The organism is Shinella sp. SUS2, assembly GCF_001262505.1.
In the GTDB taxonomy this organism is placed as follows: Bacteria; Pseudomonadota; Alphaproteobacteria; order Rhizobiales; family Rhizobiaceae; genus Shinella.
The window spans coordinates 451,790-508,220 of record NZ_KQ410723.1; the positions used below are offsets into that span (position 1 = coordinate 451,790).

A 56,431-nucleotide genomic window follows, 5' to 3' on the forward strand; every position below is an offset into this window, starting at 1 on the left:
GCAATCCTTCGCCCGAAGCCGAACATCCTTCAAAAATCTGTCAGAAAGCGGTTGATCCCGCCGCAAACCTCGGTATATATCGCGCCGTCCCGCCGAAATGGAAACAGGAAAGCGGTCCGCGCCGGATTGACCATCGGCTGCGAGCGGACGGACAGGTGGCCGAGTGGTTGAAGGCGCACGCCTGGAACGCGTGTATAGGGGAAACTCTATCGAGGGTTCGAATCCCTCTCTGTCCGCCATTTTCTCAAATCGCCTCCTCATGCTAGATTTCCGTTCATCTGGTGCCCGGCGCCTTTCGTCGTCGGATCATTGCAAACGCTGCCTGCGTATTCGGGCGCAATGCCTGGCACGCCCTTGAAGACTTTTGCCGAACCCGGGGTTCGACACCCCCCCTCACGAAGAGGCGCCACAGCAACGCTGCAGTTTTCGAACTGGCCAGCCTTGGCAGAAATAGTTTAACGGCTTTCACCTTCGGGCAAAATGCTGAGTATCCGCTCGAGCCTGTTTCGCTGTACTGGCTCTGAGATAGCCGGAAAACTTCAACTTTTCGCTGCCTCAGAAAATTTATCACACAAGTCAACATCTGTTCTTCGACAAGAAACCAGCCATTTCACCCGACCGAGCAAGGGTTTGATTGGCCGGCGTATTTGTCGAGCGTATTGATTTCAAAATTTCCATCCTGAGTGGAACCATTGTCGACCTACAACAGTTTACCGAAGAACAACCGGTGATGGTGGGGTCCGGCATGCACGATATTGTTGTTCGGGTCTTCAGCAGGAATGGCCATGAGCTTCTCGCCATGATTCCTCTAAACAGCATGGCCTTCGTTCGTCAGGACGGCATCCCCGGCTCGGACAGTGAAATCATAGCGGGCGCCATGCTGTTGCTTCGCGACCAGAGGCGGTTTTCAGATACGGAGATCGAGTCCTTTCGCTACCGGGTGGAGCACCCGCGACGCCCTGACGTCTCGGCCTTCAACGCTGATGGCGCCTAGCTTCGTTTGACATCTGAATTTCCGGACATCCAGGACCATTGATGGCGGGGCGCAAGGCGTCACGCGACGCGTTTTGAACCTGCCGACCTCGACCCGCGCTACACAATGTTGCACGCAGGCGTTCTGGGTGGATTTCGGCATGCCCATCTGACGGCAGCAAGCCCGGCCGCTCCTTGGCACGCGCCCCGCTTCAGGAGCCGATCCTTGCCAGTGCGATCGGCATCGCATGAACCGTGCCGTTTCCCATTCGCTCTCCTGCACGTTCCCGGCGCGGCCTTCGCAAGCGCCGCCAAGATTATAGATTGAACTTTCCACGCACCCCATCCATCACGAAAAATTTTCATGGGATTTCTGGATATATCGAAAGAGCCGCCCTACAATTCTTTGAATCAATAGAAAGGTTGCATAGCTCGTTCCGCACAATCTTCAAAAATGAGCGGTCAGATATACCACAAACCGGGAAAAGCTCGTTGGTCGTTACGATAGAAAAACTAAAGGTTGCATATTTTCCGGTGCCGAAGGCTGCGAATACCTCGATGAAGCATCTGCTTCACGGCATCAAGACTGGGAAGAGATTTACAACGACTACGGATCAGGCAACCGGCGCTGTCCGCCACATCCACAGGGAGTACAGAACGCCGAAATTTTCGTCCATCAAATCCGAGGATTATCGCGGGTTCTTCAAAATCGCGATCGTCCGGGACCCGGTCGAAAGAGTGGTTTCCGCCTGGCGGAACAGGGTCATGCATCACAAGGAGCTGGAAGACGGAAGTACAGCGGAAAAAATCCATCATGTCGGCCTCCCCCAAAAGCCGACACTGCCGCAGTTTGTCGAGTGCCTGGAAGAATACCGGGCGGTGAACAAGTCCATTGCCGTTCATACGGCACCGCTTGTTGATTTTCTGGGCCCGTCCCGAAATTACTACGACTTGATCTTCGACATTTCCGAATCCCGCCAGATCGAAGTTTTCTTCTCGACCCTCACCGGTGAAGACAGGAAGCTGCCGGTCAAGCAGATTGGCGGGCCACCGGCGAACCGGGATCAACTGTCTGACGAACTCGTTCAAAAACTGGAAGGCACCTACAAGGACGACTACCGGCTTTTTGGAGATGTTTTCGGCAGGCAGACCGATCTGCAGCTGATCGCCAAGCGTGCCAAAAGGCACAAGGCTTCCCTGAATGGTTTTCTTGCCCGCCTGAAATCAAGGCTGCTGAAATAGAAACACACACCGGGTGGGCCGCTTGCTTCATGCGAGAACACCCGAGATGCGAGTCCACACATACTCGCCTTGCTGACGCCCGCCGGGGCATTGTTTTCCGGTCAGGAGAGCCAGGATGGCAGGCGAGGCGGCACGCGGGCGGTCAGAGCCGCCTCGATACAGTCGGAAAGATTGCCGAAGCGAACGGTGCGGCCGGAAAGGCCCGGGCCGTAATGGGCGTATTTGCCGGAGTTGGTGAGGAGTGTGCGGGTCCTCGGCGGGAAGACCGGCTCGGAGATCGAGCACCAGCAGAGGTCGGGCAGGACCTGGACGCCGCTTTCCCTTAGCCGGGCAACAATCGGGCCGGCTTCCGCCATGACATCGCGGCCGGCGGTGACGATCACGGCGACGTCCGCGTGGCAGCTGCGGCTGGCAAGGGCATCGGCAAGGGCCTGGCATTCCGAGAGCGAGGCATGCGGGCTGCCGATGGCGACGAGCTCGACCTCGGCCGGCCCCTCGTTGAACATCGTCCAGACCTCGGCCATGTCGGCGCGGGTGATCGTCACGAAGTCGGCGGCAAGCGATGCCGCACCGCGCGCTTCGGGCGTGACACCCTCGATATGCAGCATGGGGGCGGCGGAGGTGGTGCCGAAGGCGGCGCAGAGGGCCTTGAGATCGTCCCGCGTCGGCTTTGCGGCGGCAAGGCCGCGCAGGAGCGGGATGCGGTCGGGCGCGGCGCGGCCGGCGAGATAGCCGATGAGCGGCCAGAAGGCATCGTCGATCCCATCGGGCAGATCGACATCGACAATCCGCCTGGGTTTGCGGTGTTCGTCGAGATAGACGCCGGACAGTGGCGCGCGGCCGGTGAGCGCGATGCAGAGGTCGAGGAAATCGGGGTGCTTTGCCGTGCGGGCGCCGAGCACGGTGTTGGCGAAGATCACCGCATTGGATTCGGCCCAGGCGATGGCTTCGCCGGCCTTCGGCGCATTGTCGAGCAGGTAGGGCGAACAGGTGAAAGTTGGGCGGCAGCCCATGCGGACATAGGCATCGGCGAGGCGAGCGGCAGGGTCGCCGAAGGACGGCGGTACGCCCTGGGCCTGCCAGTTGGCACGGTCGACGGAGATGGCGTTCATCGTGGTCGGCACGCGGACCGTCGCCCCCATCTCGGCCATCTTTTCCGCAAAGGTAAGATTGGCGGGGCTGGCATAGATGCAGCCGTCGATATGGCCCTGCACGACATCGACGAGTTTCAGGGCACCCTGCTGGGCCGCCATGGCGGTGGTGATGCGCATGGCGAGCGCCACGGCGATGCCGTCGCGGCCCTCAAGCATGGCGCGATCGTCTTCCGTCAGGTCGAGCGCGGCGGTGGCGGGCGGAGCGACGGGGATGGTGAGACCGTCGGCCTCGATCATGGTTTCACCGATCCGGGCGCTCTTGGCACGACAGAGTGCCTCAAAGGCCGCTGGGGAGAGGCGCAGGACCGGCAGGGATTTGCCGAACATTTCCGCGGCGATCAGCGCGCCAAGGGTCAGAACGTCCTCCGCCTCGCTGAAGACGAGGGCTGCGGGGGCACGGCCTGTGAGGGCGAGATCGAGCAGCACGCCGGAGCCGGTGCACGAGCCGCGGCTCGACGGCATCATCAGGATGCCGCCGGTGATCGTCACGCCATGCAGCGGGTGGTGCACGTCGATGACGCTTCCGGTGGCGGGATCGACACCGCCCCAGAAGCTCAAGGCCTCGCCGGTTGCGATGACCGGACCGGAGGCGGTGCCGGAAAGGATGCTGTAGGCAGAAAGGTCGGCCATGGGACGGTTCCTCTATTGCTGGGGCTATTCCATCAAAGCGACGATGCAGCGCTACCGGAAAACCGGAGAATGCAGCCTGCCCGCACCCCGAGGAGCGCGGGCGTGGCCTAGAAGCGCTGCGGCGAAAAGGACACGATGTCGATCGCCGGCGGATGGCCGGCCACGAGATCGGCGACGAGCCGCGCCGTGCCGGCGGACTGGGTGAGACCGAGATGGCCGTGGCCGAAGGCATAGACGACATTGGGGGTGGCGCGGGCGCGGCCAATGGCGGGCAGGCTGTCGGGCAGCGAAGGGCGGAAACCCATCCACTGCACGCCGCCCGCCGGCTTCAGGCCGGGCAGGAAAGCTTTCGCCTTCTCCAGCATCGCCTCGGACCTGCGGAAATTCGGCGGCAATTTCAGCCCGCCGAGCTCCACCGCACCCCCGACGCGGATGCCGGTCGATAGCCGGGTAACGACAAAGCCATGGCCGCCGAAGGTGACCTGTGTCTTGAGGTCGAAGGCGTCGGCTGGCAGGGTCGTGTTGTAGCCGCGTTCGGTTTCGAGCGGGATGGCTTCGCCAAGCGTACGGGCGACCTGGTGCGAGAAGGCGCCGGCCGCGAGCACGACCTTTTCCACCCGGCGCGTGCGGCCGTCCGTCGTCGTGATCTCGACACCGCCTTCGACGGGCCTGAGGCCGGACACCTCGGCCCGCTCGATCCTGCCGCCCCTGGCACAAAAATGATCGGCAAGCGCCAGCGTATAGAGCTTCGGGTCGGCGATGGAATACCAGCCGGGCGTGAAGGTGCCGTGCGTGAAGCGCGGTGCGAGGCCGGGCTGAATCGCGGCCATCTCGGCCGCGTTCATGTGGCGGAACTCGATGCCGTGCGCCTCGCGCGCCTTCCAGCCGGGCAGCGATGCATTGAGTTCGGCCTGGCTTTCATAGACTTGGAGGTTGCCCTCCTTGCGCAGCATGGGAAGCGTGCCGGTCTCGGCGAGGAAGGGTTCCAGCTCGGCCCTCGAAAGGTCCATCAGCGCGGTCTGCGCGGTCGTGGAATGGGCGACGCGGCCTGCCGAGCAGGCGCGCCAGAAGCGGAACATCCAGGGTGCGATCTGCAGCGCGTAGGACGGCGGCACGCTGAGCGGCCCGAGCGGGTCGAGCAGCCATTTCGGCGCTTTCTTCAGGATGCCGGGCGAGGCCAGCGGCAGGATGTCGGTGAAGGCGAAGGCGCCGGCATTGCCCGCAGAGGAGCCGGCGGCGGGGGCTTCACGCTCGATGACGGTAACGGCAAGGCCACGGGCCTGGGCGGCAATCGCCGCGGAAAGGCCGACCACGCCGGCGCCGATGACGACGACGCCGGGTTCGATTCCAATCTGCATCATGGCCTCAGTGCGTCGCGGCGAGGAAGGTCTTGAGGTCGGCATCCTTCGGGGCGCCGAACAGCTCTTCCGGCGGCGCGATTTCGGCCATCACACCCTTGTGGAAGAAGGCGACGCGATCGGAGACCTCGCGGGCGAACTTCATTTCGTGCGTGACGCAGATCATCGTCATGCCCTCGGAGGCGAGCATGCGCAGCGTGTCGAGCACTTCGCCGACGAGCTGCGGGTCGAGTGCCGAGGTCACCTCGTCGAACAGCATGTAGGCCGGCGACATGGCAAGCGCGCGGGCGATCGCCATGCGCTGCTGCTGGCCGCCCGACATGCGGCTCGGATAGACCTTCAGCTTGTCGCCGAGGCCGACATGGGTGAGCTGCTTGACGGCCATGGCCTCGGCCTCGGCCTTGGACTGGCCGAGCACCTTGACCGGCGCCAGCATGACGTTTTCGAGCACGGTGAGGTGCGGGAAGGCGTTGAACTGCTGGAAGACGATGCCCAGCTTGCGGCGCAGCTTGTTGAGATCCGTGCCCTTGGCATGCACGTCCGTGCCGTCGACGACGATGCGACCGCCGTCGATGGTCTCAAGGCCGTTGATGCAGGTGAGCAGCGTGGATTTTCCCGAGCCCGAGCCGCCGATGATGGTCAGGACCTCGCCCTTCTGGACGGTCAGGTTGATCCCCTTCAGGACTTCCAGCGAGCCGAAGGATTTGCGGACGTTTTCGATCTCAATCATTGGACCACCGTCTTTCGAGATAACCGCCGAGCCGGGCGATGGGGAAGCTGATGATGAAGTAGATGGCGCCGCAGATGAGCAGGATGAACAGCGGCTCCTGCAGGCGCGTGACGAGGATCTGCGAGGCGCGCAGAAGCTCGATGAGGCCGAGCCAGAGCACGAGGGCCGAATCCTTCATGACGCCGAGCGTCAGGCCGATCCAGGCGGGCAGCGAGACGCGGGTGGCGAGCGGGGCGACGATGTAGCGCATGTCCTGCCACCAGGTCATGCCGAGCGACCGCGCCGCGCGGCGCGTGGTGGCCGGTACGGAGGAAATGCCGCCGCGCACGATCTCGGTGCAATAGGCCGCCGTATAGAGCGACAGCACAACGCAGGAGGTGGTGAAGGGCGCCCAGCCGAGCTTCATGATCGATTGCAGCGCATTGCCGAGCACGAGCTGGATGAGCAGCGGAACGGAACGGAAGATATCGAGCACGAAGGTGAGCGGCATCGACCAATAGGGGCCGGCCTGGTTGCGGATGACGCCGCACAGGATGCCGAGAACCGTGCCGGCAAGGACGGAGACGGCGGTGACGGCAAGCGTCATGGCCGCGCCCTTGGCGAGGAAGCCGAGATCGGCGAGGGTGAGAGCGGTGTCGAACATGGTGTTTCCCCCTCTCAGTAGCGGAACATGCGCGCGGCAGCGAGGCGTGCTGCCAGCGTCACAGCCTTGGCGATCAGGTAGTAGATGACCGCGGCAAGAGCGAAGAATTCGAATGTGCGGAAGGAGACCGCGTTCAGCGCCTGGGTGATGCCGGCCAGATCCGTGTTCATGCCGACGGTGACGCCGAGCGAAGTCATCAGGATCGCCCAGACCATCTGGTTTGTGGCGGGCAGGAAAGCGATGCGCAGCATCTGCGGCATGACGATATAGCGGAAGGCCTGCAGCGGCGTCATGCCGAGCGAGCGGCCGGCGCGGGTCTGCGTCTCCGGGATCGCCTTCAGGGCGCCGCGGAAGTTTTCCGCGAGATAACCGGCATTGTTGAAGGCGATACCGACGAGCAGCGCCGTATAGGGGCTGAGGTGGATGCCGAAGCTGCCGAGGCCGAAATGCGCCATGTAGATCTGGAAGAGGGCCGGCGTGTTGCGCGCGATCTCGACCCAGGCCGTGGCGAAGCCGCTGAGAATGCGGTTGCCGGACAGCCGGAAGAGCGTCAGTGCCAAAGCGACCACGAGGCCGATGGCCATGGAGAGAAGCGCGATCTGAAGCGTGACCAGCGCGCCGTCCAGCATCTGGGGCAACGCCTTCAGCGCCTGGTTCCAATGGAAAGTGTAACTGAACATTGCCGTCTCACCCTTCGGAAACGATGAACGGCGCGGGACGCATGTCCCGCGCCGCCAGGGAAGCGGCAGATTAGCGATAAACGCCGTTCACGGACAGGTCCGGCACGTCGCCGCCGACCCACTTTTCGTAGAGTTCGTTGTAGCGGCCGGTGCGAACCTGCTGGTTGACGAAGAGGTTCAGGTAATTGATCAGGCCATATTCTTCGCGGTTGGTGAAGAGCGCGACATAGTCGATGTCATAGGGCGCCTTGCCGACGACGGAGATGCCGGCGAACTTGCCGCTCTTGACGTTGGACTGGGCGACCGTCGAGGTGGAGACCGTGGCGTCGATCTGGCCCTGGCTCAGTGCCAGGAAGACGTCGGCCTGGGTCTGGTACGGGCGGAATTCACCGGCGCCCCATTCCTTGACCGACTTTTCGAGCGCGATGGCCTCGAACGTGCCGGCGGTAGCGCCGACCGTTTTGCCCTTCATGTCCTCGAAGGACTTGACGCCCGACTTGTCATTGGCCGTGACGGCCATTTCGAAGGCGAAGTAGGGGATCGACATGCCGACAGTCTTGGCGCGCTCCAGCGTGTCGGAGGTCGAGGCGACGCCGACGTCGACGCGGCCGGACATCAGGGCCGGGATGCGCTCCGGGAAGGGCGTTTCAACGATCTCGGCGGTGACACCGAGGGCCTTGGCCAGATCGTTGCAATAGTCGACGTCGAAACCGATCGGGTTGTTGCTCTCGTCGCGCGCGCCCATCGGCGGGAAGTCGAGAACGACGGCGCAGCGCAGCGTGCCGGACGAGATGATGTCGTCCAGCTTGTCGGCCTTGGCCGGGCTGGTCAGAGCGGTGGCGGCCACGAGGCCGAAGGCGAGGACCGAGGTCTTCTTCATAACTCTCTCCCTGGGTTGGTCTGTCGATTCACGCGGCGGAGGTCCGTCCTGCGCCAGAACTGTAAACCGCCACTAAAATACAACTAATATACAAAAAGTATATACCCGGAAGGAGAAAATATGCGGGCCGGGCTTCCCTCACGGAAAACCCGGCCCACAGGACGCATACGCTATTGAATCAGTTGATAAAATCTTCCGGCAGAAGACCTTCCGGCATGTTCTGGTAGGAGACCGGGCGCAGGAATCGGCGGATTGCCATCGTGCCGACGCTGGTGGCGCCGAAATTCGTGGAGGCCGGATACGGGCCGCCATGCACCATGGAATCCACCACCTCGACGCCCGTCGGGAAGCCGTTGACGAGCACGCGACCAGCCTTGCGCTCGAGCGCCGGGCGCAGGCGCTTTGCGTCAGCAAGATCGCCGTCATCCATGTGGATGGTCGCCGTCAGCTGGCCTTCGAAATTGCGGGCGAGCTTTTCCATCTCGTCGACCGAAGAGACGCGCACGACGAGGCCGAGCGGACCGAAGACTTCTTCCGACAGAGCATGGTCGGCAAGGAACTGTTCGCCCGAGATCTCGAAGAGGTTCGGCAGCACCGTGCGGCCGGTGGATGCGGTCGTCAACAGCGGCTTGACGGTGTTGCGGCTTTCAAAGCGCGCCTGACCGTCCTGATAGGCCTTGGCGATGCCGTCGGTCAGCATGGTCTGCGGAGCGACCTTGCCGAGGGCCTCCACGGCGGCTGCCGTGAAGCGATCGGCATCTGCGCCGTCCTGGACGATGGCAATGCCCGGATTGGTGCAAAACTGGCCGGCGCCCATGGTGAGCGAGCCCGCCCAGCCCTGGCCGAGGCCTTCCGCCCGGGCCTTCATAGCCTCCGGGAGCAGGAACATCGGGTTGACCGAGCCGAGTTCACCGAAGAACGGGATCGGCTCCGGGCGCGCGGCGCACAGGTTAAAGAGGGCGCGGCCGCCGGCGAGCGAGCCGGTGAAGCCGACAGCCTTGATCAGCGGATGCTGCACCAACGCCTCGCCGACCTGGCGGTTTCCGCCCTGGATGAGCGAGAAGACGCCCGGATGCACACCGGTCTTGCGGACGGCGGCCTCGATCGCCTCGGCGATGATCTCGCCCGTACCCGGATGGGCGGAATGCCCCTTGACGACGACGGGGCAGCCGGCAGCCAGCGCGGCGGCCGTGTCGCCGCCGGCCGTGGAGAAGGCGAGCGGGAAGTTGGAGGCACCGAAGACGGCAACCGGGCCGATCGGCCGCTGGATCAGGCGGATCTCCGGGCGCGGCGCCGGCTGGCGATCGGGAAGAGCCGCATCGAAGCGGCGGTCGAGATAGTCGCCCTTCTCGATATGGTCGGCGAAGAGGCGGAGCTGGCCGGTGGTGCGGCCGCGCTCGCCCTGAAGGCGGGCGACCGGCAGGCCGGTTTCCTGCGTGCCGATCTCGGTGATGGCCTCTGCACGCGTCTCGATCTCGTCGGCGATGGCGCGCAGGAACGCGGCCCGCTCGGCGCGGGAGGAATAGCCGTAGCTGAGGAAGGCCTCTTCCGCGGCTTCCGCGGCCTTGTTCACCAGCTCCACCGTGCCGACGGCGAAATCATGCGCCGGGCCATGGGCGGGCGAGGAGGTGAAGGCGCCGTTTCCGTCAAGCCATTGCCCGGCGACGAGATGTTTACCGTTGGGGGTGAAAGCCATTAGACGTACCTTTCTCACGGGAAGAGGGATTCGCCCCCGACATAGACTCTTGCGGGGTGAATTGCACTTGTCGAAATCTTGTATACTCTATGTATGCAAATGATCAATCGCCAACCTGACCCGGTCGGCAAAAGTGGAAGAGACCAGAGATGACGCAGACCTCCACCCTGACGATTGCCGCCCTTCACGAACGGGTAGAAGCGATCTTCCGCAAGGCCGGCCTCAACGCCGTGCAGGCCGGCGCGCTTGCCCGCGTCATCGTCGCCGGGGAGCGGGATGCCTGCAAGTCGCACGGCATCTACCGGATCGAGGGTGCACTGCGCACCGTCAAGGCCGGCAAGGTGAAGCCGGACGCCGTGCCGGTGCTGGACGCCAACGAGGGCTCGGCGATCGTCAAGGTCAATGCCAGCGGCGGCTTCGCCAACCCGGCCTTCGAACTCGGCGTGCCGGTACTTGCCGAGCGCGCCCGCAAGCTCGGGATTGCCGCGCTCGTCATCAACGACTGCACGCATTTCTCCGCCCTCTGGCCGGAGGTCGAGGCTGTCACCAATGAAGGGCTTGCCGGCCTCGTCATGTGCCCGAGCTATGCCACCGTCGCGCCTACCGGCGGCAACAAGCCGCTGCTCGGCACCAATCCCTTCGCCTTCGGCTGGCCGCGCAAGGGCGATGCGCCCTATGTCTTCGACTTCGCCACCTCGGTCGCCGCCCGCGGCGAGATCGAGCTGCACCGCCGCGCCGGCAAACAGCTGCCCGAAGGTTGGGCGATCGACGCAGACGGCAACCCGACCACCGATCCGGAAGCCGCGCTCGCCGGCGCCATGCTGCCCTTCGGCGGCCACAAGGGGTCGGCCATCGGCACGATGATCGAACTGCTCGCCGGCATCATGATTGGCGACCTCACGAGCCCTGAGGTTCTCGACTATCTCGGCACCACGACGCTTGCTCCCTTCCACGGCGAGCTGATCATCGCCATGTCGCCGGAAGCCTTCTCCGCCGGTCGCCCTGGCGATCCCTTCGCCCGCGCCGAAGTGCTGTTCGAGGCCATCGTCGGCCAGGGTGCCCGCCTGCCCTCGCAGCGCCGCTTCGTGGCGCGCAGGACGTCCGAAACGGACGGCGTCACGCTCACGGCTGCCGAACTGGAACAGCTCGACCGCCTGCTGGAAAAGGGCCTCGACGCCATCGCATAAGGGGTTCAGCCCCGCCGCCGCGGCAAGACATTGCCGCGGCTTCAGCCCTTCTGCAGGGCGAGATGGGCACCGAGGCCGATGAGGATCGTCCCGCCTGCCCGGCGCACCAGCGCCTGCACCCCGCTCGACCGCTTCAGCCGCGCCAGGATGACATCAGCCAGGAGCACGGTGACGATATCGGCGAAGGTGAAGATGAGGTTCACCATCGTTCCGAGAATGGCAAGCTGTACCCAGACCGGCAGGCTGGCGCCGCTGTCGACGAACTGCGGCAGGAAGGCGAGGAAGAAGATCGCCGTCTTGGGATTGAGCACCTCGACGGTGATGCTCTGGATAAACGCCCGCCGCCCGCCCTTCGGCACCACGGTGACATCACCCTCTTCCCGCATATCCGTCGATCGGAAAAGCGAAATGCCGAGCCAGACGAGATAGGCGGCTCCCAGCAGCTTGACGACGGTATAGGCGACCGGCACCGCATGGAACAGGGCGGAAAGCCCGGCCGCGGCGGCGATGATATGGGCATAGGATCCCAGATGGATGCCGAGCACCGCCATCAGGCCCGCCGCGCGACCGCCCGCCATGGTCCGGGCGGCGGCATAGAGCATGGCGGGGCCGGGAATGAAGGCGAAGATCGCCGTGGTCACGGCAAAGGCAAGCAGCACGTCCAGGGAAGGCATTTCCGGTTCCTCGCGATCGATTTTCGCGACTGTCGCAAAAGCGGACCACGACGGCAATGCAAAACGAAACGCCGCCCGCAGCGTGGGCTGCAGGCGGCGTGAAATGCCCGTAGAGGGGTGATCGGAGGCTTACGCCTTGTAGGTCTGCACGGCGCCCGGCAGCTTGCTCCATTCGGCATAACAGGTATCGAACAGCTTCAGCTGGCTTTCGACATAGCCGCGCTGGCTGTCGGAAAGCGCGTCGGTCTCGTAGAAGTGCAGCGTGTATTCCTTGTCGCCCTTCAGCACCATCATGTGCTTGAAGTAGAGAACGAGGTCCGGGCCTTCGTCGAAGGAGGAGAGCACGGCAAGCGCCGATTCCAGCTCCAGCGCGCGGGCGCGGGCATCCGGGTCGCCCTTGGCGGCAGCCTGGGCGAGGTTGCACATGTGGATGACTTCCTTCGGCAGCACGCAGCCGATGCCGGTGATCGCGCCGACGGCGCCGCAATCGACGAAGCCGGTGAAGACACAGGTATCGACGCCGATCATCAGCGAGACGTCATCGTCGCGGCTGGTGATGTTCTCGGCCGCATAGCGCATGTCGGCCGCACCGCCGAATTCCTTGAAGCCGACGAGGTTCTTGTGGTCTTCGCGCAGCGCGAAGAACAGGTCGGCGCGGGTGGCGAAGCCGTAGTAGGGGCTGTTGTAGATGACGGCCGGCAGATCCGGCGCAGCGGAGAGGATCGCCTTGAAGTGGTTCTTCTGGGCAGCGACGACGGAGCCGCGGGAGAGGACGCGCGGGATGACCATAAGACCCTGTGCACCGACCTTCTGGGCATGGGCGGCATGGGCAACGGCCGAGGCGGTGTTGACGGCGCCGGTGCCGACGATGACCGGGATGCCCGCCTTGACGAGGCGCTCGACGCCCTCCATGCGCTGCGCGTCGGTCAGCAGCGGCCAGTCACCCATCGAGCCGCAATAGACGACAGCCGACATGCCCTTTTCGATGAGTTCCTTGCCCTTGCGCACCAGCTGGTCGAAATCCGGCGTGCGGTCGTCCTTGCAGGGGGTCATCAGGGCGGGAATGACACCGGAAAAAATCTTGGCCTTCATGTCGGTCTCCTTTGGCGGTTCATCGGATGGTCGGCCGGCACGATGCACTGGGCCTCCCCTCTCTCTGAGGATGGGTATAGCATCTTGTATTTTATTTGTCGACAAGAAAAATACAGCGCCTGTCAGAGCGCAATGTCGAGCCTGTCGTTGCGGCTGAACAGCTTCTGCACCTGGGCGACGATCGCCTCGGCATGGGCCTTGCCGAGCCGGTCCGCCTCCTCGATGTCACGGGCCTCGATGGCGGCAATGATCGCGGCATGCTCATCCACGAAGCGCTGGGGAAACTGCTCGTCGTAGGACTGGTAGTAGAGCTGCAGGATGCGCCGTCCCTCGTCGAGCAGCCGGCGGAACAGGCTGGTGAAATAGGGGTTGCGCCCGGCCTCGGCGATCGCGGCGTGGAAGGCCGCGTTGGTGGCGATCATCGTCAGGGCGTCGCGCGCCTTGAGCGCCGCCGCATAGTCCTCGTGAAACCCTCTGATGATGGCGAGGTCCTCGGGGCGGTGCGCCTGCGCCGCAAGCCGCGTCGTCACCCGGTACATCAGCACCAGCGCGTCGAAGAAGGTGTGCAGGTTGAGGAAGTCGATGTTCGAGACCATGGTCGAGCGGTTCGGTAGAGTCTCGATCAGCCCCTCGCCGGCAAGCCGGACCAGCGCCTCGCGGATGGGCGTGCGCGACATCTTGAACCGCTCGGCAAGCTGCACCTCGTCGATCGGGCTGCCGGGGGCAAGCTTCAGGTCGAGGATCTCATCGCGCAAGAGGTCATAGACCATCTTCACACCGGAGCCTCGTTTGCGTTCGGGCAAGGAACTGGAATCGGTATCGGTCATCGAAAATCCTCTTGTCGACAAAAGAAATACAATTGTCCGGCAACGCTATCAATCGTTTAAAGTGGGCATTTTGACGAAAGTGTCGTCAAGTCTCCGAAGCGCGGGATTCCCCGAAATCCTGCGGCTCCCCCGCACAAAGACGAAAAAACGCGTGCGAAAGCCCGCCGGCGAGACGCCGGCAGCCGCTCTTTTGTCCTGAAGGGTGCCGTCACCTCGCGCTGACGCTATGCCTCGTCCCGCCGCGTCGGATAGGGATGCGTTTGCCCGCGAAAATCACGAAGACGGAAACAGCCATCGTCCGCCTCTTCGACCGCTGCCGAATCCGCACGCACCTTGCCGTGCCCGCCGGGGATGTCGAGGATATAGTCCGGCTGGCAGAGACCCGAGACATGGCCGCGCAGGCTCTCGACCAGCGCCCTGCCCTCGGCGAGCGTCAGGCGGAAATGCGCCGTGCCCGGTGCAAGGTCGGGATGATGCAGGTAATAGGGCTTGATCCGGTTCTCGACGAAAGCGCGCATCAGATCGGCCAGCACCGCCGCATCGTCGTTGACGCCTTTCAGCAGCACCGTCTGGCTGATCATCACCATACCGGCATCGACGATGCGGGCGATGGCGGCACGGGCCTCGGCGGTGAATTCGCGCGGATGGTTGGCGTGCAGCGCCACATAGGTCGTCTTGCCGGAGGCCTTCAGCGCCGCGATCAGCGCGGCATCCACCCGCGCAGGATCGACGACGGGCACGCGGCTGTGGAACCGCACGATCTTCACATGGGGGATGGCGGCAAGCCGTTCCATCATGGCCTGCAGCCGGCGCGGCGAGAGCACGAGCGGATCGCCGCCCGTCAGGATCACCTCCCAGATCGCCGGCCGCGCCGCGATATAGGCGATCGCCGCATCGAGTGCCTGGGCGGACAGGGTGCCGAGCCCTTCGGGCCCGACCATCTCGCGGCGGAAACAGAAGCGGCAATAGACCGGGCAGACATGCACGGCCTTCAGCAGGACACGATCGGGATAACGATGCACGATGCCCTCGACCGGGCTGTGCGCGAGATCGCCGATCGGATCGGCGCGCTCCTCCGGCAAAGTCTCGAGCTCGGCGGGGTCGGGCACGAACTGGCGGGCGATCGGATCGTCGCGGTCCGCAGGATCGATCAGCGCGACGAGCGGCGGCGTGACGGCGACGGCATAACGCGCGGCAACGGCCGTCGCGCCCGCCCGTCCCGCCTCAGGAACGAGACCGGCCTCGACGAGTTCGGCCACCGTCGTCAGGCTGCGTGCCGCCGTCATGGCGCCGTCTCCGCGACCGGCGCCCAGATCACCTGGTCGATGCGCGCGGCGCCCGTCGCCAGCATGACCAGCCGGTCGAAGCCGAGCGCGATGCCGCTCGCCTCCGGCATATGGGCGAGTGCGGCAAGGAAATCCTCGTCGAGCGGATAGGTCTCGCCGTAGACGCGGACCTTTTCCGCCATTTCCAGCTCGAAGCGTCGGCGCTGCTCGTCCGCATCGGTCAGTTCGCCGAAGGCATTGGCCAATTCCACGCCGCAGGCATAGAGCTCGAACCGCTCGGCGACCCGCCGGTCCCGCGCCGCCGGGCGGGCAAGCGCCGCTTCCGCGGTCGGATATTCGCACAGAATGGTGGCGCGGCCGAAACCGAGCTGCGGCTCGACCTTTTCAATCAGAATACGGCTGAAGAGATCGGCCCAGGTGTCGTCTTCCGCCACGCGCAGCCCGGCCGCCCGCATGGCGGCGGCAAGGCGCGCGCGGTCCGTCGCGCCATCAGGGTCGATCGAAGCGAGAAGGTCGATGCCGGCATGGCGCCGGAAGGCATCCGCCACTGTCAGCCGCTCCGGCGGCAGGGCCGGATCGCAGGTCGCACCGCGATAGGTGAGCATCGATGCGCCCGTCACTCCGGCGGCCAACACGAGGATTTCGGCGCAATCCTCCATCAGCACCTCATAGGCCTCGCCCGCCCGATACCATTCCAGCATGGTGAATTCCGGGTGATGCAGCGGCCCGCGTTCCCGGTTGCGGTAGACATGGGCGAAGCAGGCGATGCGCTGTTCGCCCGCCGCCAGCAGCTTCTTGCAGGCGAATTCCGGCGAGGTGTGCAGGTAAAGCGGCGTCCTTGCACCGGAATGGCCGATCGCGGCGGTCTCGAAGGCGTGCAGATGCGCCTCGTTGCCCGGAGAGACCTGCAGCGTCGCCGTATCCACCTCGGTGAAGTCGCGCGCCGTGAACCAGCCGCGCAACGCCGCCTGGATGCGGTTTCGCGCCAGAAGGAACGGCCGGCGATCGGCATGGACATCGGGCGCCCACCAGGGCGAGGGCTTCAGGCTCATGACGTTCCTGTGGCAGGTTTCTTCGCGCTTGCCGGCGGACAGACTGGTCTTTTGCCGGAATATAGGATAGTTGCGGCCCCGAAAACACATTTTCGGCACTCGGGGAAGGCGTCTCACGGCGGTCCTGTACGCCGCGATCCATCCAGTTACAAGGAAGACTTATGGTAAAGATCATCGCCTCTTCCGTCCGCAAGGGCAATGTCCTCGAGGTCGAAGGCAAGCTCTATGTCGTGCTGACGGCGCAGAACTTCCACCCGGGCAAGGGCACGCCGGTCACCCAGGTCGACATGCGCCGCATCTCCGACGGCGTGAAGGTTTCCGAACGCTACCGCACGACCGAACAGGTCGAGCGTGCCTTCGTGGAAGACCGCGAGCACAACTTCCTCTATGAGGATGGCGACGGCTACCATTTCATGAATCCGGAAAGCTACGACCAGCTGACCATGTCCCACGAGGACATCGGCGACCTCAAGGCCTATCTCCAGGAAGGCATGACGGTCATCCTGTCGGTACATGAAGGCGTTGCCATCGCCATCGACCTGCCGCGCCACGTCACGCTCGAGATCACCGAGACGGAACCGGTCGTAAAGGGCCAGACGGCCTCGTCGTCCTACAAGCCGGCAATCCTGTCGAACGGCATTCGCACGCTGGTGCCGCCGCACATCACCGCCGGCACGCGGGTCGTCATCGCGACGGAAGACGGTTCCTACGTGGAACGCGCCAAGGACTGATCCTTTTAAGGGCGCACAATGCCTTTCCTTCGATCCACACCGATCGAAAGGCTTATGCGCCGCACCATAAGAAGCTGCCCGCCGGAGACGGCGCGGCGGCTTTTTTTCTTCCAACTTGCGGAAAATCCGTTAAGACCAACCCCCGGCTCTTACCACTTGTTTTGGCGCATGCCGTCGTCGCAAAACCGCTGAGCACTTTTGCGCGGCATGCTTAGGGAGACGGGAACCCCGCATGACCAAATTCGACGTGCTGACGGTCGGCAATGCCATCGTCGACATCATCGCGCGCTGCGATGAGAACTTCATCACGGACAACGGCATCATCAAGGGCGCGATGAACCTCATCGACGCCGAACGGGCGGAACTGCTCTATTCCCGCATGGGTCCCGCACTCGAAGCCTCCGGCGGCAGCGCCGGCAACACCGCCTCTGGCGTTGCCAGCTTCGGTGGCAGGGCCGCCTATTTCGGCAAGGTGGCGAACGACCAGCTCGGCGAGATCTTCATCCACGATATCCGCGCCCAGGGCGTGCATTTCGAGACGAAGCCGCTGGCCGGCCCGCCGCCGACCGCCCGCTCGATGATCTTCGTCACACCCGACGGCGAGCGCTCGATGAACACCTATCTCGGCGCCTGCGTGGAGCTCGGCCCCGAGGATGTGGAGGAAAGCGTCGTCGCCGAGGCCAAGGTCACCTATTTCGAAGGGTATCTCTGGGATCCGCCGCGCGCCAAGGATGCGATCCGCGATTGCGCCCGCATCGCCCATGCGAGCGGCCGTGAAATGTCGATGACGCTGTCGGACAGTTTCTGCGTGCACCGCTACCGCGGCGAATTCCTCGACCTCATGCGCTCCGGCACGATCGACATCGTCTTCGCCAACAAGGCGGAAGCCCTGGCGCTCTATGAAACCGAGGATTTCGAGGAGGCACTGACACGCATCGCCGCGGATTGCCGGCTGGCGGCAGTGACGATGAGCGAGGAAGGCTCTGTCATCCTGTCGAAGGGCGAGCGCATCAATGTGGACGCGATCAGCATCCCCAGCGTCGTCGATACGACGGGCGCGGGCGACCTCTATGCTGCCGGCTTCCTCTATGGCTATACGGCCGGACGGTCGCTGGCCGATTGCGGCCGGCTCGGCAGCCTCGCCGCCGGCCTCGTCATCCAGCAGGTCGGCCCCCGCCCGCTGCTGTCGCTGGCGGAGGAGGCCAGGAAGGTCGGCCTTATTTGAAGGCCTCGCCGGGATAGGCACCCCAGATTTCGTTCTGCGAGACCCAGCCGGCCGTGCCATCCGCCTCCGCGCGGCACCAGTCGCCATTGCATTCGCCGACCTTGACGACGACGCCGGGCTGGATCTTCGCAATGACCGACGAGTTCGACATGGCGTCGCGGCGCATGTTGACGAAGATGCCCTCGCCCTTGCCGCGCATCCACGGCGCGGTCACGGCCGTGCGCTCGCCTGACAGGAGCGCCTGGTTGACCCAGCCCTCGGTGCCATCCGCATCGCGGATACGGCGCCAGTTGTCATACTCCTGGATGATTTCGACCGGCACACCGGACTTGAGGTAGCGCCAGGCGACGGCATAGTCGACGCTGGGGCCGACGCGCAGGTTGACGCTTTTCGCCTTGAGGCTGACGAAGCGGGGCAGCGGCAGGCCGCTCGGCCCCTTGGCCGCCTGGGCATGGGCGTACTGGACGCCGGCAACGGAAACGAGGATGCCCGCAAGGGCGGCAAGGCTGAGACGCAGGACAAGGTTACGCATGGACGATCCGCACAAACTGGAGAGGGCATGATACTGCCGGACCGGCGCAAAGTGGCAAATCGCGGGAACGCCAAAGACGGCGGATTGTCTTCGCGACCGGGTCTGGTAGAAAATGCCCCTGATGAAGCAATCCTTGCCCAACTTGGTTAAGGACCCGTCAACAGGACGCCGGAACAGCCCATGACCCAGAAGAAAAAACCGAAGGTCTACATCACCCGCCGCCTGCCCGAGGTCGTGGAGACCCGGATGCGCGAGCTGTTCGACGCGGAACTCAACATCGACGACACGCCGCGCAGCCAGCCCGAACTCGTCGCCGCCGTCAAATCGGCCGACGTTCTGGTGCCGACGCTGACGGACCGGATCGACGCCGCGCTCATCGAGCAGGCCGGCCCCCAGCTCAAACTGATCGCCTGTTTCTCCAACGGTGTCGACAATGTCGACGTGGAGGCGGCGGCCCGGCGCGGCATCACCGTTACCAACACGCCGAACGTTCTCACCGAGGACACCGCCGACATGACGATGGCGCTGATCCTCGCCGCCCCGCGCCGGCTGGCGGAAGGTGCACGCATCCTGACGGACCGCAAGGGCGAATGGGCTGGCTGGTCGCCGACCTGGATGCTCGGCCGACGCATCTGGGGCAAGCGCCTCGGCATTGTCGGCATGGGCCGCATCGGCACCGCCGTCGCCCGCCGCGCCAAGGCCTTCGGCCTCTCCATCCACTACCACAACCGCCACCGCGTGCGCCCGGACACGGAGGACGCGCTGGAAGCGACCTATTGGGACAGCCTCGATCAGATGCTGGCGCGCGTCGACATCGTTTCGGTCAACTGCCCCTCGACGCCGGCGACCTATCACCTGCTGTCGGCCCGAAGGCTCGAGCTGATGCAACCGACGAGCTACATCGTCAACACGGCGCGCGGTGGCATCATCGACGAGACGGCGCTGATCAAGTGCCTGCGCGACGGCAAGATCGCCGGCGCCGGCCTCGACGTCTTCGAGAACGAGCCGTCGGTCAACCCGAAGCTGCTGAAGCTCGCCGCCGAGGGCAAGGTCGTGCTGCTGCCACACATGAGTTCGGCAACGCTCGAAGGCCGCGTCGACATGGGCGAGAAGGTCGTCATCAACATCCGCACCTTCTTCGACGGCCATCGGCCGCCGGACCGTGTGCTGCCGAGCCGGGTGTGATCAGACCAGCGTCTTGCGCATTTCGATCGAGGTGGGGCGCGCGAAGCCAGGATGAGATTTCTCGGCTGTCCTGACGAAGCCCCACCGGGCAAAAAGGGCATGGTTGGCGGCCAGTTCGACCCGCGTTTCGAGCCGGAGCGTCGCCAGGCCCTTTTTCCGCGCCAGCGCCTCGGCGTGCTCCAGGAGAGACCGCCCCACGCCGCGTCCCTGAAAGGACGGCAGGACAGCGAGCTTGCCGATATAGAGGCTTTCTTCCTCCGGCTTCAGGAACATGCAGCCGAGCAGCATTTCCCCCTCCACGGCGAGAAGCCCGATTTCCTCCCGCGCCTTCTTGGCAAGTGCGTCGGGTGTCAGCCGATGGGCGGAGGATGGCGGGTCTATGAGACCGTCCATGAAGGCGAAAGCCGAGAGGATCAGCGATAACAGCGCGTCCCAGCCGTCGAAATCCGGTCCAATCGAGCGGACTTCCGTCATTGCCCGCCCTTGCGACGCTTGTATTTCAACGTCTCGAAGCGCGCAGCCAACCCGTCATAGAGCAACAACCGCCCGACCAGCGGATCACCGGCGTCCGTGACGAGCTTGATCACCTCCATCGCCATCAACGTGCCGACGACACCCGTCAGCGCACCGACGATACCGGCTTCGGCGCAGGCCGGCACGACACCCGGCGGAGGGGCCGTGGGGAAGAGATCGCGGTAGCCGGGATTGAGCATGCCGTCCGGCCCGGCCTCGTAGGGCTTGAGCACGGTGACCGAGCCGTCGAAGCGGCCGACAGCGCCGGTGACGAGCGGAATGCGCGCAATCTCCGCGGCATCGGCGGAGGCATAACGCGTGTCGAAATTGTCGGAACCGTCGACGAGGAGGTCGTAGCCGGCGAGGAGACGTGCGGCCGTGTCGGCCGTCAGCCGCTCGGCGATGCCGGTGAAGGTCACGTGCGGGTTGAGACGGGCAACGGCGGCTTCGGCGCTCGCGATCTTCGGCGTGCCGAGCCCGGCGGTGTCGTGGATCACCTGGCGCTGGAGATTGGAGAGGGAGACGCTGTCATCGTCCAGCACGCCGATATGGCCGATGCCGGCAGCGGCAAGGTACTGGATGACCGGCGCGCCGAGACCGCCGGCGCCGACGATCAGCACATTCGCCTGCTTCAGCTTCTGCTGCCCCGCACCGCCGATCTCTGCGAGCACGATATGCCGCCGGTAGCGGTCGATCTCTTCGGGACTGAGCGGATCGGTCATGGCACGATGCCTCCATGCGAGACGGTGAGGAACTGCGCGCGATCGCCGAGCGCATCGAACATCGACCGGTCGGTACCGGTCATGAAGGCCTGTCCTCCGAGTGCATCGACCCGGTCGAACAGCGCGGCCCGGCGGCCCTCGTCGAGATGGGCGGCGATCTCGTCGAGCAGCAGCACCGGTGCATGGCCGGTCATGCCGCCGACAAGGCCGGCATGGGCGAGGATGAGGCCGACGAGCAGCGCCTTCTGCTCGCCCGTCGAGCAGCGTTCGGCCTCCATGTCCTTTTCGCGGTGGCGGATCAGGAGATCGCCGCGGTGCGGGCCGTCCAGCGTGCGGCCGGCGGCGGCGTCCCTATAGCGGCCATCCTGCAGCATGCCGAGATAGATGTCCTCGATCTCATAGGCCGGGCGCTGCCATTCTCCGTCAAGGAAGCCGGAGAGACGCATGCTCGCCGACGGGAACGGTCCATCGTCGCGCGCCGCCTCCACGAGGCCGGAGATGAGGCCGACGAGTTCGTGGCGGGCATGCGCCATGGCGATGCCGAGCCCGGCCATCTGCTTTTCCAGCGCCGTCAGCCAGGCAGGATCCGGCCGCGGTTCGGAGAGCAGCCGGTTGCGACCGCGCATCGCCTTCTCGAAATCCGCTGCCCGGCGGCCGTGTTCGGGATCGAGCGACAGCACCAGCCGGTCGAGGAAGCGACGACGATCGGCGGAAGGACCGGTGAAAAGGCCGTCCATGGACGGTGTCAGCCAGACGACACGCAGGTGGTCCAGCAGTTCATCGACGGTGCGGGCAGGCGTGCCGTTCAGTCGGAGTTTTCGCGCCTGGCCCTCGTCGCCCCCCTCCGTGCCGGTGCCGATATCGACCTCGCCCATCATGCCGTCGAGCGTGGCGAAGATCGTGAAGCCGCCGCTGGCGCTGGCGCGCACGACATCGCCATAGGGCGCGCGGCGCAGGCCCCGGCCCGGCGAAAGCAGGGATACGGCTTCCATCAGATTGGTCTTGCCCGCGCCGTTCTGTCCTGTCAGCACGACGTGCCGCCCGTCGAGCGGCAGCGACAGGCCCGCATAGTTGCGGAAATCCGTGAGCTTGAGGCGGGAAAGGGAAACCTTGTGCGGCATGGGGTGAGAGCTAGAGCATTTTGCCGCCAAGGGGAATCACCCTGCGGCGCATAAATCGGGCAACAACAGAAAGATGGGCAGGCGCCTGGCGCCACGCAAGCCGCAACGGCGAGAACAGCGAGCGGAACCCGTGCCAGGGACAGCGCTCCACCGGACAGGGCCGTGCGGAAAATCCAGCAGTTCAAGCCGGTTGCCTGCATGGCCGGGAGCAGGTAAGCCAGGACATCCCGCCGCGCTTCGCATCCTCCCCTCCCAGCCCGCAGGTCCTTGCCTTGTCCTCTTCCCTTCCCGTCTTCGACCGTTCGTTTTCCGCCTTCCTCTTCGACATGGACGGCACGATCATCAACTCCATTCCGGCCACCGAACGCGTCTGGACACGCTGGGCGCTGAAGCACGGGCTGGACGTCGCCACCTTCCTGCCGACCATGCATGGCGTGCGCGGCATCGATACGATCACCCGGCTCGGTCTGCCGGGCGTCGATCCCATTGCCGAGGCCAAGGAGGTCGAACGCGAGGAGATGGAGGATATCGAGGGCGTGCTGCCGATCCCGGGCGCGATCGCCTTCCTCTCCGCCCTCCCAGCCGGCCGCTGGGGCATCGTCACCTCGGCGCCGGTGGCACTCGCCCATCGCCGCCTCGCCGCCGCGGGCATCCCCCTGCCGACAGTCATCGTGACGGCCGACGACGTGACCCGCGGCAAGCCGGCACCGGACGGCTACCGGCTCGGCGCCGAGCGTCTCGGCTTCGATCCGGCCGATTGCCTGGTCTTCGAGGACGTGCCGGCGGGCATTCTGGCCGGCGAGGGCGCCGGCGCCCATGTCTTGGTGATGACGGCGACGCACCATCATCCGATCGAGACCGGCCATCCGACGCTGCAGAGCTACGAGGGCGTCACGACGAAGATCGACACCGATGGCCGGCTGACGCTGCTGCGGGCGGAAGGCTAGGCCATCAGCCGGCCGGCTTCATGGCGATGCCGGCCAGCACCGTCTCGATCACGGCGTCGATTTCCGCCTCGGAGACATCGAGCCGTTCGGTCAGAAGCCGACCCCAGGCGAAGCTCGACAGAAGTTCGGTGACGAGCTCGGGGCTGGCGTCCGGGCGCACCTCGCCGCGCGCCTGCGCCATCTCGATGATCCGGCTGCTCTGGCGGCGGCGATCGCGCATATAGGCCGAAAGGGCGGCGAGCGCATCGGGCTCGCCCTGTGCCTTTGCCACGACGCAGCGGAACACCTCGCCGCCCGTGCCCTCGCGCCATGTCGTCAGCAGGCCAGAAAGATGGGCCCGCAGGTCGTCGCGAACGTTGCCTGTGTCCGGGAAGGTGAAGTTCGCCCGCTTGCGACGATGATAGACATCCAGCAGAAGCGCAGCCTGCGAAGGCCACCAGCGATAGATCGTCGGCTTGCCGGCGCGTGCGCGCCGCGCCACGGCCTCGATGGAGAAGCCGGAGAGCCCGTTTTCCACGAGTACCGCCTCCGCCGCAGCCAGGATCGCCTCCTCGCTTGCCGGATTGCGCGTGGCACCGATTGAACGGCGGGCGGGTCTGGTCTCTGCCTCTGACATCCGATCTTCCATTTTTGCCGTTTCTAGCATGGGCGACACTTGAACGGAACGTTTCGTTTCTATATAAACGAAACGTTCCGTTTTATAAAGGTTGCTCCCATGACCGACGATTCTCCGGCCCTCCGGCTGTCCAAACCGCACCTGGTGCTCGCCCTGCTGTTGCCCGTCTACCCGCTGATCACCATCCTGCTCTACATCGTGCTGCCCCTCACCGAGGGCTGGACGATCTGGCAGCGCACCGCCGTGATCACGCCGATCATGGTGTTCGCCATGGTCTTCGTCGTCTCACCCTTCGTGCAGAAGCGCTTTGCCGCCTTCATCCTGCGCGCCGCATGAAAAAAGCCGGGGCGTTTCCGCCCCGGCTTCCATTGTCCATCAAACGCCGACCGAAGCAGCGCGCGAGAACGCGGCGATCAGCCCTCGAAAAACTCCTTCATCCGCGCGAAAAAGCCCGCGGATTCCGGGTTGTTGTCCTTCGAGGAAATCTCCTCGAACTCCTTCAGCAGCTCGCGCTGGCGCTTGGTCAGCTTTTGCGGCGTCTCGATCTGGATCTGGATGTAGAGATCGCCGACCTGCGTGGAACGCAGCACCGGCATGCCCTTGCCCTTGAGGCGGAACTGGCGGCCGGCCTGGGTGCCCTCGGGCACCGAGACGCGCGACTTGGTGCCGTCGAGCGTCGCCACGTCGAAGGTGCCGCCGAGCGCTGCCGTCGTCATCGAGATCGGCACGGTGCAGTAAAGGTCCGCCCCGTCGCGCTGGTAGAACTCGTGCGGCTTGACCGACAGGAAAATATAAAGATCGCCCGCCGGCCCGCCGCGCACGCCTGCTTCACCCTCGCCCGAGAGCCGGATGCGCGTGCCGTCCTCGATGCCGGCCGGAATGTTGACGGAGAGCGAACGCTCTTCCGTGACGCGGCCATGGCCGTGGCACTTGGTGCAGGGATCGCTGATCGTCTGGCCGCGGCCGTGGCAGGTCGGGCAGGTGCGTTCGATCGAGAAGAAGCCCTGCGCGGCGCGCACACGGCCGGAGCCCTGGCAGGTGGCACAGGTCTTCGGGCTGGTGCCGGGTTTTGCGCCCGTACCGGTACAGACGTCGCAGGTGATCGACGTCGGCACACGGATCTGCGCCGTCTTGCCGGCATAGGCCTCTTCCAGCGAGATCTCCATGTTGTAGCGAAGATCGCCGCCGCGTTCACGCCCACTGGCAGAGCGCCGCTGGCGCCCGCCGCCCATCATCTCGCCAAAGATGTCCTCGAAGATGTCCGAGAAGCCACCGCCCTGGAAGCCGCCGCCACCGCCCATGCCGCCCTGCTCGAAGGCCGCGTGGCCATAGCGATCATAGGCCGCCCGCTTCTGCGGGTCCTTCAGCGTCTCATAGGCTTCGTTGACGTTCTTGAACGTCTGTTCGGCGGAGGCATCACCCGGATTCTTGTCGGGGTGGTACTTCATCGCCATCTTGCGGAAGGCGCTCTTCAGCTCCTTCTCGTCGGCGGTCTTGGAGACACCCAGCGTCTCGTAAAAATCAGCTTTTGCCATTCGGGTTCACGTCCGTTTCGTGGGAACGGTCTTCTTGTTATGGACCTGGAAGCTTGCCTTAGCCTGCGTTTGCAAAGCACGCACGCAAAGAGGCGGAAGCCGGTGCGAAGAAAAGACCATGACATCGTCACCGCTTGCAACGGGAGTGATCATCTTGGCCTTGTTCCCTTCGCGCTGACTTCCGCCTTCTTGCTATCCGTTGCACCGGCCGCCTGGGCGGCCGGCTTTTCAGGAGAATTAGGCCGACTTCTTACGGTCGTCCTCGTCCTTGACTTCCTCGTAGTCGGCATCGACGACATTGTCGCCGGCCTCACCCGAGGATGCATTCTCTTCAGCCTGCTGAGCCTCGTAGATCGCCTGACCGAGCTTCATGGAGACTTCCATGAGCGTGTTGGTCTTCGCCTTGATGTCGTCCGCGTCGGGCTCGGAGGCTTCGACGGCGGTCTTCAGCGAGGCGATCGCGTCCTCGATGGCCTTGCGATCGGCTTCCGTGACCTTGTCGCCATATTCCTTGAGGGACTTTTCCGACGAATGGATCAGGCTTTCGGCCTGGTTCTTCGCCTCGACGCCCTCACGGCGCTTCTTGTCGGCCTCGGCATTGGCTTCGGCGTCCTTGACCATCTTCTCGATGTCGGCGTCGGAGAGGCCACCGGAGGCCTGGATGCGGATCTGGTGCTCCTTGCCGGTGCCCTTGTCCTTGGCCGAAACCTGCACGATGCCGTTTGCGTCGATGTCGAAGGTGACTTCGATCTGCGGCATACCGCGGGGTGCCGGGGGAATGCCGACGAGGTCGAACTGGCCGAGCAGCTTGTTGTCCGCAGCCATTTCACGCTCGCCCTGCGAGACGCGAATGGTCACGGCCGACTGGTTGTCCTCGGCGGTCGAGAAGGTCTGCGACTTCTTCGTCGGGATCGTCGTGTTGCGGTCGATCAGACGGGTGAAGACGCCGCCCAGCGTTTCGATGCCCAGCGAGAGCGGGGTCACGTCGAGGAGCAGGACGTCCTTGACGTCGCCCTGCAGAACGCCGGCCTGGATGGCGGCGCCCATGGCGACCACTTCATCCGGGTTGACACCCTTGTGCGGCTCCTTGCCGAACAGCTGCTTGACGACTTCCTGCACCTTCGGCATGCGGCTCATGCCGCCGACGAGAACGACTTCGTCGATCTCGGCCGCCGTGACGCCGGCATCCTTGAGGGCTGCCTTGCACGGTGCGACGGTGCGCTGGACGAGATCGTCGACCAGGCTTTCGAACTTGGCACGCGACAGCTTCATCGTCAGGTGCTTCGGACCGGAGGCGTCCGCCGTGATGAACGGCAGGTTGATTTCGGTCTGCTGCGAGGACGAGAGCTCGATCTTTGCCTTTTCGGCAGCTTCCTTGAGGCGCTGCAGAGCGAGCTTGTCGTTCTTCAGGTCGATGCCCTGGTCCTTCTTGAACTCGGCTGCGAGATATTCGACGAGACGCATGTCGAAGTCTTCACCACCGAGGAAGGTGTCGCCGTTGGTCGACTTCACTTCGAAGACGCCGTCGCCGATTTCCAGGACCGAGATGTCGAACGTGCCGCCGCCAAGGTCGTAGACGGCGATGGTCTTGCCGTCCTTCTTGTCGAGGCCGTAGGCGAGCGCGGCTGCGGTCGGCTCGTTGATGATGCGCAGCACTTCAAGACCCGCGATCCTGCCGGCGTCCTTGGTCGCCTGGCGCTGCGCGTCGTTGAAGTAGGCGGGAACCGTGATGACGGCCTGGGTGATGGTCTCGCCGAGATAGGATTCGGCGGTTTCCTTCATCTTCTGAAGGATCATTGCGGAGATCTGCGAAGGGGAATAGCCCTTGCCGCGGGCATCGACCCAGGCATCGCCGTTGTCGCCCTTGACGATCTTGTAGGGAACGAGACCCTTGTCCTTCTCGACGAGCTTGTCGTCGTAGCGGCGGCCGATGAGGCGCTTGACGGCGAACAGGGTGTTTTCCGGGTTGGTGACCGCCTGGCGCTTGGCCGGCTGGCCGGTCAGCCGCTCACCGTCTTCGGTGAAGGCAACCATGGAAGGCGTCGTGCGCGCGCCTTCGGCATTCTCAATGACCTTCGCGTCCTTGCCATCCATGACGGCGACGCAGGAATTGGTCGTCCCGAGGTCGATACCGATTACTTTAGCCATGTCATTCTCTCCTTGAAGCGAACTGCCGGAACCCATTCAGGCGTTCTTTTGGCAGCCCCTAATGGTATGGTCTTCTCGAAAGCACGGGCCTCAGCCCTGCCTTGCGGCGTATATAAGGAGCCCTCCAGACGACTGCAAGACATTGCCGGGCCGCAAAGCTCGCAAAATCAGCGCGTCCGATGGGCTTGGTGTATCTTCGTCGCAACCCGCAATCAACCACAATCCTCTCAGGTGTTTCAAGCAACGGATCGCGGTTTTTGGCGGCTACTGGAGAGATAGTATCTCCCGGCCCGGAAATGTAGAGCCTCCGGTACAAACGGAGATGCCGAAGAGAGAATGGCCGAAGGAAATATATAATATTTCCCTTCACTTGAACGCATCGTGAAATTTTTCCCGGGGTCAATTCATCCCCGTCGCCGCCACCTCGCCCACACTTGTTCGACTGAACCGCGAGCGGATTGTGTGGCAAATGATCTCGACGGACCCGACCGAACCAGCCTTTTTACAATCGAGCTACCGACATGCGGCGATATTAGTCGAAATCCGCGCGCTGGCTCTATCCCTCCAATTGAAGGCCGGCTTTCGCGCCGACCAGCCGCGCGTCCCCGCAGGCAATCCCGACGGCGGGCAATGGGTCGACGAGGGTTCCGGCAACCGGCCGATCCTCGTCAGCCGCCGCGGACCTCGCAGCGGAGGGCAAGTCCGTATCCTCGGCAGGTGGCAGGCTGTCACGCCTGCGCAGGAGGCGCGGCTGGCGATCAGTACAAGTCGCATGCAAGAGGCGCTACGCGCCGTTCATAGGCGTGAACCGAACTGGAAACCAACCCCGCAAATCTACGAGACGGTTGAGGGGTTAGAAGCGACAACGCAGGAAGCGATGCTCCGCGCGCTCCAGGCGAAGCTACCACAAACTGGGCTTGGCCCCTATGCAAAAGAGTGGGTTGTTGCACCAGAAACAAATAGACGATTTAACCGGACGGAGCAGTCCGAGATTGATCGCATCGGTCGAACCTATGGATGCCATTGGTGTGGTAGAAAGACTTCGGGAACACCTCGCGGCCATTTTATCGGTGACCATCAGGTACCAAAATCAGTTGGCAAGCCAAGCAGGATTTATCCACACTGTTGGTGGTGCAGCAATTCACAGGGCGGACTTTTATCGAAGAGGAGATTTTGACACTATGGCCGTTCAACATCTATCGATCGCCCCGGAATATGTAAGCTTCTACGTCGCAGGCCGTCAGAATGTAGACATTCCAGTTCATATGGACAGGCAGGGAATCTTTGTTTCTAATGACTGTGTCAACATTCCAGCCTATTATTGGAGCGATGGAGACACTCATGTGACCCTCGGACCCTACTCCGAGGTTGCGGAGGCAAGAGAGCCGGATTCTGACTCCATTCTGAACACCCCCAACCAACAGCTCATTCTGTTCGACGCGAACGAGCCTCAATACGCCATTGCGCAGACGCCATCCATGAAAACGCGTATCCGGGTCTGGATAGATCATCCGGTCGAGCCGTCAAACGTCACCATCGCCTTTGGATGAACGGGCGGCCGTCAGCCGCCCAGAAGCACGTCGAGGAGGGTTGTCCGGCGCGTGCCGGTCTGTCCCTGCTGGCCGACGTCGGCGGGCGGCGTAAAGCCGTCGTCGAGCGGAACGGCACCGGTCTGTTCGTTCGCCACCGCCTGCCCGTCGCGGGCGGGTTCGTTGCCGAGCGTGCGGGAGATGATGTCGAAGAGCTGGTCGCCTTCCGGCGCCGGCTCGGTTCCGTCTACGACAGGCTCTCCGCCGCCGGCGGTTCCGAACAGCGGCGAGGGCGACAGGCCCTCATGGGCGGCGGTCATGAACTGGCTCCAGGCCTTTGCCGGAAGCCCGCCACCCGTCACCTTCTTCATCGACTTGCCGTCGTCATTGCCGAACCAGACGCCGGTCGTGAGGTTGCTCGTGTAGCCGACGAAGAGCGCGTCGCGGAAGGATTGCGTCGTGCCGGATTTGCCGGCGGCCGACCAGCCGGGAATGCGGGCGTTCTTGCCGGTGCCCTCGGTGATGACGCGCATCATCATGCCGTTCATCATCGAGACGATATTCTGCTCCAGCACGCGCGGCGGGTTGTCGTAGGTGTTTTCGTAGAGCACCTTGCCGTCGGCCGTCGAAATGCGGCGGATGATGTGCGGCGTCGCCTTGTAGCCGCCGTTCATGAAGGGCGCATAGGCGGCGGTCAGCTCCACCAGCGTCACCTCCGAGGTGCCGAGCGCGATCGAGGCGTTCGATTGCAGCTCCGATTCGATGCCGAGCCTTCGGGCGAGTTTGATCACCTCGTCCGGGCCGACTTCCATGACCAATTGGGCCGCAATCGTGTTCAGCGACTGGGCGAGCGCGGAGGAAAGCGTCACCTCGCCACGGTATTTCTGGTCGTAGTTTTCCGGCGTCCATTTGCCGATCCTGACCGGCGCGTCGTTGCGCACGGAGAGCGGCGAGCGGCCGGCCTCAAGGGCGGCAGCATAGACGAAGGGCTTGAAGGCCGAGCCCGGCTGGCGCTTGGCCTTGGAGGCACGGTCGAACTGGCTTTCGGCATAATCGCGCCCGCCGACGAGCGCGCGGATGGCGCCCGTGCCGTCGATCGAGACGAGCGCGGCCTGCGAGGCGTTCGATTTTTCGCCGTCCTTGTCGAGGAGCGCGGTGATCGCCTCGTCGGCCTTCTTTTCGAGATCGAGGTCGATCGTCGTGTCGATGACGAGGTCTTCCTTGATGTCGCCGATCATGCCCGGCAGCTGGGCCATGACCATGTCGGCGGCATAGTGCTGCGCGCCGGACCAGTAGCTCTTCGCCCGGGCCGGCGTCTGGGACATCGCCGTCGTGATTTCGGTGTCGGTGACGAACCCTTCCTCGCGCATCGCGCCGAGGACGACCTGGGCGCGGGCTTCGGCGGCTTCCGGATCGCGCGCCGGCGAAAGGCGGGACGGCGCTTTCAGGAGGCCGGCCAGAAGCGCGGCCTCGCCGAGATTCACGTCGCGCGCCGACTTGTTGAAATAGCGCCGCGATGCAGCCTCGACCCCATAGGAATTCGAGCCGAAGAACACACGGTTGAGATACATCGCAAGGATCTGGTCCTTGGAATACCTGTGCTCCAGCCAGAAGGCGAGCAGCACTTCCTGCACTTTTCGCTCCAGCGTGCGCTCCGGCGAGAGGAACATGTTTTTCGCAAGCTGCTGGGTCAGCGTCGAGCCGCCCTGCACCATGCGGCCGGTCGTGATGTTGGTGATCATCGCACGGGCGAGGCCGAGCGGATCGACGCCGAAATGCGAATAGAAGCGCCGGTCCTCGATGGCGATGACCGCCTGCGGGATATAGGGCGACATGTTTTCGAGCGACAGCGCCTCGCCGCCGGTGAGGCCGCGGTTGGCGATGGCATCGCCGCTGACGGCGAGGATCTTGATGTTCGGCGGCCGGTCGGGGATCGACCAGCTCGTGGCGCTCGGCATGCGCGCACCGTAATAGAGCACGAGACCGCCGACGCCGATGGCGCCCCAGATGCCGAGCACGACGCACCAGTAGAAGAGCCGCCGGAACAGGCCGAAGAAACCGCCACCGGACGACTGGCGGCGCCGGCCGGAACCGCGCCGCGGTCGCTCGGCCTTCGCCGGCTTGCCGCGTCCCTTGCGCCCGCCCGCCACGCGATCCCCTGCGTCGACGTGGAAATCGTCGTCGTGGCGGCCTCCCGATCCCTGAAAGGACGGTTCGATGCGCTGGGATTTGCGGTTGGCTGCCATAAGCGGTTGGATACACCCTTAAAAATATCGCCGTCCGGTGGACCTTAAATGCGGCGATTTAAGGGGTCGTTAAGAAGCGGTGAACGCGCGGGCGACAGTTTGAGGGGGATTTGAGAGAAAGATCGGGCGGCCGATCGGCCGCCCGGAAAAATGCGCCGGTTTGCCGCGCCGTTTCCGGCGCGGAACCACTCAGACGGCCGCGCCTTGCTCAATAATAGGGCGAATAGCACTGGCGGCGGCCGCCATAGTTGGGCTGGAACGTGTTGTCATAGTCGCGATACGAGCGATAGCGCGCATAGCACCATTCGGTGTGACGCGGGTTGATGCCCTCGTAGCGCGGCTGCGAATAGCCGTCATTGGCGATCGCACCGCCGATAATGGCGCCGGCGCCGAAGGCTGCCAGCGGATACCACCAGCCGTCCGAGTGGCGGCGATAGCCGCGGCGTTCATAGCGATAGCCGCGATGGCCGCCATACCAGCCGCGACGCTCGTGGCGTTCACGACGCCACTGCACGTCCTGCACATCGCTCGCCTGAGAAGCGCCGACCTTCGGCATCGGCATGGCGAAGGCCGGTGCGGATACGAATGTCGTGGCGAACATGGCGACGGCCATGGCAGCGGCAATGCCGCCCTTGATCGTTGTCTTCATGTCGGTCTCCCTTGGATAGTCACTGTTTTACAGTGATCAAGACGGATGACAGCATGAAACAATTCGACTGAATGCAAGATGAACCAAACTTCTCCATCGCCTCAATCCTCGCCGTTGCTCAGCCGGCTGAGAAACCGCTGCCGTTCGAAGATGAGAATGACCACCAACGCCATGATGAAGGGGATGATTAGGTAGAACAGCCGGAAGACGGCAAGCGCCGCCAGCACCGCCGCCGGATCCATATCCGGCAGGCCGGCGATGAAGACGAGCTCCAGGACGCCGATGCCGCCCGGCGCATGCGACAGCAGCGCGACCGAGAAGGAGGCGAGGAAGATGCCGAGCACAACGAAGAAGCCCGGATTGCCCGCCTCCGGCAGCACGAAGTAGATGATCGCCGCCGCGCCGATGAGTTCGATCGGCGCGATGAAGAGCTGGCGGAAGACCAGCGAGGGTTTTGGATATTCCAGCTTCAGCCAGCGGGTATCGATCGGCCGGAAGCCGACGAGACTGCCGACCACGTAGAGCGCGACCAGCGCAAGAATGAAGATCCCCGTCGAAAACGCCGCCTCGATCGGCAGAAGATGGGAGAAGCGCTCGACGATTTCCGGTTCCAGCACCAGCACCAGGCCGAACAGCATGACCGTGCCGAGCGCGAAGGTGAAGGAGCAGAAGGCGACGAGAACGCCCACCTCCGATCCGGTCAACCCCTTCGACGTATAGGCGCGATAGCGCACCAGCGCGCCTGAAAACACCGAAGCGCCGATATTGTGCGACAGCGCATAGGTGGTGAAGGAGGTGATGGTGATGAACCACAGCGAGATGCGGTGACCAAGGTGTTCGAGCGCCAGATGGTCATAGGCGGCAAGCGCCGCATAGGCGAGCAGGGTCGCGCCGCAGGCGAGCAGCCAGCCGGAGACCGGAATGGCATGGAGGCTCGCCATGAACTCGTCGAGCGACAGGCCCCGCAGGTCCTTGTAGAGGATGTAGATCGACAGGATGATCGCGGCTGTGCTGACGAGCGGCCAGAAGAACTTTTTCAGCCGCTTCATCCTGCCTCCCCCTCTGCTCCCGGCGCGCCATAGCCTGAGCAGCGAGGGTTTCTCGCAATCTTTCCTGATGCCATCCTCACCCTTCCCCATGTCCGGGCCGTCGTCGCCTGTCCGCGCGCGGCCCTTGTTTTTTGAAGAAACCAGCATTTCCGTTCCGTCCGGTTAATGCTGGCCTCCCATCTCATCACATCTGCGTCAGCGCGCTGCGAGCGCCGAAAGAATGCGCACCCACGAGCGGATGCCCTTTTCGAAGGAGCGCAGCTCGTATTTCTCGTTCGGCGAATGGATGCGGTCGTCCGACAGCGCGAAGCCGACGAGCAGGGATTCCATGCCGAGCATCTTCTGGAAATCGCCGACGATCGGGATGGAGCCACCCATGCCGATGACCACGGCGGGCTTTGGCCATTCGTCCGACAGTGCGCTCTTCGCCTTGCCGAGCAGCGCGGAATCGTAAGGGAGCTGGATGGCCGGCGAACCGCCATGGGCGTGGAACGTCACCGAGCAATCGGCCGGCACCCGTGCCCGCACGTAGGCGCGGAACGCGTCGCGGATCTTCGCCGGATCCTGCTTGCCGACGAGGCGGAAGGAGACCTTTGCCGAGGCTTCGGCGGCGATCACCGTCTTGAAGCCTTCGCCCGTATAGCCGCCGGTGATGCCGTTGACCTCGGCGGTCGGGCGCGCCCAGGTGAGTTCGAGCACCGAGCGGCCCTTTTCGCCCGAAGGGATCGACAGACCGATCTCGCCAAGGAAGCTCTCAGCCGTCTTTCCGAGCGTTTCCCATGCCGCCTTGATCTGGGTCGGCGTCTCCTCCACGCCGTCGTAGAAGCCGTCGAGCGTCACGCGGCCGGTGTCGTCGTGCAGGCCGGCGAGGATGTCCGACAGGATGTGGATCGGGTTTGCCGCAGCGCCGCCGAAATAGCCGGAATGCAGATCCCGGTCAGCCGCCTTGATGACGATCTCCTCGCCGACGAGGCCGCGCAGGCCTGCGGAGATCGCCGGCGTGTCGGCGTCCCACATGCTGGTATCGCAGACGAGGGCGAAATCGGCCGTCAGCTCGGCGGCATTGGCCTCGAGGAAGGGCTTCAGCGAGGGCGAACCCGACTCCTCCTCGCCTTCGAAAAGGATGGTGACGCGGCAGGGCAGCGCGCCCGTCGTTTCCTTGTAGGCGCGGCAGGCTTCCACGAAGGTCAGGAGCTGACCCTTGTCGTCGGAGGTGCCGCGACCGGTGATGACGCGCCGGCCCTCGCCCGCATCGCGCACCGCCGGCTCGAAGGGATCATGGTCCCACAGGTTCAGCGGATCGACCGGCTGGACGTCGTAGTGACCGTAGAACAGGACATGCGGCGCATCGGGTTTTGCGCCATCGTGATGGGCGACGACCATGGGGTGGCCGGGCGTGTCGCGCACCGTCGCGTCGAAGCCGAGCGAACGCAGCTCCGTGACCAGCCACTCGGCCGCCCGGCGGCACTCCGCCTTGAAGGCCGGATCGGTCGAGATGGACTTGATGCGCACCAGTTCGAACAGGCGTTCGAGGCTGGCCGGAATGCCGGCGCTGGCACGATCGAGGACGGGCAGGATATTGGTCATGGATGAACCCCTAGAACATGATGCGGTCGCGCTCTTGCGATGCAACATGCGGCAAATCAAATGAATTTCGGCGCGACATTAGACCGATCGGCTCGGTCAGGGCAAATCGTATGACGATCAGATGCGCGGATCGCGGCCGAGATTGGCAAGCACCAGGCGCATATATTCCAGAAGCAGCTCCCGCTCGAAACGCCGGAACCCCTGGAACAGCGTGTCCTCGGTGGCCGAGGCCGCCGCCATCGCGGTTTCGCGCAGCGCCTTGCCACGGTTCGTCAGGAAGACGAGCTGGGCCCGCTTGTCCTTCGGGTGACGCCGGCGGGAGATGAGCCCGTCGCGCTGCATGCGGGCAAGCGTGTTGGCCATGGTCGCCTGCTCGATGTCGAGCCGGTCGAGCAGTTCGCGCTGGGTGAGACCGTCGCCGCTCCAAAGCTCCAGGAGGACCGGGAACTGACCGGGCGCAAAACCAGCCCCGTCCGCCCGCACCTGAAGGGCGCGGGACGCCGCCTTCGCCAGGAGATTGGCGAGGTATGCTGCCGACTCCTTCCGGTCAAATTCCATGGCGGGAAGGTATGCCGCTTTCAGGGGGAAGACAACTATGGATCGCAGGCGATCCATCTGCCCCAAAACGAGAAGCCACCGACGACAGGAGGCTTGTCGCGGCGGCTTCTTCGAATGATGGACAAAGGCCCGGAGAGGGGGATGAGGCCTTTGTCCTTTGTCTGGCGCGGCGGGGGACAGGCCGGGTGCCAGACAACGGCTTTGATCAGGTGCCGATGACCAATATCTGTGGGTTCGAATGTGACTTTTCAAGGGATTCAGGAGGCCCGGAAAATTACAAATTGGTAACGTTCGTGTGAGGCTTTCCACGCCCCGGGAGCGCCCGTTTTCCCACAATGAAAGATGGACGCGGAAAGCCGCCCGCGCTATCCATTCACCCCATGAAAAAAGGTGATCATCTCTTCCTCGTCGACGGCTCGGGTTTCATCTTCCGTGCCTTCCACGCCATCCCGCCGCTCAACCGCAAATCGGACGGGCTGCCGGTCAATGCCGTCTCGGGTTTCTGCAACATGCTGTGGAAGCTCTTGAAGGATGCGCGCAACACCGACGTGGGCGTGACGCCGACCCATTTCGCGGTCATCTTCGACTATTCCTCGAAGACCTTCCGCAACGAACTCTACGACCAGTACAAGGCGAACCGGTCGGCACCACCGGAAGACCTGATCCCGCAGTTCGGCCTGATCCGCCATGCGACACGCGCCTTCAACCTGCCCTGCATCGAGAAGGAAGGTTTCGAGGCCGACGACCTGATCGCCACCTATGCCCGCCTTGCCGAAGCCGACGGCGCCGGCGTCACGATCGTCTCTTCCGACAAGGACCTGATGCAGCTCGTGACCGAGAACGTCTCGATGTACGACGGCATGAAGGACAAGCAGATCTCCATTCCCGAAGTCATCGAGAAATGGGGCGTGCCGCCGGAGAAGATGATCGACCTCCAGTCGCTGACCGGCGATTCGACCGACAACGTGCCCGGCGTGCCCGGCATCGGCCCGAAGACAGCCGCGCAGCTTCTCGACGAATATGGCGACCTCGATACGCTGCTCGCCCGCGCCGAGGAGATCAAGCAGGCCAAACGCCGCGAGAACATCATCGCCAATCGTGACCTCGTGCTGCTCTCCCGCCAGCTCGTTACGCTGAAGACGGACACACCGCTCGATACGCCCCTCGACGACCTGATCCTGCACCCGCAGGACGGGCCGCGGCTGATCGCCTTCCTGAAGGCGATGGAGTTCACCACGCTGACACGCCGCGTCGCCGAAGCCTGCGATTGCGATGCCGGCGCCATCGAACCGGCGGACGTGCCGGTCGAAGGGGGCACCGAGGCGCGCGGCCCGGACCTCGACAAGGGCGACAGCGCGACAGCCCCTGCCGGCACGGAAACAGCTGCCGCAGCGCCGCCGCCTGCCGCGGCTGCGGACGGCGATACGCCCGCCGCGCTCGCAAGGGCACGCGCCGAGCGCTTTGTTGCCGTACCCATCGACCATGCCGGCTACGAGACCGTCCGGGACCTCGAAACGCTGGACCGCTGGATCGCCGCCGCACGAGAGACCGGTCTCGTCGGTTTCGACACGGAGACGACCTCGCTCGACGCCATGCAGGCCGAACTCTGCGGCTTCTCCCTGGCGATCGCCGACAATGCCAAGGATCCGGCCGGCACCGCCATCCGCGCCTGCTATGTGCCGCTCAACCACAAGACCGGCGTCGGCGACCTGCTCGGCGGCGGGCTTGCCGAGGGGCAGATCCCGATCCGCCCGGCGCTGGAGCGCCTGAAGGGCCTGCTGGAGGATCCGTCCGTCCTGAAGGTCGCGCAGAACCTCAAATACGACTATCTCGTCATGCGCCGGCACGGCATCACCGTGAAGGGCTTCGACGACACGATGCTGATGTCCTATGCGCTCGATGCGGGCACCACCACGCACGGCATGGACACGCTTTCCGAACGCTGGCTCGGCCACAAGCCGATCGCCTACAAGGACGTCGCCGGCTCCGGCAAGGGCGCCCAGACCTTCGACATGGTCGATATTTCCCGCGCCACGACCTATGCCGCCGAGGATGCCGACGTGACGCTGCGCCTCTGGCACGTGCTGAAGCCGCGCCTTGCGAGCGAGCGCATGACCACCGTCTACGAGCGGCTGGAGCGCCCGCTGGTGCCCGTGCTGGCGCGCATGGAAGAGCGCGGCATCACCATCGACCGCCAGGTGCTGTCCCGCCTTTCCGGGGAGCTCGCACAGGGCGCTGCCGCCCTTGAAGAAGAGATCTACGAGCTTGCCGGCGAACGTTTCAACATCGGCTCGCCGAAACAGCTCGGCGACATCCTGTTCGGCAAGATGGGCCTGTCCGGCGCCTCCAAGACGAAGACCGGCCAGTGGTCGACGTCCGCGCAGGTGCTCGAAGACCTTGCCGCACAGGGTATTCCGCTGCCGCGCAAGATCGTCGACTGGCGCCAGCTGACCAAGCTGAAATCGACCTATACGGACGCCCTGCCCGGCTTCGTCCATCCCGAGACGAAGCGCGTGCACACGTCCTATGCGCTGGCCGCGACGACGACCGGCCGCCTCTCCTCCTCCGATCCGAACCTGCAGAACATTCCGGTGCGCACCGCGGAAGGCCGCAAGATCCGAACGGCTTTCATCTCGACCCCCGGCCACAAGCTGGTCTCGGCCGACTACAGCCAGATCGAGCTGCGCGTGCTCGCCCATGTCGCCGACATCCCGCAGCTGAAGCAGGCTTTTGCCGACGGCGTCGACATCCACGCGATGACGGCCTCCGAGATGTTCGGCGTGCCGGTCGAAGGCATGCCGTCCGAAGTCCGCCGCCGTGCGAAGGCGATCAATTTCGGCATCATCTACGGCATCTCGGCCTTCGGCCTTGCCAACCAGCTCTCCATCGAGCGCTCGGAGGCCGGCGACTATATCAAGAAGTATTTCGAGCGCTTCCCGGGCATCAAGGACTACATGGACCAGACCAAGGCCTTCGCCCGCGAGAACGGCTATGTCGAAACCATCTTTGGCCGCCGCGCGCATTACCCGGAGATCAAGTCGTCCAATCCCTCCGTGCGCGCCTTCAACGAACGCGCCTCGATCAACGCGCCGATCCAGGGTTCTGCCGCCGACATCATCCGCCGCGCCATGATCAAGATGGAGCCGGCACTTTCCGCCGCCGGCCTCTCCGCCCGCATGTTGCTGCAGGTGCATGACGAACTGATCTTCGAGGTCGAGGACAGCGAAGTGGAAAAGGCGATCCCGATCATCGTCGATGTGATGGAGAACGCTTCCATGCCGGCGCTTGCGATGAAGGTGCCGCTGAAGGTGGACGCCCGTGCGGCGACCAACTGGGACGAGGCGCACTGAGGGACGCAAGGCGGCCCCTCATCCTGTTGCCGCGACCGTCTCCTCGCAAGCGGGGAGAAGGTGCCGGCAGGCGGATACGGGGCGCTTATGCCGTCTCGTTCATCTCCGCATGCCCCGTCTGGATGTTCCATAGCGTGCGATAGAGCCCCGGCCGTTCCACAAGCTCGTCGTGCGCGCCCGACTGGATGACCCGCCCGGCTTCCATGACGTGGATCGCATCCGCATGTACCACCGTGCTCAGCCGGTGCGCGACGAGGATCACCGTGCGCTTGCCCTTCATCCTGGTGAGCGAGCGCTGGATCGCCGCTTCCGTCTCGTTGTCGACGGCGCTCGTCGCCTCGTCGAGGATGAGGATCGCCGGATCGATCAGCAGCGCACGGGCGAGCGCGATGCGCTGACGCTGGCCGCCCGAAAGTTTCTGGCCGTATTCGCCGATCTGGCTTTCGTAACCCTCCGGCAGGTCGCGGATGAAGTTGTCGGCCTCCGCCATGCGCGCCGCGGCTTCCACCTCTTCGCGGCTCGCCTCCGGCCGGCCGTAGGCGATATTGTCGGCGATCGACCCGGAAAACAGCGTCACCTCCTGCGGCACCCAGGCCATGCTCGTGCGAAGACATTCGCCGGACCAGTCGGCGAGCGGCACGCCATCAAGGGAAATGCGCCCCCTTTGCGGGCGGATGAAAAGGCCGAGGAGCTTGATAAGGGTCGACTTGCCGCTGCCCGTCGGGCCGACGAGGGCGACTGTCTCGCCCGCCTTGATGGCGAGGTTGATGTCCGTGACGCCGCCGGGGCTCGTCGCATAGCGGAAGCCGACACCGTCGATCTCGAAGCGGCCGGAGACCTTTGCCTCGTGCGTCCCGTGCGGTTCGCCGCGCGGCTCGTCGAGCAGGCGCAGGATGCGCCGCGTCGAGGCCATGGCGCGCTCGTAGAGGTCGGCGATCTCGGCAAGGCCGGTCATCGGCCAGAGCAGACGCTGGGTGAGGAAAACGAGCAGGCCATAGGCGCCGACCTGCATCTCGCCGTTCAGCGTCAGCCAGCCGCCGATCAGGAAGGTGGCGAGGAAGCCGGACAGGATCGCCATGCGGATGATCGGAATGAAGGCGGAGGAGACGCGAATCGCCGCGCGGTTCGCCTCGACATAGCCACGGCTTTCCGCCGTCAGCGTCGCCGTCTCGCGCGCCTCGGCACCGAAGGCGCGGATGGTCTGCAGGCCCTGCAGGTTGGTGGTGAGCCGCGCGCCGAGCCCGCCAGCCCGCGCCCGAACCGCATCGTAGCGCGCCTGCGCGCGGCGCTGGAACCAGAAGGCCCCGGCGATGATCGCCGGCACCGGCGTAAACGCGATGACCGCGATCAGCGGGCTGACGATGAAGAACACCGCGCCGACGAGCAGGACGGCGGCGAAGGTCTGGATCAGCTCGTTCGCCCCGCGGTCGAGGAAGCGTTCCAGCTGGTTGATGTCGTCGTTCAAGACGGCGACGAGATCGCCGGAACGGTTCTCCTCGTAGAAGCTCGTCGGCAGATGCTGGGCATGGTCATAACAGAGGATGCGGAGGCGATGCTGCACGTCCTGCGCCAGCCCCCGCCAGAGGATCTGATAGAAATATTCGAACAGCGATTCGCCGAACCAGATGAGGAAGGTGGCGATGCCGAGCAGGGCGAGCTGGTGTACGGGATCGGTGATGCCGACCTTGGCGACGAAGGAATCCTTCCCGCGCACCACCACGTCGAGCGCGATGCCGATCAGGATTTCCGGCATGACGTCGAAGATCTTGTTGATCACCGACGAGGCGACAGCCCGCACCACGCGACCCTTTTCGTCGCTGACGAGCGACAGGAGAACACGCAGTGGATGGCGATTGCCGGAGGACAGAGTAGCGGACGTCGCGGGAGCGGGCATGGAAAGAACCTGTTGTCGAGGCCTGCCGGTCCACCGGCGGCGTCCCCGCCTCTAGAGCATTTTACGGCCAAGTGGAATCACCGCTCCGCCCGCGTGCGGCTGACGGCAGCACGACGGTGGCATTCTCTTAATCCATTTCGCGAAAAGGCGAGCCGCCTTAACACCGCCTTAAGATCGTGCGCGTCTTGATCGGCTCTCATAGGCGGGGTGCAAGACCCCAGGAACGAACCGGCACCCGGCCGGAACGGAGGCAGGCGTGCAATCCCTATCCGGCGCGGCAGCGCGCTTTCGACTGCTGGCGGCTGCAATGGCCGTGATGCTTCCCGTTCAGGCGAGCGCAGCCTGCCTCAGCGGCGTGAATCTCGCCGGTGCCGAATTCGGCGAGGGGCGCGGCACGTTCGGCAAGGACTATACCTATCCCTCTGCCGAAACGATCGCCTATTTTGCCGGCAAGGGCTTCAACGCCGTGCGCCTTCCCTTCAAGTGGGAACGGCTGCAGCCGCGATTGAACCGCGGCTTCGACAAGGCGGAGCGCAAGCGGCTCGCCGACACCGTCAAGGCATTGCGCGGCGCCGGCATGACCGTCATCCTCGATCCGCACAACTATGCCTATTACGGCGACAAGCAGATCGGCTCGCCGGACCTGCCGGACAGCGCCTTCGCCGATTTCTGGCGTCGGCTCGCCGAGGACTACAAGAACGACGGCGGCGTGCAGTTCGGCCTGATGAACGAACCGCACGACGTGCCCGCCACGCAATGGCTCACCTCCGCCAATGCCGCGATCGCCGCGATCCGCGAGACGGGCGCAAAAAACCTCGTCCTCGTGCCCGGCACGATCTGGACGGGCGCGCACAGCTGGGAAGAGGAGCGCGAGGGCGGCGCCAACGGCACCGTCATGCTCGACATCAAGGACCCCGCCGACAACCACGTCTACGAGGTCCACCAGTATCTCGACGCCGATTTTTCCGGCAAGGCGGATACCTGCACGCGGGCGGACGACGCTGTCGCCGCGCTGGAGCGCTTCACCGACTGGTTGAAGCGCAACAACAAACGCGGTTTCCTCGGAGAATTCGGCGGCTCGGCGGACAAGACGTGCCTAGACGGACTGGCCCGCATGACGGCGCTGGTCGGCAAGGAGCGTGCAGTCTGGATCGGCTGGGCCTATTGGGCGGCCGGCGACTGGTGGCCGGCAACAGAACCGCTCAACATCCAGCCGACCGCTGACGGCGACCGGGCACAGCTAGCCGCCCTCATCGCCGGCGGCGGGCTGCCGGCCAAGCCCGGGGCCTGCCCGGCGCTTCCCTGACATGCCGGTTCCGGCCCCGCGGTGAAGCGGCTGCGCCCGCTGTTGCCACTCGACTACAAAAAATCATCGATGACTTTCTGCAGTCTCCCCCGATTCAAAAGAAGACGTGCAACGGCCACTGGACAGGGCGACGGGAGAAGGAAAGCCGGCTTCCTTCGAGCGGCAGCCTGTCTTCCGTCACGCGGCCAGCCGTATCCTCCGAACGGGATTGCTCTTCCTTCGGCTGGAAGCCGACGGGATAGAGGTTGAAGTAGCCAAGCGTCACGCCGCCGAGATAGATCATGCGGAAGGCTCCCGTTCTGTTTAACGTCCCGGCCGACATCATGGCAAAATCGTGGCACCTGTCAATAGTCTATAGAATTAGTGCTCTATTCCACGCTTGATATGAAGGGCGCCGAGGGGGTAGGAGGCGGCCAGACGCCACCGGGAAGATGCCTTGTACACGCTGGACCAGACTGCGCTGTTCGAAGAGGAGATCCGCAAGAGCCGGTTCCGCGCGATCGCCTGTCCCGTCGAGAACGAGGCGGAGGCGAAGACGCGGCTGGCTGAAGTGTCGGATCCTGCGGCGAACCACAATTGCTGGGCCTTCCGCATCGGCCAGACCTATCGCTTCAGCGACGACGGCGAACCGAGCGGTACGGCCGGAAAGCCGATCCTGCAGGCGATCGACGGCCAGGCGCTCGACCGCACGCTCGTCGTCGTCACGCGCTGGTTCGGCGGCATCCTTCTCGGCAGCGGCGGGCTCATCCGCGCCTATGGCGGCACCGCGGCCGCCTGCCTGCGCGCGGCAGCCAAGACCGAATATGTCGAACGCATCGCGCTCTCCGTCTCGCTCGGCTTTTCCGACCTTGCCCTCGTCAAGGCGCGGCTGTCCGCCCTGGCGGGCCTGGTGATGGACGAGGAGGCCTTTCACGAGAGGGGCGCGCGCCTTTCCTTCCGGGTACCGGTGGAAAAGGCGGACGAGATCGGCCGGATGGTCGCCGACCTGACAAGCGGGCGCGCCGAGATCGACGAATGAACGGTTTGCGCGCAAAGGCCGCCGCCTCCATGCATGGACGGGGCTCCCGCACCGGATTCCGCCCTCCGGCCAAAAGAAATCGTCTTCCACATCCCGTCAGCTTCGCAGAACGGTTTGGCGCAGCATGCCCGAGCGGCCGAAAGCCTTCATCCCGTCGGCGAAAAGGGCGCAAAGATGCGCTCCTGCGCGGGTCGCCAGCGACGGTGTGCCGCTATAGGCAAGGTGGTTTTTTCGTTCTATCTACCAGCCCGGACATATTTTTCGCGGGGGCTCCCCTGCGATCCCCGCACGAAAGAGAGGACGATCCCCATGAGCCTTCGCATCAACGACATCGCTCCGGACTTCACCGCCGAGACCACCATCGGTTCGGTCAGCTTCCACGACTGGATCGGCGACGGCTGGGCCGTGCTCTTCTCGCACCCGAAGAACTTCACCCCGGTCTGCACCACCGAGCTCGGCGCCATGGCCGGCGTCGAGGGCGAGTTCCGCAAGCGCGGCGTCAAGATCATCGGCATCTCCGTCGATCCGGTCGACAGCCACGTCAAGTGGAAGGCCGACATCCGCACCGCCACGGGCTTCGACGTCGAATACCCGCTGATCGGCGACAAGGACCTGAAGGTGGCGAAGCTCTATGACATGCTGCCGGCCGCCGCCGGCGACACATCGGAAGGCCGCACGCCCGCCGACAACGCCACGGTGCGCTCCGTCTTCGTCATCGGCCCGGACAAGAAGATCAAGCTGATCCTCACCTACCCGATGACGACGGGCCGCAACTTCGCCGAGATCCTGCGCGCGATCGATTCGATCCAGCTCACCAGCAAGCACCAGGTGGCGACGCCTGCCAATTGGCAGCAGGGCGACGACGTCATCATCACCGCCGCCGTTTCCAACGAGGACGCCATCACCCGCTTCGGCGCCTTCGACACCGTCCTGCCCTACCTGCGCAAGACGAAGCAGCCGGCCGCCTGATCGGCCCCCGGCCAACATGTGAAATCCCCTCCGCCCTGCCCTTGCGTGGCGGAGGGTGAGCCGGCTTTAGACCGGCTCCCAGCCATCCTTCTCGCTGGCGCGGTAGATGGCGTCGATGAGCCTCTGGTTGAGGCGCGAATTTTCCAGCGACACGACCTCCTCGTCCCCCCCGAGCGCCGCCCGGGTGAAGGCCTCCGCTTCGCGCCTGTACTGGCGGGCATCCTGGAAGCGGAAGAACTGGCTTTCGCTGTGGCTCTGGTTGGTAAGCTCGATCTCCTCCGCCCCGTAGCGATCGGCATTGAAGGGCGATTTCACCTCGATGAAGCCCTTGTCGCCGTGGAAGACCATGACCTGACGCTGGGCGAGCTGGGTGGAAACGTAGAAGGAGAGCTCGAAATCGCCGAAATCGGCGCGCACGCTGGAATAGACGTCCGTGCCGAATTCCGGGTCGCGATCGGTGCTCGCCTGCACGCGGACCGGCTCCTTGCCGGTGGAAAAGCGCGTGGTGATGGTCGGGTAGACGCCGATATCGGGCAGACCGCCGCCGCCGAGCGCCGGCACGTTGCGCATGTTGCCGGGGTCGCGGTTGAAGTAGGTGAAGGCACCCTGCACGTGGCGCAGCCGGCCGATCGCCCCTTCGGCCAGCAGCGCGCGGACCTTCCGCCAGACGGGGCTGTAGGTGACCATGAAGGCTTCCGAGATCAGCACCTTGTTGCGGTCACGCGCGGCGATGAGCGCATCGATCTCCTCGGCCTTGAGTGCGATCGGCTTCTCGCACAGCACATGTTTCCCCGCATCCGCCGCCTTGATCGACCATTCCACATGCTGGGACGTCGGCAGCGGGATATAGACGGCGTCGATCGTGTCCGAGGCGAGCATCTCCTCGTAGGAGCCGAAGGCATGCGGTACCGAGAAGCGGTCGGCCATGGCGCGGGCCTTGGCGAGGTCGCGGCTGGCAATGGCGGTGATGACGCAGTTTTCCGCATCCTGGATGGCCGGCACGACGAGTTCGCGGCCGATCTTGGCCGTCGACAGGATTCCGAAACGCAGCATGATGATCTCTCCTTGATTGCGACAAGAGACTAGTGGCGAGGTACGTTCCTCGCAAGCCGAGCCGCCCGGCAAAAAGTCGGATCCGCTGCGTGCAAAGGCGCCGGCTGCGCCCTATGTTGCAGGAAGCCTTTTTTCAGCACGCACCCTTTGGAGGACCCCATGCAGCTTCGCGCCCTCGGCAAGACCGGCCTTTCGATCGCTCCTCTCGTCTTCGGCGGCAATGTCTTCGGCTGGACGGCCGACGAGAAGACCTCCTTCGACCTGCTCGACGCCTTCACCGGCGCCGGCTTCAACGCCATCGACACGGCCGACGTCTATTCCCGCTGGGCGCCGGGCAACCAGGGCGGCGAATCCGAGGCGATCATCGGCAAGTGGTTGAAGCGCTCCGGCATCGCCCGCGACAGGGTGGTCGTCATCACCAAGGTCGGTTCCGACATGGGCCAGGGGCGCCGGGACCTGCGCAGGCGCTGGATCGTCGAGGCCGTCGAAAACTCGCTGAAGCGGCTCCAGACCGATCATATCGACCTCTACCTCTCGCACTGGCCGGATCCGGAAACGCCCTATGAGGAAACCCTGGAGGCCCATGCGAGCCTGGTGAAGGCCGGCAAGGTGCGTGCCTTCGGCGCCTCGAACCTCGATGCCGGCCAGTTGCAGGCCTCGTTCGAGGCCGCCGACAAGGCCGGCCTGCCGCGCTATGGCGCGCTGCAGCCGGAATACAATCTCTATGACCGCGCCGGTTTCGAGGGCGCGCTGGCCGACCTCTGCCGCAAAGAGGATCTTGGCGTCATCACCTATTACAGCCTCGCCTCCGGCTTCCTCACCGGCAAGTACCGCACGAAGGCGGACACGGAAGGCAGAACCCGCGGCGAGGGCGTCGTGCACTATCTCGACGACAAGGGCCGGCGCATTCTCGCCGCGCTCGACACGGTAGCCGCCGACACCGGCGCGACACAGGCCGAAATCGCGCTCGCCTGGCTGATGGCCAAGCCCGCCGTCACTGCGCCGATCGCCAGCGCCACCGGCCTCGGCCAGCTCGCAAGCCTGACGAAGGCGGCGACCCTGACGCTGAGCGCGGAGCAGATGGCGGCGCTCGACGCGGCGGGGGCGTGACCCATGGCCATCATCATCCGCGATGCGCTGGAAAGTGACGAAGCCGCCTGGAGAAAGCTCTGGGCCGGCTACCTCGCCTTCTACGAGACCGACGTGCCGGAGGAGGTCACCGCCTTCACCTGGGCCCGCATCCTCGACCCCGGCTCCCGCGTCTCGATGCGCCTTGCCGACGAGGACGGGACGGTGCTGGGCTTTGCCATCCACCACTATCACGATTCCACCTGGGACATCGCACCGGAAGGCTATCTCGAGGACATGTTCGTCGATGAAGACACGCGCGGCAAAGGCATCGGCCGGGCACTGATCAACGATCTCGTCACCATTTCCCGGCGCAACGGCTGGCGCGGGATCTACTGGCACACCCGCCATGACAATGCGCGCGCCCGCAAGCTCTATGACAGCTATGTCGAGACCGACGGACACATCCGCTACCGGCTGGAGACCTAGAGCTTTCCCGCATTGTCCGATGCCGAAGCAATCTCGCTTCGGCCGGAAATGCTCGAGCAGAACCTGCCGAGCCGGGGTCAGCCGCGGAACCGGAAGAAATCGACGAAAGCGCGCAGCGCCGGGCGCATCTGCCGGCGCGAGGGGTAATAGATCGAAAAGCCGTCGAAGGCCGGGCACCAGTCTTCCAGCACCGCGACGAGACGGCCGGCCTCGATATCGTCGGTGACGCGCTGGTCGAAGACATAGGCAAGGCCCGCGCCGTCGATCGCGGCCGCGCGCATCAGCCGCTGATCGGAGACGATCAAAGGGCCGGTAACGTCGACCGTCACCAGCCGCCCGCCCTTTTCCAGTTCCCAGCGATAGACCCGTCCGCTGGAAAAGCGCCGCCGGATGCAGCGGTGCTGCATGAGATCGCGCGGCTGGACAGGTTCCGGATGGTTTTCGAAATAGGCAGGCGCGCCGACGATGAGGCCGCGCCAGGGACCGCTCGCCCTCACCGCGATCATGTCGGCCTCCAGATGTTCGCCAAGCCGCAGCCCCGCATCGAACCCCTTCTCGACGATGTCCTCGAAGCGATCGTCGGTCCTCAGGTCCAGCTCGATCTCCGGATAGGCGGCGAGGAAGGCGCCGAGCCGCGGCATGACGATGTCTTCGGCGGCGATCAACGGCATGGTGACGCGCAACGGCCCGGCAGGGCGGCCCTGCCGGTCGGCAAGCGCCTCCATGGCCGAACCGATATCGGAAAGCGCTGGCGCCAGCGTGTCGAGCAGCAGGCGCCCCTCCTCGGTCGGCGCCACGGAGCGGGTGGTGCGCGCAATGAGGCGCACGCCGAGGCTTGCCTCCAGCGCGGAGACCGCATGGCTGACGGCGGAGGGCGCAATGCCGAGTTCACCCGCCGCCTTGCGAAAGCTGCGCGTCTCCGCGACGATGGCGAGCACCGCGAGTTGAGAAAGCTGGGTTCGGTTCATTGTTCCAACCAATAGAACAAGCTGTTGGCTTTTGCAGCAATTTTCCGATGAAGCACCGCGCTCTAGATTGGCCTTGTCCGGATGACGGCAGATCGTTCGCCGTCCGGCCGTGCGGCCCCGCCTCCGGGGTCCAGAGAAAAAGGATTTCGCCATGAAACACAGACAGCTCGGCACGCTCGACGTTTCCGCCCTCGGCCTTGGCTGCATGGGCATGAGCCATGCCTACGGCCCCTCCGGCGACGAGACGGCGGCCATCGACACGCTGCACCGCGCCGTCGATCTCGGCATCACCCTGTTCGACACGGCCGAGGTCTACGGCCCCTACAGAAACGAGATTCTTCTCGGCAAGGCGCTGAAGCCTGTGCGCGACAAGGTGGTGATCGCCACCAAGTTCGGCTTCCGCATCGACCCCGCAAAACCCTCCGCCGAGATGATCACCGGCACGGACAGCCGGCCGGAAAACGTCAAGGCCGTCGCCGAGGCCTCGCTGAGGCGGCTCGGCATCGAGGTCATCGACCTCTACTACCAGCACCGCGTCGACCCGGCGGTACCGATCGAAGAAACGGTGGGCGCCATGGCGGAGCTGGTGCAGGCGGGCAAGGTGAAGGCGCTCGGCCTTTCGGAAGCCGGCAGCGAGACGATCCGCAGGGCCCATGCCGTGCACCCGATTGCCGCCGTCCAGAGCGAATATTCGCTCTGGACCCGCGACGTCGAGGAAAACGGGGTGCTGGAGACCTGCCGCACACTCGGCATCGGCTTCGTGCCCTTCAGCCCGCTCGGCCGCGGTGTGCTCACCGGCGCGCTGAAGAAGCTGGACGGCCTTGCCGACGACGATTTTCGCCGCTCGCTGCCGCGCTTTGCCGCGGAGAATTTCGACGCCAATCTCGCGCTGGTCGCCCTCCTTGAGGAAATGGCGGCGGAAAAGGGCGTCGCCCCGGCGCAGCTGGCACTGGCCTGGGTGCTCGCGCAGGGCGATTTCATCGTGCCGATCCCCGGCGCCAGCAAGGTGCCGCACCTGGAGCAGAACGCTGCCGCCGCCGAGATCGTCCTGACACCGGAGGAAGCCGCCCGCCTCGGCGACCTCCTGTCACCGGCCAAGGTGGCCGGCGGACGCTACTCGCAGCGCATGGCCTCGATGGCCAACCGGTAGCGCGTTCGCAGCCGGGTGACGGCTTTCACAACGGCAAAGGGCCGCGGATCACTCCGCGGCCCTTCCTGTCTTTAGCCGGCTTCTTCCACCCTACTGAATGAGGATGGCCCGGAAATCGTTGACATTGGTGCCGGTCGGCCCGGGCACGAAGAGGTCGCCGAGCGCGTCGAAGACGGTCCAGCTGTCGTTGCGGCCGAGAAACTCGGCAGCGTCCTTGCCCTTGTCGGCAAGCCGCGCGACGGTGGTGCCATCGGCGAAAGCGCCGGCATTGTCCTCCGACCCGTCGATCCCGTCCGTATCGGCGGCAAGTGCAAAAAGACCCGGCAGACCATCGATGCCGCAGGAGAAGGACAGAAGGAATTCGCCGTTGCGCCCGCCCTTGCCCTTGCCCTTGATCGTCACGGTCGTCTCGCCGCCCGACAGCACGACGACGGGCTTGCGGAACGGCCGGTCGCGGCGAACCACCTCGGCGGCGATCGCCGCATGCACGCGGCCGACCTCGGCCGCCTCGCCCTCGATGGCATCGGAGAGGATGACGGCCTCGACACCCGCCTCGCGCGCCGCTTCGGCGGCGGCTTCCAGCGAGACGGCAGCGGACGCGACGAGCTTCACCTCGTTGCGGGCGAAGGCGGCATCGGATGGCAGCGGCGGCTCGTCCTTGCCATCACGGATGTGGCGCATCACGGCTTCAGGCAGGTCGAGGCGGTAGCGCTCGATGAGGCGCAGCGCATCCGCGCGGGTGGTCTCGTCCGCGATGGTCGGACCGGAGGCGACAAGGGCAGGGTTGTCGCCGGGAATATCCGACACGACAAGCGAGACGACGCGGGCCGGATGGGCGAGCGCGGCGAGCCGGCCGCCCTTGATGCGCGAGACCTGCTTGCGCACGGCATTCATGGCACTGATCGGGGCACCGGAGGCGAGCAGCGCCTTGTTGACGGCGATCTCGTCGGCAAGCGTCAGGTCGCCGGCCGGCGCCGGCAGCAGGGCCGAGCCGCCGCCGCAGACGAGCGCGACGACGAGGTCGTCCTCCGTCAGGCCACGCACGGCGGCCATCAGCCGGCCGGAGGCGAGAAGCCCGCTGTCATCCGGCACCGGATGGGCAGCCTCCAGGATTTCGATGCGCTCGCAGGCAACCGCATAGCCGTAGCGCGTGACGACCACGCCGGTGAGCGGTGCGTCCCACAGCCGCTCGAAGGCACGCGCCATCTGCGCCGCGCCCTTGCCGGCGCCGATCACCACCGTGCGGCCCTTCGGCTTTTCCGGCAGATTGGCGGCCAGCACCTTGTCCGGATCGGCGGCGGCGACCGCGACGGAAAAGAGGCTTTCGAGAAAGGCGCGCGGATCGGCGATGGGCGGCATGGGTTCCTCCGGGTCATGCTGCCGCCCGACCGCCTCGAACACGAGGGATTCCGGCAGCAGATTCAAAATTCTACAGCGGCCGTCGCCGCGCGCGGGGCGGCGGCGCTTCGGGCCGGGCAATTAAGCACAGCCCCTCACCCGCCCGCCAGCACCTCCTGATGAAAAAGAGCCGCGGCGAGGGATGAGGGGCTGCGCCTCCTCCTCCAGAAGGAGTGGCCGGGCGGGGCTCCCCTCCCCGCCCGGCCAGGCCGTCATGCGACGGCGTGGTTCGCCATGCGCTCCAGCGCCTTGACGAGACCTGAGTGATCGAGCCCAGCCTCGCCATGGGCGGCGCACTGGTTGAAGAGTTCCTGCGTGGACGCGGTGTTCGGCAGGGCGACGCCGAGTGCCTTGGCTCCTTGCAGCGCCAGGTTCAGGTCCTTCTGGTGCAGCGAGATGCGGAAACCCGGATCGAAGGTGCGCTTGACCATGCGCTCGCCGTGCACTTCGAGAATGCGCGAGGAGGCAAAGCCGCCCATCAGTGCCGAGCGCACGCGCGCCGGATCGGCACCGGCCTTCGACGCGAAGACGAGGGCTTCGGACACCGCCTCGATGGTCAGTGCGACGATGATCTGGTTGGCGACCTTCGTCACCTGGCCGTCGCCGCAATCGCCGACGAGGGTGATGTTCTTGCCCATCAGCTGGAAGAGCGGCAGCGCCCGGTCGAAGCTCTCCTGCGAACCGCCGGCCATGATGGAGAGCGAGGCGTTCTTGGCGCCAACCTCACCACCCGAGACCGGGCCATCGACAAATTCGGCGCCGGTTGCGCGGATCTTCTTGGCAAATTCCTTGGTGGCGATCGGCGAGATCGAGCTCATGTCGATGACGAGCTTGCCGGTCGCAAGGCCGTAGGAGACGCCGTTCTCGCCGAAGAGCACGTCTTCGACCTCGGGCGTATCGGGCAGCATGAGGATGATCGTGTCGACGGTCTCGGCCAGTACCTTCGGGCTATCGACGATCTCAAGACCGTTGTCGAGCAGTTCCTGACGTGGCGGGATTGCGAATTTCGAGGTGATGACCGTGTGGCCGGCGTCCTGAAGGTGACGCGCCATGGGGGTGCCCATGATGCCGAGGCCGATGAAACCGATAGTTGCCATGATTTAAACTCCCAGACTTTGAATGCGTTTTGTCTTCAGCGACCGACTTCGGCCAGCCAGCCGAGGCCTTCCTGCGTCGTGGTGCGCGGCTTGTATTCGCAGCCGATCCAGCCGTCATAGCCAAGCGCGTCGAGCGTCTTGAACACGAAGGGATAGGCGATCTCGCCGGTACCCGGTTCGTTGCGGCCCGGATTGTCGGCAAGCTGCACATGGGCGATCTGCGCCTGGTGCTTCTTGAACGTGCCGATCAGCTCACCCTCGGTGCGCTGCTGGTGGTAGAGGTCGTACTGGATGAACAGGTTGTCGCTGCCCACCTCGGCGATGATGGAAGCCGCCTGGTCCGGGGTGTTGAGGTAGAAGCCCGGAATGTCGAAGCGGTTGATCGGCTCGATCAGAAGCCGGATTCCGTGCTTGCCGAGCTCGCCCGCCGCCAGCTTCAGGTTGGCGACGAAGGTGGCGCGCAGCTCCTTGTCCGAAACACCCACCGGGGCGATGCCCGAGAGGCAGTTGACCTGCTTGCAGCCGAGCGCCGTCGCATAGTCGATCGCCGAGGCCACGCCGCGGCGGAACTCGTCGACCCGGTCCGGCAGGACCGCGATGCCGCGCTCGCCGCCGGCCCAGTTGCCGGCCGGCAGGTTGTGCAGCACCTGCGTCAGGCCATGAAGATCGAGCGCCGCACGCAACGCCTCCTTGTCGAAATCGTAGGGGAAGAGATACTCCACCCCTTCGAAGCCGGCCTTTGCGGCCAGCGCGAAGCGCTCGAGGAACGGCGCCTCGTTGAAGAGCATGGTCAGGTTGGCCGCGAATTTGGGCATGGTGTTTTCCTTCTCTTCGTCTCAGTCCAGAAGAGCCAGCGTGGCGGTCGGGGCGTCTTCGCCGCGTTCGGCCAGGTCTTCGAATTCGACGACGGCATTGATATCGGCGCCCATGGCGATGTTGGTGACGCGCTCGAGGATGAACTCGATGACGACGGGAACCTGGTGCTCCTTCATCAGCGCCTGCGCAGTGTTGAAGGCTTCCTGGAACTCGTTCGGGCTGCGGACGCGGATCGCCTTGCAGCCGAGGCCTTCGGCAACGGCAACATGGTCGACACCATAGCCTGCTTCCGAATCGCCCGACGCATTGATGTTATCGAAGGCGAGCGAGACCTCGAAGTCCATGTTGAAACCGCGCTGGGCCTGGCGGATGAGGCCGAGATAGGAATTGTTCACGACCACATGCAGGTAGGGCAGCTTGTGCTGGGCGCCGACCGCAAGCTCCTCGATGAGGAACTGGAAGTCGTAGTCGCCGGACAAGGCGACGATCGGACGATCGGGATCGGCGGCCCGCACACCGAGGGCAGCGGGCAGCGTCCAGCCGAGCGGGCCAGCCTGGCCGCAGTTGATCCAGTTGCGTGGCTTGTAGACATGCAGGAACTGCGCGCCGGCGATCTGGGAAAGACCGATGGTCGAAACGTAGCAGGTGTCGCGGGCAAAGGCCTTGTTCATCTCTTCGTAAACGCGCTGCGGCTTCAGTGGCGTCTGGTCGAAATGGGTCTTGCGCAGCATGGTGCGCTTGCGCTCCTGGCATTCCTCGGCCCAGACCGACCAGTCACGCAGCTTGCCGGCGACCTTCCATTCGGTCGCGACGTCGAGGAACACCTTCAGCGCGGCGCCGGCATCCGAGACGATGCCGAAATCCGGCGTGAAGACGCGGCCGATCTGGGTCGGCTCGATATCGACGTGAACGAAGGTGCGGCCTTCCGTATAGGTCGGGATATTGCCGGTGTGGCGGTTGGCCCAGCGGTTGCCGACACCGAGAACGAAGTCGGAGGCGAGCAGCGTCGCGTTGCCGTAGCGGTGCGAGGTCTGCAGGCCGCACATGCCCGCCATCAGCCGGTGGTCGTCCGGGATCGTGCCCCAGCCCATCAGCGTCGGGATGACGGGAACGCCGGTGATCTCGGCGAACTCGACCAGAAGGTCCGAGGCATCCGCATTGATGATGCCGCCGCCGGCGACGATCAGCGGGCGCTCGGCCGCGTTCAGCATGGCGAGGGCCTTTTCGGCCTGGGCGCGGGTAGCGGCCGGCTTGTAGGGCTCGAGCGGCTCGTAGGCGTCGATGTCGAACTCGATCTCGGCGAGCTGGACGTCGATCGGCAGGTCGACCAGGACCGGGCCGGGACGGCCCGAACGCATCGTGTGGAACGCCTTCTGGAAGACATAGGGAACAAGGCCCGGCTCCATGACCGTGACGGCCCACTTGGTGACGGGCGCAGCGATCTTGGCGATATCGACCGCCTGGAAGTCTTCCTTGTCGAGGCGGGCGCGGGGTGCCTGGCCGGTGATGCAGAGGATCGGGATCGAATCGGCGGAGGCCGAGTAGAGGCCGGTGATCATGTCGGTGCCGGCGGGGCCGGACGTACCGATGCAAAGGCCGATATTGCCGGCGCGGGCCCGTGTATAGCCCTCTGCCATGTGGCTTGCGCCCTCGACGTGGCGGGCGAGCACATGGCGGACCGTGCCGCGCGCCCTCAGCGCCGAATAAAAGGGATTGATCGCAGCGCCCGGTACACCGAAGGCACAATCGATGCCTTCCTTTTCCAGAACCAGGACCGCTGCATCGACAGCACGCATTTTAGCCATGGGATTTCCTCCGTCTCTCGAGAAGGAAGGTAGCGCATCTGTTTCTGCGCGCAATCATAAAATGGAAATCAATCCCATCATACGGAAATAAACATTTTCAACGAAACTGGAACAATCGCCCCGGGCCGGCTATGTCATGAATGCGCAGAGACGAAAGAGAGGGACGCATGGCGGAGCAGCAGGAGAAGATGCGGGGGCGGCCCGGCCGCAAGGCCGGCGAGAATGCGGCACCGTCCTCGGTGCAGGTGCTGGACCGCAGCCTGAAACTTCTCGATCTCGTGGCGCGGGCGGACGGCGCGGCGCTCACCGACCTTGCCGACCAGTCGGCCATGGCGCCCTCCACGGTGCACCGCCTGCTGACCTCGCTTTCCCAGCACGGCATGGTCGCCCATGACGCGGAGACCGGCGCCTGGACGATCGGCGTGAAGGCCTTCGAAATCGGCACCGCCTATCTGCGCTTCCGCAAGCTCGGCACGATCAGCCGGCCGTTTCTCAAGCAGCTGATGGAGGGGTGCGGCGAGACCGCCAACATCGCCATCGAGGACGATGGCGACGTGGTCTTCATCTCGCAGGTCGAAAGCCACGCGCCGATGCGCGCCTTCTTCCGCCCCGGCCGACGCGGGCCGATCCATGCCTCCGGCATCGGCAAGGCGATCCTTTCGACCTGGCCGGATGCCCGCATCGAAGCGTTGCTCACCGGCCGCACGCTGCAGCATTTCACCGACAAGACCCGCGACACGATCCCGACGCTGCTGGAAGACATCGGAAAAATCCGTATCCGCGGCTGGTCGATCGACGACGAGGAGCACACGCTCGGCATGCGCTGCGTGGCCGCGCCGATCTTCGACGAATATGGCGAGGCGGTTGCCGGCATTTCCGTGTCCGGACCGGCGGTGCGCCTGCCCGACAGCAAGGTCGATGCCTTCGGCCCGGTGGTGCGTGCGGCGGCGGAAGGGCTGACCAAAGCGATGGGCGGGCGCCTGAAGGGTCCCTGACGCCATCTCCCCCAACAGGCCGATACGATAAGCCGTTCCGTCTTGCCCGAGGCGGAAAACGTTCTTCTCCTTGATTTCCCGCAAGCCGGCGGCACCGTTGTGGCGTAGTCTGGCGGCAATTCTCTCGGACAAGGAAGGACGATCCCATGACCCCCATCCGGATTGCGGCCACGGCCGCCTCGCTTCTATTGGTCGCCAGCCCCGCCCTGGCTAAAATCCCGCTCGTCAACGCCACCTGCCCCGGCAATATCGAGGTGCATGCCGACGAGGGCGGGCCGATCTACATCAATGGAAAGGAAGGCAAGCTGCACGTCTTCAACGACAACTACTATGAGGCCAAGGGCGGCGGCGTGACGATCTCGCTCAGCATCAACCCCGACGGCACGGCCGCCGTCTCCTATACCGGACACGGCGGCGCGAACGGCATCTGCACCGTCAAATGATCAGGCCGTCTCGAGCAGGCGCTGCCTTGCGGCATCCGCCTTGCCCTTCCCCTTCATCGCCTTGCCGGCGACATAGACCTCGGCGACGCAACGGTCGTCGCCCATGGTCTGGAGGATGAAGAGCTCTTCCGCGAGCGAGGTGGCGGTGCGCATGCGATACTCCATCGCCGACTTGCCGGACGAATCGAGCACGACGATATCCGCATCCGCCCCTGCATGCAGCGAGCCGATATGCGTCTCGAGCCCGAGCGCGCGGGCATTGCCCAGCGTCAGGCGGTAGAAGGAATTGAACGGCGTCAGTTTCTGGCCGTTGAGGTGCAGCACCTTGTAGGCCTCGTCCATCGTTTCCAGCATGGAGAAGCTGGTGCCGGCACCCACATCCGTCGCCACCGACCAGCGCGCGCCGAGCCGGTCGAACTTGTCGCGATCGAAGAGACCCGAGCCGAGGAAAAGGTTTGACGTCGGGCAAAAGACGCCGACGGCACCCGTCTCGGCGAGCACGGAAACCTCGCGGTCGCTGAGATAGATGCAATGGCCGAGCAGCATGCGGTCGTTGAGCAAGCCGTAGCGGGCATAGATATCGGTGTAGTCCTTCGCCTGCGGGTAGAGCGAGGTGGCGAACGCGATCTCGTCGCGGTTCTCCGAAAGATGCGTCTGCACGTAGCAGGAGGGATGTTCGGCGACGAGCGCCTGGCTCATCTCCATCTGCTCCGGCGTCGAGGTGATGGCGAAGCGTGGGCTGATCGCATAATGCGCGCGACCGCGGCCATGCCATTTCTCGATGAGCCGCTTCGTCTCGTCATAGCCCTGCTGCGGCGTGTCGCGCAGGGCGTCGGGCGCGTTGCGGTCCATCATCACTTTGCCGCCGACCATGCGCATGCCCCGCGCCTCGGCCGCCGAGAAATAGGCCTCGACGCTCTCGGGATGCACCGAGCAATAGGCGACGGCGGTCGTCGTGCCGTTCGAGATCAGCTCGTCCATGAAGCGATCCGCCACGGCGGCCGCGTGGGCGGCCTCGGCGAACTTCTGCTCCTCGACGAAGATGTAGGTGTTCAGCCATTCCAGAAGCTGCGCGCCATAGGACGCGATGGCCTGGGTCTGCGGAAAATGCAGATGCGTGTCGATGAGGCCCGGCAACACGAGGTGCGGGCGATGGTCGGCAACCGCGACGCCCGGGCCGGCATGCCTGCTGACCTCGGCATGCTCGCCGATCTCCACGACCTTGCCGCCGCGGACGAACACCGCGCCATCCTCGATGTAGCGCCAGGCGGCCGTATCGTCGATGCCCTGCGGCTCGGCGAGAAAGGTCAGCACGCGGCCGCGGATCAGGAGTTCGTTCATTGGGTCTTCTCCCCGCTGACGGCATTTTCGTACCAGGCGACGAGCAGGCGGCGCTCCTCGTCGGAGATCTGCGTCACATTGGCCGGCGGCATGGCATGCGAGCGGCCGGCCTGCAGGTAAATCTCCCGCGCGTGGTTGGCAATCTCGCCGTCCGTTTCCAGGACGACGCCCTTCGGCGCCGTGATGATGCCTTCCCAGCCCGGCTCCTTCGCGTGGCACATGGCACAGCGCCCGAGGATGGTGTCGCGCACCTGCGGAAAGCCGTCCGCCGAAAC

The 56,431-nt window shown here is 64.7% G+C and carries 52 protein-coding genes and 1 tRNA gene (1 of these 53 only partly in view); 19 read left to right on the forward strand and 34 right to left on the reverse strand.

What is annotated here, in order from left to right; genetic code table 11:
* The first annotated feature begins 149 nt into the window (after window positions 1-149).
* The 3 genes from AKG11_RS02195 to AKG11_RS02205 all read left to right on the forward strand — a co-directional run bounded on the left by AKG11_RS02195 (window position 150) and on the right by AKG11_RS02205 (window position 2,214).
* A tRNA-Ser gene (locus AKG11_RS02195) sits at window positions 150-239 on the forward strand.
* A 395-nt stretch (window positions 240-634) separates the two neighbouring features.
* A complete protein-coding gene (locus tag AKG11_RS02200) occupies window positions 635-994 on the forward strand; it encodes a hypothetical protein (RefSeq protein WP_050742776.1) in 360 nt (119 codons plus the stop codon).
* A 233-nt stretch (window positions 995-1,227) separates the two neighbouring features.
* Window positions 1,228-2,214 (forward strand): sulfotransferase family 2 domain-containing protein, encoded by a 987-nt coding sequence (locus tag AKG11_RS02205; RefSeq protein ID WP_082342308.1) that lies wholly within the window; start codon window positions 1,228-1,230, stop codon window positions 2,212-2,214.
* Window positions 2,215-2,315: 101 nt separating this feature from the next.
* Here the strand turns inward: AKG11_RS02205 and AKG11_RS02210 are convergent, their stop codons facing one another.
* The 7 genes from AKG11_RS02210 to AKG11_RS02240 all read right to left on the reverse strand — a co-directional run bounded on the left by AKG11_RS02210 (window position 2,316) and on the right by AKG11_RS02240 (window position 9,985).
* Window positions 2,316-3,998 carry a cis-3-hydroxy-L-proline dehydratase gene (locus AKG11_RS02210; RefSeq protein WP_050742778.1) on the reverse strand — a complete coding sequence of 561 codons (1,683 nt, stop codon included), beginning with the start codon at window positions 3,996-3,998 and terminating at the stop codon, window positions 2,316-2,318.
* Window positions 3,999-4,105: 107 nt separating this feature from the next.
* Entirely contained in the window at window positions 4,106-5,356 is a 1,251-nt protein-coding gene (locus AKG11_RS02215) for an NAD(P)/FAD-dependent oxidoreductase (protein WP_050742779.1), read from the reverse strand.
* A 7-nt stretch (window positions 5,357-5,363) separates the two neighbouring features.
* Window positions 5,364-6,086: an amino acid ABC transporter ATP-binding protein gene (locus AKG11_RS02220; RefSeq protein ID WP_023514921.1), complete on the reverse strand. Its 723-nt coding sequence runs from the start codon at window positions 6,084-6,086 to the stop codon at window positions 5,364-5,366.
* On the reverse strand, window positions 6,079-6,729 hold the full coding sequence (locus AKG11_RS02225; RefSeq protein WP_023514922.1) for an amino acid ABC transporter permease: 651 nt from the start codon (window positions 6,727-6,729) through the stop codon (window positions 6,079-6,081). Before AKG11_RS02225 ends, AKG11_RS02220 begins: the two co-directional genes overlap by 8 nt.
* Window positions 6,730-6,743: 14 nt before the next feature.
* Window positions 6,744-7,409 carry an amino acid ABC transporter permease gene (locus AKG11_RS02230; RefSeq protein WP_023514923.1) on the reverse strand — a complete coding sequence of 222 codons (666 nt, stop codon included), beginning with the start codon at window positions 7,407-7,409 and terminating at the stop codon, window positions 6,744-6,746.
* 70 nt (window positions 7,410-7,479) lie between these two features.
* Window positions 7,480-8,289 (reverse strand): ABC transporter substrate-binding protein, encoded by an 810-nt coding sequence (locus tag AKG11_RS02235; RefSeq protein ID WP_023514924.1) that lies wholly within the window; start codon window positions 8,287-8,289, stop codon window positions 7,480-7,482.
* A 178-nt stretch (window positions 8,290-8,467) separates the two neighbouring features.
* Window positions 8,468-9,985: an aldehyde dehydrogenase (NADP(+)) gene (locus tag AKG11_RS02240; RefSeq protein ID WP_050742780.1), complete on the reverse strand. Its 1,518-nt coding sequence runs from the start codon at window positions 9,983-9,985 to the stop codon at window positions 8,468-8,470.
* Between the two features lie 149 nt (window positions 9,986-10,134).
* Between AKG11_RS02240 and AKG11_RS02245 the strand changes: the two genes are divergently transcribed.
* A complete protein-coding gene (locus AKG11_RS02245; RefSeq protein WP_023514926.1) occupies window positions 10,135-11,172 on the forward strand; it encodes an Ldh family oxidoreductase in 1,038 nt (345 codons plus the stop codon).
* A 41-nt stretch (window positions 11,173-11,213) separates the two neighbouring features.
* On the opposite strand, the gene AKG11_RS02250 is transcribed toward AKG11_RS02245, so the two are convergent.
* The 5 genes from AKG11_RS02250 to epmA all read right to left on the reverse strand — a co-directional run bounded on the left by AKG11_RS02250 (window position 11,214) and on the right by epmA (window position 16,103).
* The gene (locus AKG11_RS02250) at window positions 11,214-11,846 is read right to left on the reverse strand and encodes a LysE family translocator (RefSeq protein ID WP_050742781.1); all 633 of its coding nucleotides are present in this window, start codon (window positions 11,844-11,846) and stop codon (window positions 11,214-11,216) included.
* A gap of 129 nt (window positions 11,847-11,975) precedes the next feature.
* The gene (locus AKG11_RS02255; protein ID WP_050742782.1) at window positions 11,976-12,938 is read right to left on the reverse strand and encodes a dihydrodipicolinate synthase family protein; all 963 of its coding nucleotides are present in this window, start codon (window positions 12,936-12,938) and stop codon (window positions 11,976-11,978) included.
* A gap of 122 nt (window positions 12,939-13,060) precedes the next feature.
* On the reverse strand, window positions 13,061-13,765 hold the full coding sequence (locus tag AKG11_RS02260) for a GntR family transcriptional regulator (RefSeq protein WP_023514929.1): 705 nt from the start codon (window positions 13,763-13,765) through the stop codon (window positions 13,061-13,063).
* A 224-nt stretch (window positions 13,766-13,989) separates the two neighbouring features.
* Window positions 13,990-15,051: a lysine-2,3-aminomutase-like protein gene (locus AKG11_RS02265; RefSeq protein WP_050742783.1), complete on the reverse strand. Its 1,062-nt coding sequence runs from the start codon at window positions 15,049-15,051 to the stop codon at window positions 13,990-13,992.
* A complete protein-coding gene (gene epmA / locus AKG11_RS02270) occupies window positions 15,048-16,103 on the reverse strand; it encodes an EF-P lysine aminoacylase EpmA (RefSeq protein WP_050742784.1) in 1,056 nt (351 codons plus the stop codon). The genes AKG11_RS02265 and epmA overlap by 4 nt, the downstream gene beginning before the upstream one ends.
* Window positions 16,104-16,264: 161 nt before the next feature.
* On the opposite strand from epmA, the gene efp reads away from it, so the two are divergent.
* Together efp and AKG11_RS02280 are read left to right on the forward strand one after the other, a co-directional pair.
* A complete protein-coding gene (efp, locus tag AKG11_RS02275; protein WP_024270973.1) occupies window positions 16,265-16,834 on the forward strand; it encodes an elongation factor P in 570 nt (189 codons plus the stop codon).
* Window positions 16,835-17,066: 232 nt separating this feature from the next.
* A complete protein-coding gene (locus tag AKG11_RS02280) occupies window positions 17,067-18,059 on the forward strand; it encodes an adenosine kinase (protein WP_023514640.1) in 993 nt (330 codons plus the stop codon).
* Here AKG11_RS02280 and AKG11_RS02285 read toward each other — a convergent pair.
* The gene (locus tag AKG11_RS02285; RefSeq protein ID WP_023514639.1) at window positions 18,052-18,591 is read right to left on the reverse strand and encodes an SH3 domain-containing protein; all 540 of its coding nucleotides are present in this window, start codon (window positions 18,589-18,591) and stop codon (window positions 18,052-18,054) included. The genes AKG11_RS02280 and AKG11_RS02285 overlap by 8 nt on opposite strands.
* Before the next feature lie 180 nt (window positions 18,592-18,771).
* Between AKG11_RS02285 and AKG11_RS02290 the strand changes: the two genes are divergently transcribed.
* Window positions 18,772-19,776 (forward strand): 2-hydroxyacid dehydrogenase, encoded by a 1,005-nt coding sequence (locus AKG11_RS02290; RefSeq protein ID WP_050742785.1) that lies wholly within the window; start codon window positions 18,772-18,774, stop codon window positions 19,774-19,776.
* Here AKG11_RS02290 and AKG11_RS02295 read toward each other — a convergent pair whose 3' ends face one another.
* From AKG11_RS02295 to recF, 3 genes are read right to left on the reverse strand one after another with little or no spacing between them, the layout of a single operon-like run.
* Window positions 19,777-20,250: a GNAT family N-acetyltransferase gene (locus AKG11_RS02295; RefSeq protein ID WP_023514637.1), complete on the reverse strand. Its 474-nt coding sequence runs from the start codon at window positions 20,248-20,250 to the stop codon at window positions 19,777-19,779.
* Entirely contained in the window at window positions 20,247-21,011 is a 765-nt protein-coding gene (locus tag AKG11_RS02300; RefSeq protein ID WP_050742786.1) for a molybdopterin-synthase adenylyltransferase MoeB, read from the reverse strand. Before AKG11_RS02300 ends, AKG11_RS02295 begins: the two co-directional genes overlap by 4 nt.
* Window positions 21,008-22,132 carry a DNA replication/repair protein RecF gene (gene recF, locus AKG11_RS02305; RefSeq protein ID WP_050742787.1) on the reverse strand — a complete coding sequence of 375 codons (1,125 nt, stop codon included), beginning with the start codon at window positions 22,130-22,132 and terminating at the stop codon, window positions 21,008-21,010. Before recF ends, AKG11_RS02300 begins: the two co-directional genes overlap by 4 nt.
* Window positions 22,133-22,404: 272 nt before the next feature.
* On the opposite strand from recF, the gene AKG11_RS02310 reads away from it, so the two are divergent.
* Window positions 22,405-23,079 (forward strand): HAD-IA family hydrolase, encoded by a 675-nt coding sequence (locus tag AKG11_RS02310; protein ID WP_256364414.1) that lies wholly within the window; start codon window positions 22,405-22,407, stop codon window positions 23,077-23,079.
* 4 nt (window positions 23,080-23,083) lie between these two features.
* On the opposite strand, the gene AKG11_RS02315 is transcribed toward AKG11_RS02310, so the two are convergent.
* Window positions 23,084-23,695: a TetR/AcrR family transcriptional regulator gene (locus AKG11_RS02315; RefSeq protein WP_050742788.1), complete on the reverse strand. Its 612-nt coding sequence runs from the start codon at window positions 23,693-23,695 to the stop codon at window positions 23,084-23,086.
* A 99-nt stretch (window positions 23,696-23,794) separates the two neighbouring features.
* On the opposite strand from AKG11_RS02315, the gene AKG11_RS02320 reads away from it, so the two are divergent.
* Window positions 23,795-24,031, forward strand: coding sequence for a putative antibiotic biosynthesis monooxygenase (locus AKG11_RS02320; RefSeq protein WP_050742789.1), 237 nt, complete (start codon window positions 23,795-23,797; stop codon window positions 24,029-24,031).
* 77 nt (window positions 24,032-24,108) lie between these two features.
* On the opposite strand, the gene dnaJ is transcribed toward AKG11_RS02320, so the two are convergent.
* Both dnaJ and dnaK read right to left on the reverse strand, forming a co-directional pair.
* The gene (gene dnaJ, locus AKG11_RS02325; protein WP_023514631.1) at window positions 24,109-25,230 is read right to left on the reverse strand and encodes a molecular chaperone DnaJ; all 1,122 of its coding nucleotides are present in this window, start codon (window positions 25,228-25,230) and stop codon (window positions 24,109-24,111) included.
* 237 nt (window positions 25,231-25,467) lie between these two features.
* Window positions 25,468-27,378, reverse strand: a complete 1,911-nt coding sequence (gene dnaK / locus AKG11_RS02330; protein ID WP_050742790.1) for a molecular chaperone DnaK — start codon at window positions 27,376-27,378, stop codon at window positions 25,468-25,470.
* A 992-nt stretch (window positions 27,379-28,370) separates the two neighbouring features.
* Here dnaK and AKG11_RS02335 point away from each other — a divergent pair.
* Window positions 28,371-28,928, forward strand: coding sequence for a hypothetical protein (locus AKG11_RS02335; RefSeq protein WP_156334049.1), 558 nt, complete (start codon window positions 28,371-28,373; stop codon window positions 28,926-28,928).
* A gap of 11 nt (window positions 28,929-28,939) precedes the next feature.
* Here the strand turns inward: AKG11_RS02335 and AKG11_RS02340 are convergent, their stop codons facing one another.
* The 5 genes from AKG11_RS02340 to AKG11_RS02360 form a co-directional block, all read right to left on the reverse strand.
* A complete protein-coding gene (locus AKG11_RS02340; protein WP_050742792.1) occupies window positions 28,940-31,153 on the reverse strand; it encodes a transglycosylase domain-containing protein in 2,214 nt (737 codons plus the stop codon).
* A gap of 208 nt (window positions 31,154-31,361) precedes the next feature.
* Window positions 31,362-31,802, reverse strand: coding sequence for a BA14K family protein (locus tag AKG11_RS02345; protein WP_023517190.1), 441 nt, complete (start codon window positions 31,800-31,802; stop codon window positions 31,362-31,364).
* 101 nt (window positions 31,803-31,903) lie between these two features.
* Complete coding sequence (locus AKG11_RS02350) at window positions 31,904-32,851, reverse strand: lysylphosphatidylglycerol synthase domain-containing protein (protein WP_050742793.1); 948 nt, start codon at window positions 32,849-32,851, stop codon at window positions 31,904-31,906.
* A 195-nt stretch (window positions 32,852-33,046) separates the two neighbouring features.
* On the reverse strand, window positions 33,047-34,438 hold the full coding sequence (locus tag AKG11_RS02355) for a M20/M25/M40 family metallo-hydrolase (protein ID WP_023514971.1): 1,392 nt from the start codon (window positions 34,436-34,438) through the stop codon (window positions 33,047-33,049).
* Window positions 34,439-34,555: 117 nt separating this feature from the next.
* Window positions 34,556-34,996 carry a MarR family winged helix-turn-helix transcriptional regulator gene (locus tag AKG11_RS02360; protein ID WP_023514972.1) on the reverse strand — a complete coding sequence of 147 codons (441 nt, stop codon included), beginning with the start codon at window positions 34,994-34,996 and terminating at the stop codon, window positions 34,556-34,558.
* Window positions 34,997-35,376: 380 nt separating this feature from the next.
* Here AKG11_RS02360 and polA point away from each other — a divergent pair, with 380 nt between their 5' ends.
* On the forward strand, window positions 35,377-38,346 hold the full coding sequence (gene polA / locus AKG11_RS02365; RefSeq protein ID WP_050742794.1) for a DNA polymerase I: 2,970 nt from the start codon (window positions 35,377-35,379) through the stop codon (window positions 38,344-38,346).
* Between the two features lie 85 nt (window positions 38,347-38,431).
* Here the strand turns inward: polA and AKG11_RS02370 are convergent, their stop codons facing one another.
* A complete protein-coding gene (locus AKG11_RS02370) occupies window positions 38,432-40,240 on the reverse strand; it encodes an ABC transporter ATP-binding protein (protein ID WP_050742795.1) in 1,809 nt (602 codons plus the stop codon).
* Between the two features lie 307 nt (window positions 40,241-40,547).
* Here AKG11_RS02370 and AKG11_RS02375 point away from each other — a divergent pair, with 307 nt between their 5' ends.
* The gene (locus tag AKG11_RS02375; protein ID WP_050742796.1) at window positions 40,548-41,546 is read left to right on the forward strand and encodes a glycoside hydrolase family 5 protein; all 999 of its coding nucleotides are present in this window, start codon (window positions 40,548-40,550) and stop codon (window positions 41,544-41,546) included.
* 94 nt (window positions 41,547-41,640) lie between these two features.
* On the opposite strand, the gene AKG11_RS02380 is transcribed toward AKG11_RS02375, so the two are convergent.
* Window positions 41,641-41,829, reverse strand: a complete 189-nt coding sequence (locus tag AKG11_RS02380) for a hypothetical protein (protein WP_023514543.1) — start codon at window positions 41,827-41,829, stop codon at window positions 41,641-41,643.
* Window positions 41,830-41,982: 153 nt separating this feature from the next.
* Here AKG11_RS02380 and AKG11_RS02385 point away from each other — a divergent pair, with 153 nt between their 5' ends.
* Together AKG11_RS02385 and AKG11_RS02390 are read left to right on the forward strand one after the other, a co-directional pair.
* Window positions 41,983-42,564 (forward strand): IMPACT family protein, encoded by a 582-nt coding sequence (locus tag AKG11_RS02385; RefSeq protein ID WP_050742797.1) that lies wholly within the window; start codon window positions 41,983-41,985, stop codon window positions 42,562-42,564.
* Window positions 42,565-42,873: 309 nt separating this feature from the next.
* Complete coding sequence (locus AKG11_RS02390) at window positions 42,874-43,533, forward strand: peroxiredoxin (RefSeq protein ID WP_050742798.1); 660 nt, start codon at window positions 42,874-42,876, stop codon at window positions 43,531-43,533.
* 66 nt (window positions 43,534-43,599) lie between these two features.
* On the opposite strand, the gene AKG11_RS02395 is transcribed toward AKG11_RS02390, so the two are convergent.
* Window positions 43,600-44,586, reverse strand: coding sequence for a Gfo/Idh/MocA family protein (locus AKG11_RS02395; RefSeq protein WP_023514540.1), 987 nt, complete (start codon window positions 44,584-44,586; stop codon window positions 43,600-43,602).
* 159 nt (window positions 44,587-44,745) lie between these two features.
* On the opposite strand from AKG11_RS02395, the gene AKG11_RS02400 reads away from it, so the two are divergent.
* Entirely contained in the window at window positions 44,746-45,696 is a 951-nt protein-coding gene (locus AKG11_RS02400; RefSeq protein WP_023514539.1) for an aldo/keto reductase, read from the forward strand.
* Between the two features lie 3 nt (window positions 45,697-45,699).
* Window positions 45,700-46,143, forward strand: coding sequence for a GNAT family N-acetyltransferase (locus AKG11_RS02405; protein ID WP_024270464.1), 444 nt, complete (start codon window positions 45,700-45,702; stop codon window positions 46,141-46,143).
* Window positions 46,144-46,220: 77 nt separating this feature from the next.
* Here AKG11_RS02405 and AKG11_RS02410 read toward each other — a convergent pair whose 3' ends face one another.
* Window positions 46,221-47,111, reverse strand: a complete 891-nt coding sequence (locus tag AKG11_RS02410) for a LysR family transcriptional regulator (protein ID WP_023514537.1) — start codon at window positions 47,109-47,111, stop codon at window positions 46,221-46,223.
* Between the two features lie 151 nt (window positions 47,112-47,262).
* Between AKG11_RS02410 and AKG11_RS02415 the strand changes: the two genes are divergently transcribed.
* Window positions 47,263-48,261: an aldo/keto reductase gene (locus AKG11_RS02415; protein ID WP_050742799.1), complete on the forward strand. Its 999-nt coding sequence runs from the start codon at window positions 47,263-47,265 to the stop codon at window positions 48,259-48,261.
* 90 nt (window positions 48,262-48,351) lie between these two features.
* Here the strand turns inward: AKG11_RS02415 and AKG11_RS02420 are convergent, their stop codons facing one another.
* The 4 genes from AKG11_RS02420 to gcl form a co-directional block, all read right to left on the reverse strand.
* Window positions 48,352-49,620, reverse strand: coding sequence for a glycerate kinase type-2 family protein (locus tag AKG11_RS02420; RefSeq protein WP_050742830.1), 1,269 nt, complete (start codon window positions 49,618-49,620; stop codon window positions 48,352-48,354).
* Between the two features lie 251 nt (window positions 49,621-49,871).
* Window positions 49,872-50,756, reverse strand: a complete 885-nt coding sequence (locus AKG11_RS02425; protein WP_023516801.1) for a 2-hydroxy-3-oxopropionate reductase — start codon at window positions 50,754-50,756, stop codon at window positions 49,872-49,874.
* 35 nt (window positions 50,757-50,791) lie between these two features.
* Window positions 50,792-51,571 (reverse strand): hydroxypyruvate isomerase, encoded by a 780-nt coding sequence (gene hyi, locus AKG11_RS02430; RefSeq protein WP_023516802.1) that lies wholly within the window; start codon window positions 51,569-51,571, stop codon window positions 50,792-50,794.
* Window positions 51,572-51,592: 21 nt separating this feature from the next.
* Window positions 51,593-53,377, reverse strand: a complete 1,785-nt coding sequence (gcl, locus tag AKG11_RS02435) for a glyoxylate carboligase (protein ID WP_023516803.1) — start codon at window positions 53,375-53,377, stop codon at window positions 51,593-51,595.
* Window positions 53,378-53,544: 167 nt separating this feature from the next.
* On the opposite strand from gcl, the gene bhcR reads away from it, so the two are divergent.
* Together bhcR and AKG11_RS02445 are read left to right on the forward strand one after the other, a co-directional pair.
* A complete protein-coding gene (gene bhcR, locus AKG11_RS02440) occupies window positions 53,545-54,372 on the forward strand; it encodes an HTH-type transcriptional regulator BhcR (RefSeq protein ID WP_050742800.1) in 828 nt (275 codons plus the stop codon).
* A gap of 146 nt (window positions 54,373-54,518) precedes the next feature.
* A complete protein-coding gene (locus tag AKG11_RS02445) occupies window positions 54,519-54,815 on the forward strand; it encodes a hypothetical protein (RefSeq protein ID WP_023515601.1) in 297 nt (98 codons plus the stop codon).
* Here AKG11_RS02445 and guaD read toward each other — a convergent pair whose 3' ends face one another.
* Complete coding sequence (gene guaD, locus AKG11_RS02450) at window positions 54,816-56,156, reverse strand: guanine deaminase (protein ID WP_023515602.1); 1,341 nt, start codon at window positions 56,154-56,156, stop codon at window positions 54,816-54,818. It abuts the gene before it with no gap.
* Window positions 56,153-56,431, reverse strand: the end of a protein-coding gene (locus AKG11_RS02455) for a urate hydroxylase PuuD (protein WP_050742801.1). The gene runs 963 nt beyond the window's last position; only the last 279 of its 1,242 coding nucleotides appear in the window; its start codon lies off the right edge, out of view; the stop codon is at window positions 56,153-56,155. Before AKG11_RS02455 ends, guaD begins: the two co-directional genes overlap by 4 nt.

Coding starts and splice junctions, on each gene's coding strand:
- AKG11_RS02350 (WP_050742793.1), bottom strand. CDS start 32,851: ATGAAGCGGCTGAAAAAGTTCTTCTGGCCGCTCGTCAGCACAGCCGCG.
- bhcR (WP_050742800.1), top strand. CDS start 53,545: ATGGCGGAGCAGCAGGAGAAGATGCGGGGGCGGCCCGGCCGCAAGGCC.
- AKG11_RS02400 (WP_023514539.1), top strand. CDS start 44,746: ATGCAGCTTCGCGCCCTCGGCAAGACCGGCCTTTCGATCGCTCCTCTC.
- AKG11_RS02360 (WP_023514972.1), bottom strand. CDS start 34,996: ATGGAATTTGACCGGAAGGAGTCGGCAGCATACCTCGCCAATCTCCTG.
- AKG11_RS02390 (WP_050742798.1), top strand. CDS start 42,874: ATGAGCCTTCGCATCAACGACATCGCTCCGGACTTCACCGCCGAGACC.
- AKG11_RS02410 (WP_023514537.1), bottom strand. CDS start 47,111: ATGAACCGAACCCAGCTTTCTCAACTCGCGGTGCTCGCCATCGTCGCG.
- AKG11_RS02380 (WP_023514543.1), bottom strand. CDS start 41,829: ATGATCTATCTCGGCGGCGTGACGCTTGGCTACTTCAACCTCTATCCC.
- AKG11_RS02425 (WP_023516801.1), bottom strand. CDS start 50,756: ATGGCAACTATCGGTTTCATCGGCCTCGGCATCATGGGCACCCCCATG.
- AKG11_RS02355 (WP_023514971.1), bottom strand. CDS start 34,438: ATGACCAATATCCTGCCCGTCCTCGATCGTGCCAGCGCCGGCATTCCG.
- AKG11_RS02285 (WP_023514639.1), bottom strand. CDS start 18,591: ATGCGTAACCTTGTCCTGCGTCTCAGCCTTGCCGCCCTTGCGGGCATC.
- AKG11_RS02375 (WP_050742796.1), top strand. CDS start 40,548: ATGGCCGTGATGCTTCCCGTTCAGGCGAGCGCAGCCTGCCTCAGCGGC.
- guaD (WP_023515602.1), bottom strand. CDS start 56,156: ATGAACGAACTCCTGATCCGCGGCCGCGTGCTGACCTTTCTCGCCGAG.
- AKG11_RS02445 (WP_023515601.1), top strand. CDS start 54,519: ATGACCCCCATCCGGATTGCGGCCACGGCCGCCTCGCTTCTATTGGTC.
- AKG11_RS02395 (WP_023514540.1), bottom strand. CDS start 44,586: ATGCTGCGTTTCGGAATCCTGTCGACGGCCAAGATCGGCCGCGAACTC.
- gcl (WP_023516803.1), bottom strand. CDS start 53,377: ATGGCTAAAATGCGTGCTGTCGATGCAGCGGTCCTGGTTCTGGAAAAG.
- AKG11_RS02265 (WP_050742783.1), bottom strand. CDS start 15,051: ATGACGGCGGCACGCAGCCTGACGACGGTGGCCGAACTCGTCGAGGCC.
- AKG11_RS02210 (WP_050742778.1), bottom strand. CDS start 3,998: ATGGCCGACCTTTCTGCCTACAGCATCCTTTCCGGCACCGCCTCCGGT.
- efp (WP_024270973.1), top strand. CDS start 16,265: ATGGTAAAGATCATCGCCTCTTCCGTCCGCAAGGGCAATGTCCTCGAG.
- AKG11_RS02245 (WP_023514926.1), top strand. CDS start 10,135: ATGACGCAGACCTCCACCCTGACGATTGCCGCCCTTCACGAACGGGTA.
- AKG11_RS02415 (WP_050742799.1), top strand. CDS start 47,263: ATGAAACACAGACAGCTCGGCACGCTCGACGTTTCCGCCCTCGGCCTT.
- AKG11_RS02250 (WP_050742781.1), bottom strand. CDS start 11,846: ATGCCTTCCCTGGACGTGCTGCTTGCCTTTGCCGTGACCACGGCGATC.
- dnaJ (WP_023514631.1), bottom strand. CDS start 25,230: ATGGCAAAAGCTGATTTTTACGAGACGCTGGGTGTCTCCAAGACCGCC.
- AKG11_RS02255 (WP_050742782.1), bottom strand. CDS start 12,938: ATGAAGGCCAAGATTTTTTCCGGTGTCATTCCCGCCCTGATGACCCCC.
- AKG11_RS02420 (WP_050742830.1), bottom strand. CDS start 49,620: ATGCCGCCCATCGCCGATCCGCGCGCCTTTCTCGAAAGCCTCTTTTCC.
- AKG11_RS02405 (WP_024270464.1), top strand. CDS start 45,700: ATGGCCATCATCATCCGCGATGCGCTGGAAAGTGACGAAGCCGCCTGG.
- dnaK (WP_050742790.1), bottom strand. CDS start 27,378: ATGGCTAAAGTAATCGGTATCGACCTCGGGACGACCAATTCCTGCGTC.
- AKG11_RS02215 (WP_050742779.1), bottom strand. CDS start 5,356: ATGCAGATTGGAATCGAACCCGGCGTCGTCGTCATCGGCGCCGGCGTG.
- AKG11_RS02280 (WP_023514640.1), top strand. CDS start 17,067: ATGACCAAATTCGACGTGCTGACGGTCGGCAATGCCATCGTCGACATC.
- hyi (WP_023516802.1), bottom strand. CDS start 51,571: ATGCCCAAATTCGCGGCCAACCTGACCATGCTCTTCAACGAGGCGCCG.
- AKG11_RS02240 (WP_050742780.1), bottom strand. CDS start 9,985: ATGGCTTTCACCCCCAACGGTAAACATCTCGTCGCCGGGCAATGGCTT.
- AKG11_RS02340 (WP_050742792.1), bottom strand. CDS start 31,153: ATGGCAGCCAACCGCAAATCCCAGCGCATCGAACCGTCCTTTCAGGGA.
- AKG11_RS02370 (WP_050742795.1), bottom strand. CDS start 40,240: ATGCCCGCTCCCGCGACGTCCGCTACTCTGTCCTCCGGCAATCGCCAT.
- polA (WP_050742794.1), top strand. CDS start 35,377: ATGAAAAAAGGTGATCATCTCTTCCTCGTCGACGGCTCGGGTTTCATC.
- epmA (WP_050742784.1), bottom strand. CDS start 16,103: ATGAGCCTGAAGCCCTCGCCCTGGTGGGCGCCCGATGTCCATGCCGAT.
- AKG11_RS02320 (WP_050742789.1), top strand. CDS start 23,795: ATGACCGACGATTCTCCGGCCCTCCGGCTGTCCAAACCGCACCTGGTG.
- AKG11_RS02220 (WP_023514921.1), bottom strand. CDS start 6,086: ATGATTGAGATCGAAAACGTCCGCAAATCCTTCGGCTCGCTGGAAGTC.
- AKG11_RS02290 (WP_050742785.1), top strand. CDS start 18,772: ATGACCCAGAAGAAAAAACCGAAGGTCTACATCACCCGCCGCCTGCCC.
- AKG11_RS02235 (WP_023514924.1), bottom strand. CDS start 8,289: ATGAAGAAGACCTCGGTCCTCGCCTTCGGCCTCGTGGCCGCCACCGCT.
- AKG11_RS02315 (WP_050742788.1), bottom strand. CDS start 23,695: ATGTCAGAGGCAGAGACCAGACCCGCCCGCCGTTCAATCGGTGCCACG.
- AKG11_RS02230 (WP_023514923.1), bottom strand. CDS start 7,409: ATGTTCAGTTACACTTTCCATTGGAACCAGGCGCTGAAGGCGTTGCCC.
- AKG11_RS02225 (WP_023514922.1), bottom strand. CDS start 6,729: ATGTTCGACACCGCTCTCACCCTCGCCGATCTCGGCTTCCTCGCCAAG.
- AKG11_RS02300 (WP_050742786.1), bottom strand. CDS start 21,011: ATGACCGATCCGCTCAGTCCCGAAGAGATCGACCGCTACCGGCGGCAT.
- AKG11_RS02260 (WP_023514929.1), bottom strand. CDS start 13,765: ATGACCGATACCGATTCCAGTTCCTTGCCCGAACGCAAACGAGGCTCC.
- recF (WP_050742787.1), bottom strand. CDS start 22,132: ATGCCGCACAAGGTTTCCCTTTCCCGCCTCAAGCTCACGGATTTCCGC.
- AKG11_RS02345 (WP_023517190.1), bottom strand. CDS start 31,802: ATGAAGACAACGATCAAGGGCGGCATTGCCGCTGCCATGGCCGTCGCC.
- AKG11_RS02295 (WP_023514637.1), bottom strand. CDS start 20,250: ATGACGGAAGTCCGCTCGATTGGACCGGATTTCGACGGCTGGGACGCG.